This window comes from Ramlibacter lithotrophicus, assembly GCF_012184415.1.
GTDB classification, from domain to species: Bacteria; Pseudomonadota; Gammaproteobacteria; order Burkholderiales; family Burkholderiaceae_C; genus Ramlibacter; species Ramlibacter lithotrophicus.
Genome location: NZ_VTOX01000013.1, coordinates 55268 through 111221, shown reverse-complemented (window position 1 = coordinate 111221; position 55954 = coordinate 55268). Strand labels below are relative to the sequence as shown.

General features: G+C 66.5%; 50 protein-coding genes, 1 tRNA gene and 8 pseudogenes (2 of these 59 cut by a window edge). 32 read left to right on the top strand and 27 right to left on the bottom strand.

Going from position 1 to position 55954, the window contains the following annotated elements; all coding sequences use genetic code 11:
• Together argH and RAMLITH_RS24455 are read left to right on the top strand one after the other, a co-directional pair.
• A protein-coding gene (gene argH, locus RAMLITH_RS24460; protein WP_168110067.1) for an argininosuccinate lyase crosses the window boundary here: on the top strand, positions 1-716 show its 3' portion. 676 nt of this gene lie to the left of the window's left edge; 716 of the gene's 1392 nt are visible here — the last part of the coding sequence; the start codon falls outside the window, past its left edge; the stop codon is at positions 714-716.
• Positions 717-756: 40 nt separating this feature from the next.
• Positions 757-1905 (top strand): alpha-hydroxy acid oxidase, encoded by a 1149-nt coding sequence (locus RAMLITH_RS24455; RefSeq protein ID WP_168110066.1) that lies wholly within the window; start codon positions 757-759, stop codon positions 1903-1905.
• A gap of 3 nt (positions 1906-1908) precedes the next feature.
• Here the strand turns inward: RAMLITH_RS24455 and RAMLITH_RS24450 are convergent, their stop codons facing one another.
• Positions 1909-2379, bottom strand: a complete 471-nt coding sequence (locus RAMLITH_RS24450) for a YybH family protein (RefSeq protein WP_238344381.1) — start codon at positions 2377-2379, stop codon at positions 1909-1911.
• Positions 2380-2451: 72 nt separating this feature from the next.
• Between RAMLITH_RS24450 and RAMLITH_RS24445 the strand changes: the two genes are divergently transcribed.
• The 3 genes from RAMLITH_RS24445 to RAMLITH_RS24435 all read left to right on the top strand — a co-directional run bounded on the left by RAMLITH_RS24445 (position 2452) and on the right by RAMLITH_RS24435 (position 6015).
• Positions 2452-3639, top strand: a complete 1188-nt coding sequence (locus tag RAMLITH_RS24445; RefSeq protein ID WP_168110117.1) for a Y-family DNA polymerase — start codon at positions 2452-2454, stop codon at positions 3637-3639.
• Between the two features lie 118 nt (positions 3640-3757).
• Complete coding sequence (locus RAMLITH_RS24440) at positions 3758-5077, top strand: Ig-like domain-containing protein (RefSeq protein ID WP_168110065.1); 1320 nt, start codon at positions 3758-3760, stop codon at positions 5075-5077.
• A 104-nt stretch (positions 5078-5181) separates the two neighbouring features.
• On the top strand, positions 5182-6015 hold the full coding sequence (locus tag RAMLITH_RS24435; RefSeq protein ID WP_168110064.1) for an enoyl-CoA hydratase-related protein: 834 nt from the start codon (positions 5182-5184) through the stop codon (positions 6013-6015).
• 285 nt (positions 6016-6300) lie between these two features.
• Here RAMLITH_RS24435 and queF read toward each other — a convergent pair whose 3' ends face one another.
• Genes queF through RAMLITH_RS24415 form a run of 4 tightly spaced genes read right to left on the bottom strand, consistent with a single transcriptional unit; the run spans position 6301 to position 9157 of the window.
• The gene (gene queF, locus RAMLITH_RS24430; protein WP_168110063.1) at positions 6301-7149 is read right to left on the bottom strand and encodes an NADPH-dependent 7-cyano-7-deazaguanine reductase QueF; all 849 of its coding nucleotides are present in this window, start codon (positions 7147-7149) and stop codon (positions 6301-6303) included.
• A gap of 40 nt (positions 7150-7189) precedes the next feature.
• A complete protein-coding gene (locus tag RAMLITH_RS24425; RefSeq protein WP_168110062.1) occupies positions 7190-8047 on the bottom strand; it encodes a 2OG-Fe(II) oxygenase in 858 nt (285 codons plus the stop codon).
• A gap of 39 nt (positions 8048-8086) precedes the next feature.
• The gene (gene yaaA / locus RAMLITH_RS24420; protein ID WP_168110061.1) at positions 8087-8866 is read right to left on the bottom strand and encodes a peroxide stress protein YaaA; all 780 of its coding nucleotides are present in this window, start codon (positions 8864-8866) and stop codon (positions 8087-8089) included.
• A 12-nt stretch (positions 8867-8878) separates the two neighbouring features.
• Positions 8879-9157 (bottom strand): hypothetical protein, encoded by a 279-nt coding sequence (locus RAMLITH_RS24415; RefSeq protein WP_168110060.1) that lies wholly within the window; start codon positions 9155-9157, stop codon positions 8879-8881.
• 60 nt (positions 9158-9217) lie between these two features.
• Here RAMLITH_RS24415 and hemA point away from each other — a divergent pair, with 60 nt between their 5' ends.
• The 5 genes from hemA to RAMLITH_RS24390 all read left to right on the top strand — a co-directional run bounded on the left by hemA (position 9218) and on the right by RAMLITH_RS24390 (position 14054).
• Positions 9218-10477, top strand: coding sequence for a glutamyl-tRNA reductase (hemA, locus tag RAMLITH_RS24410; protein ID WP_168110059.1), 1260 nt, complete (start codon positions 9218-9220; stop codon positions 10475-10477).
• 154 nt (positions 10478-10631) lie between these two features.
• Positions 10632-11729 (top strand): peptide chain release factor 1, encoded by a 1098-nt coding sequence (prfA, locus tag RAMLITH_RS24405; RefSeq protein WP_168110058.1) that lies wholly within the window; start codon positions 10632-10634, stop codon positions 11727-11729.
• A complete protein-coding gene (gene prmC / locus RAMLITH_RS24400) occupies positions 11726-12553 on the top strand; it encodes a peptide chain release factor N(5)-glutamine methyltransferase (RefSeq protein ID WP_168110057.1) in 828 nt (275 codons plus the stop codon). Before prfA ends, prmC begins: the two co-directional genes overlap by 4 nt.
• A 48-nt stretch (positions 12554-12601) precedes the next feature.
• The gene (grxD, locus tag RAMLITH_RS24395; protein WP_168110056.1) at positions 12602-12934 is read left to right on the top strand and encodes a Grx4 family monothiol glutaredoxin; all 333 of its coding nucleotides are present in this window, start codon (positions 12602-12604) and stop codon (positions 12932-12934) included.
• Between the two features lie 121 nt (positions 12935-13055).
• Positions 13056-14054: an AAA family ATPase gene (locus RAMLITH_RS24390; protein WP_168110055.1), complete on the top strand. Its 999-nt coding sequence runs from the start codon at positions 13056-13058 to the stop codon at positions 14052-14054.
• Here the strand turns inward: RAMLITH_RS24390 and RAMLITH_RS24385 are convergent, their stop codons facing one another.
• The 9 genes from RAMLITH_RS24385 to RAMLITH_RS24345 all read right to left on the bottom strand — a co-directional run bounded on the left by RAMLITH_RS24385 (position 14055) and on the right by RAMLITH_RS24345 (position 24371).
• Positions 14055-15269 carry a M20 aminoacylase family protein gene (locus RAMLITH_RS24385; protein ID WP_168110054.1) on the bottom strand — a complete coding sequence of 405 codons (1215 nt, stop codon included), beginning with the start codon at positions 15267-15269 and terminating at the stop codon, positions 14055-14057.
• 10 nt (positions 15270-15279) lie between these two features.
• Entirely contained in the window at positions 15280-16170 is an 891-nt protein-coding gene (locus RAMLITH_RS24380) for an N-formylglutamate amidohydrolase (RefSeq protein ID WP_168110053.1), read from the bottom strand.
• Entirely contained in the window at positions 16167-17216 is a 1050-nt protein-coding gene (locus tag RAMLITH_RS24375) for an ABC transporter ATP-binding protein (protein ID WP_168110052.1), read from the bottom strand. Before RAMLITH_RS24375 ends, RAMLITH_RS24380 begins: the two co-directional genes overlap by 4 nt.
• Before the next feature lie 12 nt (positions 17217-17228).
• Complete coding sequence (locus tag RAMLITH_RS24370) at positions 17229-18236, bottom strand: ABC transporter ATP-binding protein (RefSeq protein WP_168110051.1); 1008 nt, start codon at positions 18234-18236, stop codon at positions 17229-17231.
• Between the two features lie 3 nt (positions 18237-18239).
• Positions 18240-19160: an ABC transporter permease gene (locus RAMLITH_RS24365; RefSeq protein ID WP_420376938.1), complete on the bottom strand. Its 921-nt coding sequence runs from the start codon at positions 19158-19160 to the stop codon at positions 18240-18242.
• 8 nt (positions 19161-19168) lie between these two features.
• The gene (locus RAMLITH_RS24360; protein WP_168110049.1) at positions 19169-20146 is read right to left on the bottom strand and encodes an ABC transporter permease; all 978 of its coding nucleotides are present in this window, start codon (positions 20144-20146) and stop codon (positions 19169-19171) included.
• A 55-nt stretch (positions 20147-20201) separates the two neighbouring features.
• A complete protein-coding gene (locus RAMLITH_RS24355; protein ID WP_238344380.1) occupies positions 20202-21803 on the bottom strand; it encodes an ABC transporter substrate-binding protein in 1602 nt (533 codons plus the stop codon).
• Between the two features lie 142 nt (positions 21804-21945).
• Positions 21946-22629 carry a lytic transglycosylase domain-containing protein gene (locus RAMLITH_RS24350; protein ID WP_168110048.1) on the bottom strand — a complete coding sequence of 228 codons (684 nt, stop codon included), beginning with the start codon at positions 22627-22629 and terminating at the stop codon, positions 21946-21948.
• On the bottom strand, positions 22626-24371 hold the full coding sequence (locus RAMLITH_RS24345) for a proline--tRNA ligase (protein WP_168110047.1): 1746 nt from the start codon (positions 24369-24371) through the stop codon (positions 22626-22628). The genes RAMLITH_RS24350 and RAMLITH_RS24345 overlap by 4 nt, the downstream gene beginning before the upstream one ends.
• A 90-nt stretch (positions 24372-24461) precedes the next feature.
• Here RAMLITH_RS24345 and RAMLITH_RS24340 point away from each other — a divergent pair, with 90 nt between their 5' ends.
• Both RAMLITH_RS24340 and RAMLITH_RS24335 read left to right on the top strand, forming a co-directional pair.
• Positions 24462-25112 (top strand): RNA pyrophosphohydrolase, encoded by a 651-nt coding sequence (locus RAMLITH_RS24340; RefSeq protein WP_168110115.1) that lies wholly within the window; start codon positions 24462-24464, stop codon positions 25110-25112.
• Complete coding sequence (locus RAMLITH_RS24335) at positions 25102-25593, top strand: CNP1-like family protein (protein WP_168110046.1); 492 nt, start codon at positions 25102-25104, stop codon at positions 25591-25593. The genes RAMLITH_RS24340 and RAMLITH_RS24335 overlap by 11 nt, the downstream gene beginning before the upstream one ends.
• Before the next feature lie 8 nt (positions 25594-25601).
• Here RAMLITH_RS24335 and proB read toward each other — a convergent pair whose 3' ends face one another.
• The 4 genes from proB to rplU form a co-directional block, all read right to left on the bottom strand.
• Positions 25602-26750, bottom strand: a complete 1149-nt coding sequence (gene proB / locus RAMLITH_RS24330; RefSeq protein ID WP_168110114.1) for a glutamate 5-kinase — start codon at positions 26748-26750, stop codon at positions 25602-25604.
• A 29-nt stretch (positions 26751-26779) separates the two neighbouring features.
• Positions 26780-27847 carry an Obg family GTPase CgtA gene (gene cgtA / locus RAMLITH_RS24325; protein WP_168110045.1) on the bottom strand — a complete coding sequence of 356 codons (1068 nt, stop codon included), beginning with the start codon at positions 27845-27847 and terminating at the stop codon, positions 26780-26782.
• A 90-nt stretch (positions 27848-27937) separates the two neighbouring features.
• Positions 27938-28198 carry a 50S ribosomal protein L27 gene (gene rpmA, locus RAMLITH_RS24320; RefSeq protein ID WP_168110044.1) on the bottom strand — a complete coding sequence of 87 codons (261 nt, stop codon included), beginning with the start codon at positions 28196-28198 and terminating at the stop codon, positions 27938-27940.
• Positions 28199-28213: 15 nt separating this feature from the next.
• Entirely contained in the window at positions 28214-28525 is a 312-nt protein-coding gene (gene rplU / locus RAMLITH_RS24315; protein WP_168110043.1) for a 50S ribosomal protein L21, read from the bottom strand.
• A 220-nt stretch (positions 28526-28745) separates the two neighbouring features.
• On the opposite strand from rplU, the gene RAMLITH_RS24310 reads away from it, so the two are divergent.
• Positions 28746-29675 (top strand): polyprenyl synthetase family protein, encoded by a 930-nt coding sequence (locus tag RAMLITH_RS24310; RefSeq protein ID WP_168110113.1) that lies wholly within the window; start codon positions 28746-28748, stop codon positions 29673-29675.
• Positions 29676-29706: 31 nt separating this feature from the next.
• Positions 29707-29783 (top strand) — tRNA-Pro (locus RAMLITH_RS24305).
• Positions 29784-29799: 16 nt separating this feature from the next.
• Here RAMLITH_RS24305 and RAMLITH_RS24300 read toward each other — a convergent pair.
• Both RAMLITH_RS24300 and RAMLITH_RS24295 read right to left on the bottom strand, forming a co-directional pair.
• Entirely contained in the window at positions 29800-30999 is a 1200-nt protein-coding gene (locus RAMLITH_RS24300; RefSeq protein WP_168110042.1) for a site-specific integrase, read from the bottom strand.
• Complete coding sequence (locus RAMLITH_RS24295; RefSeq protein ID WP_238344379.1) at positions 30963-31199, bottom strand: excisionase; 237 nt, start codon at positions 31197-31199, stop codon at positions 30963-30965. The genes RAMLITH_RS24300 and RAMLITH_RS24295 overlap by 37 nt, the downstream gene beginning before the upstream one ends.
• Positions 31200-31263: 64 nt before the next feature.
• Between RAMLITH_RS24295 and RAMLITH_RS24290 the strand changes: the two genes are divergently transcribed.
• On the top strand, positions 31264-32109 hold the full coding sequence (locus RAMLITH_RS24290; protein ID WP_168110041.1) for a hypothetical protein: 846 nt from the start codon (positions 31264-31266) through the stop codon (positions 32107-32109).
• A gap of 239 nt (positions 32110-32348) precedes the next feature.
• Here the strand turns inward: RAMLITH_RS24290 and RAMLITH_RS24285 are convergent.
• Positions 32349-33366 (bottom strand): annotated as a pseudogene (locus RAMLITH_RS24285) (aliphatic amidase); the annotation flags it as partial.
• A gap of 12 nt (positions 33367-33378) precedes the next feature.
• Positions 33379-33618: pseudogene (locus tag RAMLITH_RS25960) on the bottom strand (zinc ribbon domain-containing protein); the annotation flags it as partial.
• Between the two features lie 167 nt (positions 33619-33785).
• On the opposite strand from RAMLITH_RS25960, the pseudogene RAMLITH_RS24275 reads away from it, so the two are divergent.
• Positions 33786-34819 (top strand): annotated as a pseudogene (locus RAMLITH_RS24275) (IS110 family RNA-guided transposase).
• 350 nt (positions 34820-35169) lie between these two features.
• On the opposite strand, the pseudogene RAMLITH_RS24270 reads toward RAMLITH_RS24275, so the two are convergent.
• Positions 35170-36310: pseudogene (locus RAMLITH_RS24270) on the bottom strand (IS3 family transposase).
• 10 nt (positions 36311-36320) lie between these two features.
• On the opposite strand from RAMLITH_RS24270, the gene ureE reads away from it, so the two are divergent.
• From ureE to ureG, 3 genes are read left to right on the top strand one after another with little or no spacing between them, the layout of a single operon-like run.
• A complete protein-coding gene (gene ureE / locus RAMLITH_RS24265; RefSeq protein ID WP_337786206.1) occupies positions 36321-36929 on the top strand; it encodes an urease accessory protein UreE in 609 nt (202 codons plus the stop codon).
• Positions 36889-37587, top strand: a complete 699-nt coding sequence (locus RAMLITH_RS24260) for an urease accessory protein UreF (RefSeq protein ID WP_238344378.1) — start codon at positions 36889-36891, stop codon at positions 37585-37587. Before ureE ends, RAMLITH_RS24260 begins: the two co-directional genes overlap by 41 nt.
• Positions 37584-38225, top strand: coding sequence for an urease accessory protein UreG (gene ureG, locus RAMLITH_RS24255; RefSeq protein ID WP_168110040.1), 642 nt, complete (start codon positions 37584-37586; stop codon positions 38223-38225). Before RAMLITH_RS24260 ends, ureG begins: the two co-directional genes overlap by 4 nt.
• A gap of 60 nt (positions 38226-38285) precedes the next feature.
• Here ureG and RAMLITH_RS24250 read toward each other — a convergent pair whose 3' ends face one another.
• Together RAMLITH_RS24250 and RAMLITH_RS24245 are read right to left on the bottom strand one after the other, a co-directional pair.
• Complete coding sequence (locus tag RAMLITH_RS24250) at positions 38286-39527, bottom strand: AAA family ATPase (RefSeq protein ID WP_168110039.1); 1242 nt, start codon at positions 39525-39527, stop codon at positions 38286-38288.
• 12 nt (positions 39528-39539) lie between these two features.
• Positions 39540-40313, bottom strand: a complete 774-nt coding sequence (locus RAMLITH_RS24245) for an HD domain-containing protein (RefSeq protein WP_168110038.1) — start codon at positions 40311-40313, stop codon at positions 39540-39542.
• A 114-nt stretch (positions 40314-40427) separates the two neighbouring features.
• Between RAMLITH_RS24245 and RAMLITH_RS24240 the strand changes: the two genes are divergently transcribed.
• The 5 genes and pseudogenes from RAMLITH_RS24240 to istB all read left to right on the top strand — a co-directional run bounded on the left by RAMLITH_RS24240 (position 40428) and on the right by istB (position 44638).
• Entirely contained in the window at positions 40428-40646 is a 219-nt protein-coding gene (locus RAMLITH_RS24240) for a helix-turn-helix domain-containing protein (protein WP_168110037.1), read from the top strand.
• A 416-nt stretch (positions 40647-41062) separates the two neighbouring features.
• A pseudogene (locus tag RAMLITH_RS24235) lies at positions 41063-41689 on the top strand (Mu transposase domain-containing protein); the annotation flags it as partial.
• Positions 41689-42120: an ATP-binding protein gene (locus RAMLITH_RS24230; RefSeq protein WP_272954220.1), complete on the top strand. Its 432-nt coding sequence runs from the start codon at positions 41689-41691 to the stop codon at positions 42118-42120. The pseudogene RAMLITH_RS24235 and the gene RAMLITH_RS24230, both read left to right, overlap by 1 nt.
• Positions 42121-42299: 179 nt before the next feature.
• Positions 42300-43825 (top strand): annotated as a pseudogene (gene istA, locus RAMLITH_RS24225) (IS21 family transposase).
• 19 nt (positions 43826-43844) lie between these two features.
• Positions 43845-44638 (top strand): annotated as a pseudogene (gene istB, locus RAMLITH_RS24220) (IS21-like element helper ATPase IstB).
• Positions 44639-45196: 558 nt separating this feature from the next.
• Here the strand turns inward: istB and RAMLITH_RS25950 are convergent.
• Positions 45197-45487: pseudogene (locus RAMLITH_RS25950) on the bottom strand (IS66 family transposase zinc-finger binding domain-containing protein); the annotation flags it as partial.
• Between the two features lie 181 nt (positions 45488-45668).
• Between RAMLITH_RS25950 and RAMLITH_RS24210 the strand changes: the two are divergent.
• From RAMLITH_RS24210 to RAMLITH_RS24185, 6 genes are all read left to right on the top strand, one after another.
• Positions 45669-46499, top strand: a complete 831-nt coding sequence (locus RAMLITH_RS24210) for an enoyl-CoA hydratase family protein (protein ID WP_168110035.1) — start codon at positions 45669-45671, stop codon at positions 46497-46499.
• Entirely contained in the window at positions 46499-47671 is a 1173-nt protein-coding gene (locus RAMLITH_RS24205; RefSeq protein ID WP_168110034.1) for an acyl-CoA dehydrogenase family protein, read from the top strand. Before RAMLITH_RS24210 ends, RAMLITH_RS24205 begins: the two co-directional genes overlap by 1 nt.
• Positions 47672-47687: 16 nt before the next feature.
• Positions 47688-48836: an acyl-CoA dehydrogenase family protein gene (locus tag RAMLITH_RS24200; protein WP_181956494.1), complete on the top strand. Its 1149-nt coding sequence runs from the start codon at positions 47688-47690 to the stop codon at positions 48834-48836.
• A gap of 23 nt (positions 48837-48859) precedes the next feature.
• Positions 48860-50065, top strand: coding sequence for a CaiB/BaiF CoA transferase family protein (locus RAMLITH_RS24195; protein WP_168110033.1), 1206 nt, complete (start codon positions 48860-48862; stop codon positions 50063-50065).
• Positions 50066-51694 (top strand): AMP-binding protein, encoded by a 1629-nt coding sequence (locus RAMLITH_RS24190; protein WP_337786204.1) that lies wholly within the window; start codon positions 50066-50068, stop codon positions 51692-51694.
• Positions 51695-51797: 103 nt separating this feature from the next.
• Positions 51798-52763 (top strand): Bug family tripartite tricarboxylate transporter substrate binding protein, encoded by a 966-nt coding sequence (locus RAMLITH_RS24185; protein ID WP_168110032.1) that lies wholly within the window; start codon positions 51798-51800, stop codon positions 52761-52763.
• A gap of 32 nt (positions 52764-52795) precedes the next feature.
• On the opposite strand, the gene RAMLITH_RS24180 is transcribed toward RAMLITH_RS24185, so the two are convergent.
• Complete coding sequence (locus RAMLITH_RS24180) at positions 52796-53566, bottom strand: enoyl-CoA hydratase/isomerase family protein (protein WP_168110031.1); 771 nt, start codon at positions 53564-53566, stop codon at positions 52796-52798.
• Between the two features lie 809 nt (positions 53567-54375).
• On the opposite strand from RAMLITH_RS24180, the gene RAMLITH_RS24170 reads away from it, so the two are divergent.
• Positions 54376-55110 carry an SDR family NAD(P)-dependent oxidoreductase gene (locus tag RAMLITH_RS24170; RefSeq protein ID WP_168110029.1) on the top strand — a complete coding sequence of 245 codons (735 nt, stop codon included), beginning with the start codon at positions 54376-54378 and terminating at the stop codon, positions 55108-55110.
• A gap of 16 nt (positions 55111-55126) precedes the next feature.
• Positions 55127-55954 carry the 5' portion of an acyl-CoA dehydrogenase family protein gene (locus RAMLITH_RS24165; RefSeq protein WP_238344376.1) on the top strand. Its footprint extends 318 nt past the window's final position, so 828 of the gene's 1146 nt are visible here — the first part of the coding sequence; the start codon lies at positions 55127-55129; the stop codon falls past the right edge of the window.

Genomic DNA, 55954 nt, shown 5'->3' with positions numbered 1-55954 from the left:
GCGTGTGCCAGAACTCGATCGACGCCGTGAGCGACCGTGACTTCGCGATCGAGTTCACGGCGGCGGCCTCCCTGGCCATGGTCCACATCAGCCGCTTCTCCGAGGAACTGGTGCTCTGGATGAGCCAGAACTTCGGCTTCATCCGGATCCCGGACGGCTTCACGACCGGCTCGTCGATCATGCCGCAGAAGAAGAACCCTGACGTGCCGGAACTGGCGCGCGGCAAGACCGGGCGCGTGGTGGGACACCTGATGGGCCTGATCACGCTCATGAAGGGCCAGCCGCTCGCCTACAACAAGGACAACCAGGAAGACAAGGAGCCACTGTTCGACACGGTGGACACGCTGAAGGACACGCTGCGGATCTTCGCCGACATGGTGGCCGGCATCAGCACGGTGCCCGAGGCCATGGAGCGCGCGGCGCTGCGCGGCTACGCCACCGCGACCGACCTGGCCGACTACCTGGTCAAGAAGGGCGTGCCGTTCCGCGACGCGCACGAGACGGTGGCCCATGCGGTCAAGACCGCGATGGCGCAGCAGGTGGACCTGTCGCAGCTGCAGCTGGCCGACCTGCAGCGGTTCAATCCCGCCATCGGCCAGGACGTGTACGAGGTGCTGTCGCTGCGCGGCTCGCTGAACGCCCGCGACATCCTGGGCGGCACGGCGCCGGCGCAGGTGCGGGCGCAGGTCGCGCGGCACCGGGCGCGGCTCGCCTGATGGCATCCCGCAGAACGAGAACAACGAGGAGAGACCGGCCTTGACAGTGATCACCAGCATCGAGGACCTGCGCGTCCTGGCGCAGCGGCGCGTGCCGCGCATGTTCTACGACTACGCCGACACCGGTTCCTGGACCGAGAGCACCTATCGCGCGAACGAAGCCGATTTCGACAAGATCCTGCTGCGCCAGCGGGTCGCCGTGAACCTGGAGAACCGCACCACGCGCACGACGATGGTCGGCCAGCCGGTGGCGATGCCGGTCGCGATCGCGCCGGTGGGCCTCACCGGCATGCAGCACGCGGACGGCGAGATCCTGGTCGCCCGCGCGGCGAAGAAGTTCGGCATTCCGTTCACGCTGTCCACCATGAGCATCTGCTCGATCGAGGACGTCGCGCAGGCCACCGGCAACCATCCCTTCTGGTTCCAGCTGTACGTGATGCGCGACCGCGATTTCATCGAGCGCCTGATCGACCGCGCCAAGGCGGCCAACTGCTCGGCGCTGGTCGTGACGCTGGACCTGCAGATCATCGGCCAGCGCCACAAGGACCTGAAGAACGGCCTGTCCGCGCCGCCCAAACTGACGCTGCCCAACATCCTGAACATGATGACCAAGCCGCGCTGGTGCATGGGCATGCTGGGCACGCCGCGCCGCGAGTTCCGCAACATCGTCGGCCACGTGAAGGGCGTGGAGAACATGGGATCGCTGTCGGAGTGGACGGCCAGGCAGTTCGACCCGGCGCTGTCGTGGGCGGACGTCGAATGGATCAAGAAGCGCTGGGGCGGCACGCTGATCCTCAAGGGCATCCAGGACGTGGAGGATGCGCGGCTGGCCGTCGACAGCGGCGCCGACGCGCTGATCGTTTCGAACCACGGCGGCCGCCAGCTCGATGGCGCGCCTTCGTCCATTTCCGCACTGCCGGAGATCGTCGAGGCAGTCGGCCACAGGATCGAGGTCCACATGGACGGCGGGATCCGGTCCGGCCAGCACGTGCTCAAGGCGGTGGCCCTGGGCGCCAAGGGCACTTACATCGGCCGGGCGATGGTGTACGGCCTGGGGGCGATGGGCGAAGCCGGCGTCGAGGCCGCGCTGAAGATCATCCACAAGGAGCTGGACCTGACGATGGCCTTCTGCGGCCGCACCGACATCAACACGGTCGATCGCAGCATCCTGATGCCCGGCAGGTACTGAACGTCACCGGCTGGCGGCCTCCGCGGCCGGGCTGCCCTTGTCGAAGACCACGCGCCACTGTCCCGGCGCCTCGAGGCGCCACACCGAGGTGAAGCGGGCCACCAGCTTGCCGGCCGGATCGCGCACCGGCCCGGAACTGAGCGCCAGGTCGCCGGACGCGAGGACCTCGACCTCGGCCGGCTCCCAGGAAAACGGCGCCTGCGCGCCCTCGTAGAAGCGCGCCCACCACGCGACCACCTGCTCCTTGCCCCGCAGCGGCGTCGGACCTGAGAAAAAGACCGCTTCGTCCGAGACGAACCCGGCGAACGCGCGCAGGTCGCGGTCGGCCATGGTCTTCGCGAAGGCGCGCTCGACCTCCATGACCTGCCGCCGCAGTTCGTCGTTGCCGAGGGCGCCGCCCCCACCCTGCGCCATGGCCAGGGTGCATGCCGAGAGCGCGGCGCCGCCCGCCGCCCACCAGATCGATCGTGCCATGCCTGTCTCCGTTCGTCCGTTCTTGCGAAAATCCAGATTGTGACCAAGCTCCGCCGCATCGCCCACCTCGACATGGACGCCTTCTTCGCGTCGGTGGAGTTGCTGCGGTATCCGCAGTTGCGCGGGCTGCCGGTGGTGATCGGCGGCGGCCGGCGCTCCGTCGACGACGCGGTGCTGCAGGCCCACGCCGATCTTCCCCTGAGCGAGATCCCGGCGGCGGCATTCCCGCTGCTGCGCGATTACGTGGGCCGCGGGGTGATCACCACGGCCACCTATCCCGCCCGCCAGTTCGGCGTCGGCTCGGCGATGGGCATGATGAAGGCGGCGAAACTGTGCCCGCAGGCGATCGTGCTGCCGGTCGACTTCGACGAGGTGCGCCGCTTCTCGCGCCTGTTCAAGAGCACCATCGCCGAGATCGCCCCGGTCGTCGAGGACCGCGGGATCGACGAGGTCTACATCGATTTCACGGACGTGCCCGGCGGCCAGCGCGAAGGGGGCCGGGTCCTGGCGCGCCTGATCCAGCGCGCCATCTTCGAGCGCACCGGCCTCACCTGCTCGCTGGGCGTGGCGCCGAACAAGCTCGTGGCGAAGATGGCCAGCGAGTTCAACAAGCCCAACGGCATCTCCATCGTGTACGAGGCCGACATCGCGTCGAAGATCTGGCCGCTGCCGGCGCGCAAGATCAACGGCATCGGACCGAAGACCGACGCCCGGCTGGCCGGACTGCACCTGCACACCATCGGCGACATCGCCGCGCAGCCCCTGGACTGGCTGATCGACAATTTCGGGTCGGGGACCGGTCAGTGGCTGCATGACGCGGCGTGGGGCCGCGACGACCGGCCGGTGGTCACCGAGAGCGAGCCGGTCTCGATGAGCCGCGAGACGACGTTCGAGCGCGACCTGCATGCCGTGCGCGACCGCGCCGAGCTCGGCGAGGTGTTCACGCAGCTGTGCCTGCAGGTCGCGGCCGACCTGCAGCGCAAGGGGTACGCCGGCAAGACCATCGGCATCAAGTTGCGCTACGACGATTTCCGCACCGCCACGCGCGACTCCACCATCGAATACGCGACCGCGGACGCGGCCACCATCCGACGGGTCGCGGGGCAGTGCCTCAAGCGGGTCGATCTCGGGCGCCGCCTGCGGCTGCTGGGCGTGCGCGTCGGCAAGCTGGTGAAGGCCGGCGCCGCGGACGCAACGGCGACGGCCGTGCGCGTGCAGGAACCGCAGCCGGCCTGGACCCCGGACCTCTTCGGCCAATGAAGGCGGGCGCGCCGCTGTTCACTTGACGGCGTCCTACCGGCGCGACCGCTTTCGCCTTACACCAGCGCGGCCGTAGCCGGCTTACCTTCGGTCTCAATACCACTTTCAGGGGTTCGAGATGAAACGACAGCTGCGAAACCACGTGGCGGCGCTGTGCCTGCTGGCGCCGGCCGCCTTCACCTTCACCGCACTCCCAGGCACCGCGGTCGCCAAGCCAGCGGCGCCTGAAGTGCACTCGCTCGAGGTCACGAGCGACAACGGCGTCAATCCCGGATCGCACCTGCGCTTCACGGTGGAAGGCACGCCGCGCGCCCGCGCCAGCATCCGCATCCGCGGCGTGCGCGAGCCGATCGCGCTGCGCGAGACCGCCCGCGGCGTCTACACCGGCGAGTACACGGTGCGCCGCAGCGACGACATCGACACCGGCGACAAGATCCGCGCCATCCTGCGCCACGGCAACCGCACGGTGACGGCCAGCTACGACGTGCCACCGGGGCTGCGGACCGCCGCGGTCGCCCCGCCGCCGCTGCGGATCGAGCGTTTCCAGGTGTCCACGCTCGAACGCGTCCAGCCGGGGGCCGAGATCAACTTCACCATCGAAGGCGCGCCCGGCGCCACGGCGCTCGTCAGCCTGCCTGGCGTGCCCAACCCCGTCCAGCTGCGCGAGGTCCGGCCCGGGCAATATGAAGGCAGTTACACCATCCGGCGCGCCGACCGGCTCGATCCCAATGGCCGCGTGGTCGCCACGCTGCGCGCCGGCAACCGTGCCGTCACGGCCAACCTGAACCACCCGCTGGTGGTGGCCGACAACCGCGCCGAGCCGGACAACCGCGCGCCGGTGGTGCGTGACCTGTCGCCGCGAGAAGGCGAAGTCGTCGCCGGCGCGCCCACGGTGGTGTCGGGGCGCTTCGGCGACCGCGGCGGCAGCGGCGTCGACCCGGAAAGCGTGCGCATCATGCTGTCGGGCCGCAACGTGACCGGCGACGCGGACATCAATCCGCGCTCCTTTACCTACCGGGCGCCCCTGCCTGCGGGCCGCCACACCGTGGACGTGACGGCGCGTGACCGTGCGGGCAATACGATCCGGCGCAGCTGGAGCTTCGAAGTCGCAAGCGCGCCCAGCAACGTGCCGATCCGCATCCTCAGCCACACCGACAAGGCGCAGGTGGACGGCAACGTCACGCACGTCCGTGGCCGTGCGGCGCCCCACGCCTCGGTCAATGTGCGGGTCGACGCGGTCCCGCCGGTCGTCGGTCAGTTCGGCGTGGCGCAGCAGGTGTTCTCGCGCACGCTGCAGGCCGATCGCGACGGCGAGTTCGAATTCAGCTTCACGTCCCCGTTCCCGGTTCCGGGCACGCGCTACGACATCCAGATGACCGCCACCAAGGCGGACGTCACGAACGAGGCGCGGCTGACGCTGTTCCAGCGCCAGGGCTGAACCGGCACGCCTGTCGCCCGCTTGGCAGGCGCGGCAGCAGGCGGGCGCTACATTTGCGAAAGCCGTCCGGCACCCGCCGGGCGGCTTTTCCTCATGAGGCCGCCATGCACTGCTTCACCCTGACCGAGCAGGACCACATCGCCCACCTGGTCCTGAACCGCCCCGAAGCCCTGAACACCATGAATCCGGCGTTCTGGCGCGAACTCGACGCGGTGCTCACGCGCCTGCACGAGGAGGGCACGGCGCGGGCACTGGTGATCTCCTCAACCGGCAAGCACTTCAGCGCCGGGATGGCGCTGGAGACCTTCGGCGGCGACATCGCCATGGACGACGCGTCCCCCGAGGGGCGCAGCGCCGTGTTCGACCTGCTCACCGACATGCAGGCGACGTTCACGAAGCTCGAGACGCTGCGCATCCCGGTGGTCGCCGCGATCCACGGCGGCTGCATCGGCGGCGCGGTGGACATGGTAACGGCCTGCTGCATCCGCTACGCCGCGGCGGACGCTTTCTTCTGCATCCAGGAGATCAACATCGGCATGGTGGCCGACGTCGGCACGCTGCAGCGCCTGCCCAAGCTGGTGCCGCTGGGCATCGTCAAGGAGCTCGCGTACACGGGCCGGCGCCTGCCCGCCGCGCGGGCGCTCGCCTGCGGCCTGGTCAACGAAGTGTTCGACTCGCAGCAGGCGGCACTCGCAGCGGCGCTGCAGTGCGCCCGCGAAATCGCCGCCAAGCCGCCGGTGGCCGTGTGGGGCACCAAGCAGGCGATCCACTATGCGCGCGACCACTCCGTCGACGACTCGCTGCGCCAGATGGGCTGGATCCAGGGCGCGATCTGGAGCAACCGGCACGTGCGCGAGGCCGTGCAGGCGGGCAAGGAAAAGCGCCCCGCGGCCTTCCCCGCCCTCGCTCCGCTGCGCTCGTTCCGCGACGCCGGTTAGGGAAGCTCTGAACAAATCCCGCCGTGCGCGACGGTGCTTTTCCGGGATGAGATGGTAGGCGCGAGACCCAAGGCAAGCCTGGACGGCTTGCCTGGTCTCGTAACACCCCAGGTCGCCCGGAAAAGCGCCGTCCCGGAGGGCTCGGACGAAAACCGGCCCTTTGCCCACCAAATTCCCGGCCGGTGCGTCCAGCACCGGCCAGGAATTTGGCGGACAAATCATCCACTTTTCGTCTCGAGCGCGCGCGACGCGATTTGTTCAGAGCTTCCCTGAGCCGCCGCGCGGTCACTGCCGCGCGGTGCGGACGTTCGGCGGAATGGCCCCCGGGTGGCTGGTGCGGAAGGGATTGATGTCCAGGCCGCCGCGCCGCGTGTAGCGCGCGTACACCGACAGCTTGACCGGCCGGCAGCGCTGGCGGATGTCCATGAAGATGCGCTCCACGCACTGCTCGTGGAACTCGTTGTGGTTCCGGTAGCTCACCAGGTAGCGCAAGAGGCCGCCCTGGTCGATCTGGGGCCCGCTGTAGCGGATCTGCACGCTGCCCCAGTCCGGCTGGCCGGTCACCAGGCAATTGCTCTTCAGGAGGTTGCTGACCAGCACTTCCTGCACCGGCTGCTCGTCGAACGCGGCGGTGAGCAGCTCCGGCGCGGGCGTGTACTGCGTGCACTCGATGTCCAGCCGGTCGAGGCCGAGGCCGTCCAGCTCGTGCACCTGCTCCTGGTCGAACTGCTCGGGCAACAGCAGGCGCACGCCGACCGAGGACTGACGCCCGGCGCCGCGCCACGCCGCTTCGCTCACGTCGGCACGAATGCGATCGCGCACCTCGTCGGCCGAGCCGAAGGGCGTGTTGCTGAAGCTGTTGAGGTACAGCTTGAACGACTTGCTCTCGACGATGTTGGGCGTCTCGCAAGGCACGGTGACATGGGCGATCGCCACCTGCGGCTTGCCGCGCGGCGTGAGCCAGCTCAGCTCGTAGGCGGTCCACAGATCGGCGCCGAAGAACGGCGGCTCGCCCGCGATGCCCAGCTCCGCGCGCTTGGGCGCGCGCGAAATCGGGAAGAGCAGCGCGGGGTCGTAGCGGTCGACGCATGGCGCCGGCTTGCCCAGCTGCGATTGTTCCGGCGTGTTGGTCATGGCAGCAAGGCTTTCTTCAGGTGCGGCAGCAACGCCACCTTCAGACGAAGGGCCGCTCGCGCAGCCACTTGGTCGCGATCCACTTCTCGCCGGCGCCTACCGGCGTGCCGCCGTGCAAGGTCTTCGTGGAGGGATGCGGGCGCTCGTAACTGAAGAAGACGGCATTGCCGCGCTTGGGCGCCACTTCGAGGTGGACGTCCGGGAACACGGTGCCGCCGCCCTTCTCCGGCTCGCCCAGGTACATGACCAGCGTGCCGACGCGCTGGCCCCCGCGCTTGAGGATGGTGGGGGTGCCCGGCTGGTCCGGGTCGAAATAGTCGTAGTGCGGCTTGTACTCGGCGCCAGGACCGTACTGCAGGATCTGCAGGCCCTCGCCGTGATCCACCGGCCAGTTCACCAGGCGCGCGATCCGCGCCTCGATGCGCCGCACCAGCTCGTTCTCGCCGCGCTGGAAGAACATGCCGTTGCTCGTGCGGTCCTGGTTGACCTCCTCGCCGCCGGTCTGCGTCTGCACGGTCAGCGAGCGCGCCAGCCGGGGCCTGGCCAGCGCGATCAGTTCCTCGCATTCCACGTCCGAGAGCAGGCTGCCGAAGACGACGATGCGCGGCATCGCCATCGCCTGCAGCACGTGCACGCGCCGGTCGCCGGCATCGATGTAGAGCGGCGACTCGTCGAGGTCCGGATCGGGCACGTCCAGCGCCGGCGGCAGCCCCTGCCGCACCGCCTGCTGGTCCAGGTGGCCGCGCAAGGTGGCCTCCATGGCCTCCACGGCCACGTCCTCCTGCCAGCCGGCCGCCAGCATGGCCTTGAGGACGGCGTCGGCGCCGTGGCCGGCCTGCGCCTGCTCCACGATCCATTGCCGCAGCTGCGGCGTCACTTTCTGTGTTGTCGTACTCATTGTTCTCCCTGGGGCAGGCCTGCGACGAGCCGGTGGCGTTCAGGCGGGGCTTGCCCTGCGCCTGAAGACCAGCCGGTCGACGGCAGAAACGCCGGCGTCGAACGAATAACCATCGAGATCGAAATCGCGCAGCGCCGCCGGCGTGTCCAGCCGGTTGGCCACGGCATACCGGGCCATCAGCCCGCGGGCGCGCTTGGCCGAAAAGCTCACGATCTTCCAGCCGCTCCCCCGCCATTCCTCGAAGACGCAGTCGACCATCCGTGCCTTGAGCGCGCCGCGATCCACCGCTTTCGAGTATTCCTGCGACGCGAGGTTCACCACGACGGGCGTCTTCTGCGCCGCCACGTCCCGGTTCAGGGCTTCGGCAATTTGCGTGCCCCAGAACTGGTACAGGTTGCGGGCAGCGCCCACCTGCAGGGACGTCCCCATCTCCAGCCGGTACGGCTGGATCCGGTCCAGTGGCCGCAACAGCCCGTACAGGCCGCTCAGGATCCGCAGGTGGTCCTGCGCCCAGGCGAGGTCGTCGGGCGACAGGGAGCGGGCGGCCAGGCCCTCGTAGACGTCGCCGTTGAAGGCGAGGATGGCCTGGCGGGAGTTCCCGGCGGTGAAGCGGGGCGACCACGCCTGGTAGCGCGCCACGTTCAGGCCGGCCAGGCTGTCCGACAGCGACATCAGGCCCGCCACCCGGGCCGGCGTGAATTCGCGCAGGACGGCGATCAGCTCCTGCGACCGGCCGACGAAGGCCGGGCGGGTATGGGGGAGCGGGGGCAGCGGAGATTCGTAATCCAGCGTCTTCGCCGGCGACAGCAGGAACAACATGGCGACGGGCCCTCAGGTGCGCCAGCCGCCGCTGCCCGCCCACTGGGTGGCCGCCGCGGCGCACACCAGCGCGGCATAGGTGGCCATCTTTCCGTCGACCCCGAAATACCACAGGCCGAGGGCCAGCACGGCGACGCCGACCGCGGCATTGAGGGCCAGCTGGACCCACCACGCCAGCGGCCGCCGTGGCCGCCGCAGCAGGAAGGGGCCGGCCAGCACCAGGAGCGCGGCCAGGGCGAAAGCCGGCGCGGCGAAGCTCAGCAGGTGGAGAAGGGCGTCGATCGGACCCATGTCGGGGGAATTGAGAAAACGCAAGTGCTTGAAATTCCGCGGAATTTTATAATCCGCGCCATGGCTGTCTGGGCGCTCGGCATCAACCACACCACGGCTCCGCTGGATTTGCGGGGCCGCTTCGCCTATGCCATCGACCAGGTGGAGCCCACGCTCAAGGCCTTGCGCGACGCGCTCGCGCGCAAGCCCGAGGCCGCGATCCTCTCCACCTGCAACCGCACCGAGATCTATTGCGCCGGCGAGCACGGCGACATCGACCATACCCTGGACTGGCTGGCGCATTCCGGCGGCGTCTCGCCGGCGCTGCTGCGTTCCCATTCCTACGCGCTGCGCGACGGCCAGGCCGCCCGGCACGCGTTCCGGGTGGCCAGCGGGCTCGACTCCATGGTGCTGGGCGAGCCCCAGATCCTGGGCCAGATGAAGGACGCCGTGCGCGCCGCCGAACAGGCGGGGGCGCTCGGCACCACCCTGAACCAGCTGTTCCAGCGCTCCTTCGCGGTCGCGAAGGAAGTGCGCACTTCCACCGAAATCGGTGCCCATTCCATCAGCATGGCGGCCGCCGCCGTGCGCCTGGCCGGCCAGCTGTTCGAGGACCTCGGCCAGATCAAGGTGCTGTTCGTCGGCGCCGGCGAGATGGTCGAACTGGCGGCCACCCATTTCGCGGCCCGCAATCCCAAGGGCATCGCCATCGCCAACCGGACGCTGGAGCGCGGGGAGAAGCTGGCGACGCGCTTCGGCGGCGAGGTGATGCGGCTGGCCGACCTGCCGTCGCGCCTGCACGAATTCGACGCCGTGATCAGCTGCACGGCCAGCACCTTGCCGATCATCGGCCTGGGCGCCGTGGAGCGCGCCCTCAAGTCGCGCAAGCACCGGCCGATGTTCATGGTCGACCTGGCGGTGCCACGCGACATCGAGCCCGAGGTCAGGGAGCTCGAGGACGTCTACCTGTACACCGTCGACGACCTCGCCGGCGTGGTGCAGACCGGCCAGGCCAACCGCCAGGCGGCGGTGGCGCAGGCCGAAGCCATCATCGACGCCGGCGTCCAGAGCTTCCTGCACTGGATGGACAAGCGCGGCACCGTGCCGCTGATCCAGCAGCTCAATGCCCAGGCCGACGAATGGCGCGCGCTCGAACTGGCGCGGGCCCGCAAGGCGATCGCCAAGGGCGAGGACGTCGAAGCCGTGCTCGAGGCCATGTCCAGGGGTCTCACCCAGAAGATGCTGCACGGCGCACTGGCCGAGCTGCACGCCGGCGACGCCGCCGCGCGCGAACGCGCCACCGCGGCGATCCAGCACTTCTTCCTGCGCAAAGAGCGTTAGCGACGCGGACCTCGGCGCTCCTCTGCCTGCTTTCAACGCAGAGGACGCAAAGGACGCATGGGGCGCAGAGAATTCGATTCAAGGATTCTTGCTCCGCGCCCTCCGCGTTGAAGAAGACGGCCCGCTTTCTCCCTCCCCGCCAGACAGGCACCCTGTGAAGCAATTCCTCCGCCAGCAACTCGAACGCTATCCGGTCCGGCTCAACGAGCTGGACTTCTTCCTGCAGCAGCCGGAGGTGGTGCAGGACATGGAGCGCTTTCGCGCCCTCACGCGCGAACACGCCGAGGTGAGCGAGGTCGCGAACCTGTACCTTCGCTACCGGCAGCGCGAAGGCGACCTGGCGCAGGCCCGCGAGATGCAGGACGACCCCGAGATGGCCGGCATGGCGGCCGAGGAGATCGCCGCGCTGGAATCCGAATTGCCGCAACTGGAGGAACAGTTGCAGCGGCTGCTGCTGCCCAAGGACCCGGACGACGTGCGCAACACCTTCCTGGAAATCCGCGCCGGCACCGGCGGCGACGAATCGGCGCTGTTCGCCGGCGACCTGCTGCGCATGTACACCCGCTACGCCGAGCGCCAGGGCTGGCGCTGCGAGCTGGTGAGCGAAAGCGCGGGCGAGGTCGGCGGCTACAAGGAGGTGGTGGTTCGCGTCGTCGGCGAAGGCAGCTACGGCAAGCTCAAGTTCGAGTCGGGCGGCCATCGCGTGCAGCGGGTACCGGCGACCGAGACGCAAGGCCGCATCCACACCAGCGCCTGCACCGTCGCGGCGCTGGCGGAGCCCGACGAAGCGCAGGCGGTGCAGATCAATCCCGCCGACCTGCGCATCGACACCTACCGCGCCAGCGGCGCCGGCGGCCAGCACGTCAACAAGACCGATTCGGCGGTGCGGATCACGCACATCCCCACCGGCATCGTCGCCGAGTGCCAGGACGACCGGTCGCAGCACCGCAACAAGGCCAAGGCGATGCAGGTGCTCGCGGCTCGCATCAAGGAAAAGGAACGCTCGGAGCGTGCCGCCAGGGAAGCCGCCACCCGCAAGGGCCTCATCGGCAGCGGCGACCGGAGCGACCGCATCCGCACCTACAACTTCCCGCAGGGCCGCGTGACGGACCACCGGATCAACCTGACGCTGTACAAGCTGCAGTTCGTGATGGAAGGCGAGCTCGACGAGATGGTCGAGGGCCTGCTGCTGGCGCGCAAGGCCGAACAGCTGCAGGAACTGGAGAACAGCCTGCCGGGGGGCGGCGCGTGACGCTGGCGCAGGCGCTGGCGGCCGCCGCGCACCTGGGCCTGGAGCGCCTCGATGCGCAGCTGCTGCTGTTGCAGGCGCTGGGCCGCCCGGCCGGCGACCGGGCCTGGCTGCTCGCGCACGACGGCGACGCGCTGGACGACGCGCAGCAGCGGCAGTTCACGCTGCTGTGCGCGCGCCGCGCGGCGGGCGAGCCGCTCGCCTACCTCGCCGGTCGCAAGGAATTCTTCGGGCTGGACCTCATGGTGGATGCACGCGTGCTGGTGCCGCGGCCCGACACGGAGACGCTGGTCGAATGGGCCCTCGAGGTGCTGGCGACCAGGCCTTCGCCGCGGGTGATCGATCTCGGCACCGGCAGCGGGGCGATCGCGCTGGCCATCAAGAGCCGGCGGCCGGATGCCAGGATGCTGGCGACGGACCGCAGTCACGATGCGCTGAAGGTGGCGACCGCCAATGCGCAGGCCCTGGGGCTGGCGGTGGAGTTCCGGCCCGCCGCCTGGCTGGAGGGCATAGCCGAGCGCTTCGACCTGATCGTCAGCAACCCGCCGTATGTCGCCACGGACGATCCGCACCTGGGGGCGCTGTCGCACGAGCCGCCGAACGCGCTGGTCGCCGGCCCCGACGGGCTCGACGACCTGCGAACCATCATCGGACAAGCCCCTGCCCGGCTGCGGCCTTCCGGCTGGCTGCTCGTCGAGCACGGCTACGATCAGGCAGCCGCCGTCCGCGAGCTCATGGCGAGTGCGGGTTTTTCCCAGGTTGCGAGCCGCCGCGATCTCGGCGGCATCGAGCGCTGCTCGGGCGGGTGCCGCCTTGAACTGGGATAATCGCTACATGTTTCCCCCGCCCTGCGGGCTTCAAGAGGAGTTTCTGATATGAGTGATGCTCAGCAACGGATCGAAGAACTGGTCAAGGGCAACGACGTCCTGCTGTTCATGAAGGGCGACGCGAATTTCCCGATGTGCGGGTTCTCCGGCCGCGCCGTGCAGATCCTGAAGGCGTGCGGGGTGGACCCGAAGAACGTGAAGACGGTGAACGTGCTGGACGACGACGAGATCCGCCAGGGCATCAAGGACTACAGCAACTGGCCCACCATTCCGCAGCTGTACGTCAAGGGCGAGTTCATCGGCGGCTCGGACATCATGATGGAGATGTACCAGAGCGGCGAGTTGCAGCAGGTGCTCGGCACCGGCAGCCAGGCCTCCTGAGCCGTCCCTGCCGCTGGTGTCGGCAATTGCTGACATCACCTCGCGACTGCGGCTGCACTCGATTGCACTCTGGCACGGCTTATGCTGGAATCAAAACCAGGCCAGCCGGAAGGAGTGATCGATGGAAACACGCAGTCTCGTTCCCCATCAGTCCGCAGCGTTCACGCTGCCCGTCGCCAGCGTGCGCAGCGTCTTCCGTCCGCACGACGTCGAGCGCAAACTGGCGAAGCTCCCCAACCGCGATCACGAGAACCTGCGCACCACCTACGAGCGCATGCTGGAGCGCGGGCCGGAGCGCTTCCAGGTCAAGCCGAGCGGACTGCCCGACATGGCGTCGCTTTACGAGCAGTTGCCCAACTTCGCCGACGCGCTCAACGACGTGAAGCGGCACGTGGCGCTGTCCCAGGACAGCCGCGACGGCCTGGAGGTGACGCCGATGCTGCTGCTCGGGCCGCCGGGGATCGGCAAGACCCACTTCGCCCGCAAGCTGGCCGAGCTGCTCGGCACCGGCATGAACCTCGTTCCGATGAGCTCCATGACGGCGGGCTGGCTGCTGTCGGGCGCCTCGTCGCAATGGAAAGGCGCCAAGCCGGGCAAGGTGTTCGAGGCGCTGGTCGAAGGCCAGTACGCCAACCCGGTGATCGTCGTCGACGAGATCGACAAGGCCGCGGCCGACGCGCAATACGATCCGCTGGGAGCGCTCTACGGGCTGCTGGAACACGACACGGCAGGCTGCTTCATGGACGAGTTCGCCGAGGTGGCGATCGACGCCAGCCAGGTGATCTGGATCATGACGGCCAACGACGAGCGCTGCATCCCGGAACCGATCCTCAACCGCATGAACGTGTTCGAGATCGAGCCGCCCTCGTTCGAAGCCGCGCGCCAGATCGCGCGCAACCTGTACCTGGCGATCCGCGCCGAGCATGGCTGGGGCGAGCGCTTCGTGCCCGAGCCGGCCGGCGACCTGCTGGACCAGCTCGCCGAGCTGGCGCCGCGCGACATGCGCCGCGCGCTGATGACCGGCTTCGGCAACGCCCGCCTGGAAAGCCGCGACCACATCGCAATCGACGACCTGCCCAAGGCGGCGACGTCGAAGACGAAACTGGGCTTCCTGCAGTGATCAGGCGCGGGCGAAGAAGGCCTGCGTGAGCCGCACCCAATAGGTCGAGCCCACCGGCAGCAGCGCGTCGTTGAAGTCGTAGTTCGGGTTGTGCAGCTCGCACGGCCCCATGCCGACGTAGCGACCCTCCCGGTGCTCGCCGTCCCCGTTGCCGAGGAACAGGTAGGTGCCCGGGACCTTCTCCAGGTAGAACGAGAAGTCCTCCGCGCCGCCGTGCTGCGGCGTGTCGCGGTCCACCTTGTCGGCGCCGAACACCTCCTCCGCCACCCTGGCAGCAAAATCCGTCGGCTCGTCCCAGTTCACCAGCGGCGGATAGGCGCGGTAGAACTGCAGCTCGCCGCTGCCGCCGTGCACCCGCGGCAGCGTCTCGGCCACGCGCCGCATGTTGTTCTCGATCTCGTCGAGCACCTCCGTGCTGAAGGTTCGCACCGTGCCGCGGATGACGGCCTCGCCGGGCAGCACGTTGTAGGCGTCGCCGGCATGGATCTGCGTGACGCTGAGCACGGCGACATCGATCGGGTTGCGATGGCGCGAGATCAGGGTCTGCAGCACGCCGATCATCTCGGCCGCGATGACGATGGTGTCCACCGCCTTGTGCGGCTGCGCCGCGTGGCCGCCGGTGCCGCGCACGATGATGTCGAAGCGGTTGCTCGAGGCCATGGTCGGCCCCTTGCGGAAGGCGAACTGGGCGGCCGGAAAGCCGGGCATGTTGTGCATGCCGTAGATCTCGTCGCAGGGAAATTTCTCGAACAGCCCGTCCTCGATCATCGCCCGCGCGCCGGCGTTGCCGCCCTCTTCCGCCGGCTGGAAGATGAAGTTCACGACGCCGTCGAATTCGCGGTGCGAGGACAGGTACTTTGCCGCGCCCAGCAGCATCGCCGTGTGCCCGTCGTGGCCGCAGCCGTGCATGCGGCCCTCGTGCTTCGAGGCGTGCGCGAAGCGGTTGTGCTCCGGCATCGGCAGCGCGTCCATGTCGGCGCGCAGGCCGATGGCGCGCGGCTTGCCGGTCCTGGCGGTGCGAGTGCCGCGCAGCACGCCTACCACGCCCGTCTTGCCCAGCCCGCGATGCACCTCGATGCCCCAGGAGGCAAGCCGCTCGGCCACGATTTCCGACGTGCGGTTCTCCTTGAAAGCGAGTTCCGGGTGCGCATGGATGTCGCGCCGCAGCGCGGTGAATTCTTCGTGGGTTCTTTCGATTTCGGCAATCAGGCTCATTCGGGGTCCTTCAAAGCTGGCTCTTCACGTAGCCGGCGATCTCGCCGGCTACCTCGGTCAGCGCGGCCTGCAGCACGCCGAAACCGGGGCTGCGCTCGCGGGTGTGTTCGTCCATGTACAGACCGCGGTGCAGTTCGATCTGCAGGCTGTGGCGGCGCTCGGCGGGGCGGCCGAGCCGGGCGATCAGCGCGACGCCCTTGAACGGGTCGTTGATGGCCACGGTGAAGCCGCGCGACCGCAGGGCGTCGGCGACCATCGCCGTGAACTCGGGCGCCGCGGTGGTGCCGTCACGGTCGCCCAGCACGAAGTCCGCCAGCGGATGATCGCTCTCGATCTGCAGGCCGGCATAGGAGTCGGCCGGCATCGAATGCAGATTCAGGTGCCACACGGCGCCGAAGCGCTCATACGCCGCCTCGATCTGCTCGCGCATGGCGGCGTGATACGGCGCGTGATAGCGGGCGATCCGCTGCTGCACCTCCTGCACGCCGAGCAGCCGGTCGTAGATCGGCTTGCGGCCGTCGGGCCCCGCTTCGCGCCAGATGAGACCGATGCCCAGCCTGGTCTTCTCGCTCGGACTCAGCGGCGTCGGCCACGCGTTGTCGAGCATCTGCGGATCGATGTCCTCGACGTCGCGGTTCGGGTCGACGTAGGCGCGGGGAAACTCGGCGGCCAGCAGGGTGGCGCCGACCGAAGGCAGCGCTTCCCACAGCACGTGGACGTCGGTGTCCTCGCCGGCGCGCAGTTGCTCGAACGGCAGGGCGTAGCCGAAATCCTCGGGGTACATCGTGCCGCTGTGGGGCGAGTCGCAGACGAGCGGGATCGCGTCGCCCTCGGGCAGGCGCAGCGTGTACGGCGGGAACGTGCCGGGCACGCTGGGGAGGACTCTGGCGGGACGGGTCATGCGGGCGTGGCGGGCTGCAGGTCGTTCAGGTGGCAGGCACTGGCGTGGCCGTCCGCCAGCGTCCTGAGCGCGGGCAGTTCGGCCGCGCAGCGTGGCATGGCGTGGGGACAGCGCGGATGGAAACTGCACCCGGTCGGCGGTCGCAGCGGAGAAGGCAACTCGCCCTTGATCGGCTGGTATGCGCGGCGCGTGGTCTCCAGCGTCGGCAGCTCCGCCAGCAGCGCCTGGGTGTAGGGATGATTGGGGCGGTTGAAGACGACGTCCGTGGGCGCGACCTCCACCACCCGCCCGAGGTACATGATGACCACGCGGTCGGAGACATGGCCGACCACGCCGAGGTTGTGGCTGATGAACAGATAGGTGAGGTCGAACTCGCGCCGCAATTCGAGGAACAGGTTGAGCACCTGCGCCTGGATCGAAACGTCGAGCGCCGCCACCGCTTCGTCGCAGACGATCAGCCGGGGCTTGAGGGCCAGGGCGCGGGCGATGCCGATGCGCTGGCGCTGTCCGCCCGAGAACTGGTGCGGATAGCGCTGGGCGTACTCGGGATCGAGCCCGACCTGGCGCATGAGGCCGGCCACGTACTCGGTCTTCTTCGCGGCGGGAACGATGCCGTGCACGACGGGCGCCTCGCCGATGATGTCCAGCACCCGCATGCGCGGATTGAGCGACGCCATCGGGTTCTGGAAGATCATCTGCACGCCCAGCGCGTACGCCCGGCGCTCGGGCGCCGTCATGTCCTGCAGGCGCTTGCCCTGGTAACTGACCTCGCCCTCGGTGGCCGGGCTGATGTCGGCGATGACCCGGCCGAGGGTGGACTTGCCGCAGCCGGATTCCCCGACGACGCCGATCACCTCGCCGGCGCGCACGTCCAGGTCGACGCCGGCCACGGCGTGGACGACCGCGGCGCGGTTGTTGGCGCCCAGCAGGTTGGCGATGCGCCCGGCGACGTCGACCGGTTGCACGAAGCGTTTCTCGATGCCGCGCAGCTGCAGCAGCGGCGTGGGCGTTGCAATCGTCACCGGGATCTCGGCCAGCTGTTGCATGCGGACGTTCCTTCAGGCCAGCGCGTGCCAGCAGCGCACGCTGCGCTCGTGCGGCAGCGCGGTCGGCTGCGGCACGACGAGGCAGGCGTCGGAGGCACGCGGGCAGCGGGGGCGGAACGCGCAACCCTGCGGCAGGTGCAACAGCGACGGCGTCATGCCGGGAATCTGCCGCAGCAGCGACCCGTGGGTGGCGCGCGTCGGAATGGAATCGATCAGTCCCTGGGTGTAGGGATGCGTCGGGCGCCGGATCACGTCGACCGTCGCGCCGCTCTCGACGATGCGCCCGGCATACATCACTGCGATCCGGTCGGCCAGGCCGGAGACCACGGCCAGGTCGTGCGTGATCCAGATGAGCGCGGTGCCGGTCTCGCGGCACAGTTTCTGCACTTCGAACAGGATCTGGGCCTGGATCGTCACGTCCAGCGCCGTCGTCGGCTCGTCGGCGACGATCAGGCGCGGCCGGTTCAGCAAGGCGATCGCGATCGCCACGCGCTGGCGCATGCCGCCGGACAGCTGGTGCGGATAGGCCAGTAGCCGCTCTTCGGGTGACGGGATGCCGACCATCGCGAGCGCCTCGCGCGAGCGCGCCAGCGCGGCGGCGGCGCCCACCTTCTCGTGCGCGAGGATCGCCTCCACCATCTGCGTGTCGACACGCAGCACCGGGTTGAGCGTCATCATCGGGTCCTGGAAGATCATCGAGATCTCCTTGCCCCGCAACTGCTGCAGCCGCTGCTCGCTCGCCCCGGCGAGTTCCTCGCCCAGATAGCGGATGGACCCGCCGACGATGCGCCCGGGTGGGTCGATCAGGCCGATCACGGAAAAGCCGGTGATGGTCTTGCCGGACCCTGATTCGCCGACCAGCCCGACGATCTCGCCGGAACGCACCTGCAGGTCGACGCCGTCCACGGCCTTGACGACGCCGCCATGGGTGAAGAAATGCGTCTGCAGGCCCTGCACGTCGAGCACCGTGGCATCCGGTTTCCCGGCCCGCGCGCCGGCGGAGAAATCGTGTCCGTCCATCGGCTAGCGCACGTTGTGCGGGTTGAGGACGTCGCGCAGATGGTCGCCCACCAGGTTGATGCCGACGATGGCCAGCGCCAGCGCGATGCCGGGAAAGAACGAGATCCAGTAATGGCCCGACAACATGAACTCGAAGCCGTTCGCGATCAGCATGCCCAGCGACGGCTCGGTCACCGGCACGCCGACACCCAGGAAGGACAAGGTGGACTCCAGCGCGATGGCGTGGGCCAGGTCGATGGTCGCGATCACGATCAGCGGCGGCAGGCAGTTGGGCAGCATGTGGCGCAGCAGCACCCGCGGCCAGCCCAGCGCCATGCATTGCGCCGCCTCCACGTATTCCTTCGCGCGCTCCACCAGCGCGGCGCCGCGCGCGGCGCGGGCGAAGTAGGCCCACTGCACGATGATGAGCGCGATGATCACCTTGTCGACGCCCTTGCCGAGGATCGCCAGCAGGATCAGGGCCACCAGGATCGCCGGGAAGGACAGCTGGATGTCGACGATGCGCATCAGCACCGAGTCGACCCAGCCGCTGAAATAGGCGGCCGCCAGGCCGACGATGCTGCCGATGGCCAGCGCCGCGGCCACCGAGATGCCACCGACCATCAGGCTGGTGCGCAATCCGTAGAAGATCGCCGAGAGCAGGTCGCGCGCCTGGCCGTCGGTGCCCAGCCAGTAGGTGATGCTGCCGTCGGCGCTCTTGCTGCCGGGCGGCAGCTTGGCGTCGAAGATATCCAGCGTCCCGATGTCGTACGGGTTCTGCGGCGCGAGCCACGGCGCGAATACCGCGGCCCCGGCCGCCAGCAGCAGCAGCGCCAGGCCCATCATCGCGAGCTTGCTGGCGAAAAATTCGCGCCGCAGCCGCTGCCACGGCGTTTCGGGCGGCGGCAGCGCCGTCGCGGCGGCGAGTTCCGCGGGTGGAACCAGGACTTCGCTCATGCCTTGGCCGCCTGCAGCCGCACCCGCGGATCGAGCACCGAATAGAGGATGTCGACGGCGAGGTTGAGCATCACGAGGAAGAACACGATGAGGATCAGGTAGGCGACCACCACCGGCCGGTCCAGCGTGATGATCGAGTCGAGCAGCAATTTGCCCATGCCGGGCCAGGCGAAGATGGTCTCCGTCACCACCGCGAAGGCCACCACCTGGCCGTACTCGAGCCCGCAGACGGTGACGATCGGGATCAGGATGTTCTTGAGCAGGTGCACGCGGAGGATGCGGCTCCAGGCCAGCCCCTTGGCGCGCGCGAACTTGATGTAGTCCATCGGCAGCGCCTCGCGGGTGGCGGCGCGCGTGACCCGGATGATCAGCGCCGCCTTGGCCAGCGCGATGGTCGTCGCCGGCAGCAGCAGCCGCGACCATCCGTCCAGCGTGAGCACGCTCAACGCCACGGGGCCAACCTGCACCGTGGCGCCGCGCCCGCTCGCCGGAAGCCAGCCCAGGTAGACGGCGAAGATCATGATCAGCATCAGGCCGACCCAGAAATTAGGCAGCGAGAAACCGAGCACCGAGCCGGTCATGATGCCGCGCGTGGAGATTGCCTGGGGCTTCAGGCCGGCCCAGATCCCCAGCGGCACGCCGATGAGGATCGACATCAGGATGGCGACCGTCGCCAGTTCCAGCGTGGCCGGCATGCGCTCCAGGATCAGGCCCATGGCCGGCTGGCCGGTCAGGAAGCTCTTGCCGAAATCGAACTGCAGCGCGTGGCCCATGAAGATGGCGTACTGGTGCAGCAAGGGCTTGTCCAGCCCGAAGTTGGCCCGGATCGCGTCGCGGTCCAGTTCGGTCGCCTCCGGGCTGGCCATCATCGAGACCGGATCGCCGATGACGTACAGGCCGACGAAGACCAGGCCGGACATGACGCCCATGACCAGCAGGGCCTGCAGCAGGCGGCGGATGATGTAGGTGGACATCAGGCTGGCGCAACGGCCGGCCCGGCGCCGCAGCGCCAGGCCGCCTTGGCGTCACTCACTTCGACGGCGTGGCGTATTGCACCATCGTCTGCTGGTCCGCGCGGCCCTGGAAATTGATGCCCTTCTTCATGGCCCAGACCGAATGCTCGAAGTGGATCGGCAGCATCGCGAAGTCCGCCATCGCCAGTTCGCTGGCCTTGGCCAGCGCCGCCGCGCGCTGCGCGTCGTCCATGATCCCGCCGGAATCGACCACCAGCTTGTCCATCTCGGGGTTGGAATAGCGGCTGCGGTTGGTGGTGCCCAGGCCCTTCTCCTTGTTGGGCGTGACCAGCAGCGACAGCAAGGTGTTGGACATCTCGCCGGTCGACGTGCCCCAGCCGGCCAGGTAGGCGCTGTAGGCGTAGCTATCGCGGTTCTTGAAGAACACCGCCGGCGCGTTGGCGTCGATCGTCGTCTTCACGCCGATGCGCGTCCACATGGCGGCAATGGTCTGCGCGACCTTGCTGTCGTTGATGTAGCGGCCGTTGGGCGTGCCCAGCACCAGCGTGAAGCCGTTGGGATAACCGGCTTCCTTCAGCAGCGCCTTGGCGCGCTCGGGATCGGCCTTGACGGCGGTGACCAGGTTCTTGCTGGCGCCGAACATCGGGTACGGCAGCAATTGCGCGGCCGGCGTTCCGATGCCGCTCATCGTGCGCGAGACCAGGGCGGCGCGGTCGATGGCCAGCGACAACGCCTCGCGCACCCGCTTGTCCAGCAGCGGGTTCTTGCCGTTGGTGCCCTGGATGCCGGGCGTCTGCTCGCCGTTCTGGTCGAGCGCGACATAGATGATGCGGTTGGAGGCCTTGGTCACCACGGTGAGCTTCGGATCCTTCTGCAGGCGCTCGAGGTCGTCCGTCGGCGGGTCTTCGACCATGTCGACGTCGCCCGCCAGCAGCGCGGCGACGCGCGCGGCGGGATTGCTGATCGGGCGGTAGATCACGCGGTCCCAGGCCGGCGCCGGGCCCCAGTAATGCGGATTGCGCTCGAAGATGATCTCGGAGCCGCGCTTCCAGGACACGAACTTGTACGGACCCGCGCCGACCAGCCCGTTGCCGGCGTTGAGTTCGGTGGTGGTCTTGCCTTCCGGGGCCGGGCCCGAGGCGGCCTTGGCCGACAGGATCGGCAGGCTGGCCATGTTGGTCGGCAGCAAGGGATACGGCACCGAGGTCGTGATCCGCACCGTGAGCGGATCGACCGCCTCCACCTTCTCGACCTTCTGCAGGTACACCTTGTACGAGGACGGGCTGTTGGGCACCTTGCCCACCCGGTCCAGCGTGAACACGACGTCGGCCGAGGTGAAGGGCGAGCCGTCGGAGAACTTGACGCCGGGGCGCAGCTTGAAGGTCCAGGTGTTGCCGCTGGCCGTCCACGATTGCGCCAGGCAGGGTTTCGGGACCAGGTCCGGATCGGCGCAGACCATCGCGTCGAACAGCGTCTGCGACAGCTGGATGTTGGGCGTCAGCGCGTGGTACTGCGGATCCATCGAGGTGGGCTCGGTCTTGAGCGCCACCACCAGGTCACGTGCCTGCACGGCGAAGGTGGCGCCGCCCAGGGCGGCGGCGGCGGCGGCCGCGAGAAGCGACTGGTGCCAACGGATGCTCGACAGGATTCCCCGCATATCGCTTTTCTCCAGAACGTTGAGACGGTGGCGGCTTGGCGAGTGCCATGGCCCCGCCATGAGAGTTGTGGAGCGTAGCGAACTGCGGCGTGGCTGCCACCGGGATAACCCGTTACGGCAGCGCTGCGCTCGAGGGCAGCCGTCAGTTCGGGCCGCCGGGGACCTCGCCCGGCTTCCTGCCCGGCGCCGGGGAAACCTCGGGCCGCGGCAGGTCGTGGAAATCCCAGGCCTTCGCGGCGGCGAACACGGCGTTCGGATACTGCGGCTTGCCGCGGCTGCCGTTGTAGCGACCGAGCGCCATGAACAGGTCGCCGCGCTCGCGGTCGATGTAGTGACGCAGGATCACGCAGCCGAAGCGCAGGTTGGTCTGCATGTGGAACAGCGTCGCCGGGTCGCCGTCGCCGATCACGCGGGTCCAGAACGGCATCACCTGCATGTAGCCGCGGGCGCCGGCGCGGCTCACCGCGTACTTGCGGAAGTTGCTTTCGACCTGCACCAGTCCAAGGACCAGCCCGGTGTCGAGTCCGGCGCGCCGGCTCTCGTACCAGATGGTCTGCAGGAATTCCTTGCGCTCGAGCCACTCGGTCTTGCGGCGCTTCAGCCGCGAGCTCATCGCGCCGAGCCAGCGCAGGTACTTCAGGCGCGCCTCGGTGTCGGCGAACAGCGGCTCGGGCGGCGCCGCGTCGCGCACCGCCGAGCTCAGCGCCGTGCGCACCGAATCGGCCAGCGGCTCCTCGACCTGCGCGCCGGCGCGGACGAGCGGCGGCAGCGCGGCAAGGCCCAGCCCGGCCGGCAGCGCCTGGAGGCACGCCCGCCGGCTGATCACGCCCCGAGCCTGCCCTTGACGAACGCCAGCATCTCGCCGGCCGGCACCTTGGTGGCCGCGGCATCACGTCGGTGCTGATACTCCAGCTGGCCTTCCTTGAGGCCGCGGTCGGAGATCACGACCCGGTGCGGCACGCCGATCAGTTCCCAGTCGGCGAACATCGCGCCCGGACGCTCGCCGCGGTCGTCCAGCATCACGTCGACACCGGCCTCCAGCAGTTCGTCGTGCAGCCGCTCGGCCGCCGCGCGCACCTCGGCGCTGCGGTCCATCCCGATCGGGCAGACCACGACCGTGAACGGTGCGATGGCATCGGGCCAGATGATGCCGCGCTCGTCGTGGTTCTGCTCGATGGCGGCGGCCGGGAGGCGCGTGATGCCGATGCCGTAGCAGCCCATCTCCATCGGCTGCGGCTTGCCGCTCTCGTCGAGGTACACCGCGTTCATCGGCTGGCTGTACTTGGTGCCGAGGTAGAACACGTGCCCGACCTCGATGCCGCGCTCGATGGCAAGGACGCCCTTGCCGTCGGGGGAGAGATCGCCCTCGACGATGTTGCGCAGGTCGGCGACGGCTTCGGGCTCCGGCAGGTCGCGGCCCCAGTTGACGCCGGTGAAGTGGAAGTCCTCCTCGTTGGCGCCGCAGATCCAGTCGGACATCACCGCCACCTCGCGGTCGGCGACGACGCGCACCGGCTTCTTCAGGTCGATCGGCCCGAGGTAGCCCGGCTTCGTCCCGAAGTGCTCGACGATCTCGGCGTTGGTCGCGAAGCGGAAGCCGTTGTCCAGGCCCGGCACCTTGCCGACCTTGATCTCGTTCATGTCGTGGTCGCCGCGCACCAGCAGCAGCCAGACCTGCGTGCCGACCACCTCGCCCTTGGCGCTGAGTTCATCGGTCGCCAGCACGAGCGACTTCACGGTGGTGTCCAGCGGCACTTTCAGCAGCTCGGCCACTTCGCGGCAGGTGCTCTTGCCCGGGGTCGGCGTCTTGGTGAGCGCGGCCGTGGCGCTGCCACGCGGCTTGCGCGGCGCCAGCGCCTCCGCCTTTTCCATGTTGGCCGCGTAATCGCTCTCGGGGCAGTAGACGATGGCGTCCTCACCGGTGGCGGCGATCACCTGGAACTCCTCGCTCAGGTCGCCGCCGATCGCGCCGCTGTCCGCCGCCACTGCCCGGTAGGTCAGGCCGAAGCGGTCGAAGATGCGCCGGTACGCCTGCGCCATCACCTGGTAGCTGGCCTTGGCCGACGCGGCGTCGCGGTCGAAGCTGTACGCGTCCTTCATGATGAACTCGCGGCTGCGCATGACGCCGAAACGCGGCCGCCGCTCGTCGCGGAACTTGGTCTGGACGTGATAGAAGTTGCGCGGCAGCTGCTTGTAGCTGCGCAGCTCCTGGCGGGCGACGTCGGTCACCACCTCCTCGCTGGTCGGCTGGATGATGTAGTCGCGCTCGTGGCGGTCCTTCACCCGCATCAGCTCCGGGCCCATCTTCTCCCAGCGGCCGGTCTCCTGCCAGTACTCGGCGGGCTGCACCACCGGCATCAGCAGTTCCACGGCGCCGGCCCGGTTCATCTCCTCGCGCACGATCGCCTCGACCTTGCGGATCACGCGCAGCCCCATCGGCATATAGGTGTAAATACCGGCGCCGAGCTTCTTGATCATGCCGGCGCGCGTCATCAGCCGGTGGCTGACGACCTCGGCGTCCGCGGGCGCTTCCTTGAGCGTGGAAATGAGGAACTGGGAGGCTTTCATCGGGGTCGGTGCGGCGAGTGCCAACTGAGCCTTTGCGAGCGCGCGCGGCGCCGTGCATAATGAACTCAGTTAAAGAATTGGGGTTTGATTATGCTTGACCGGGACGGCTTTCGGCCCAACGTCGGCATCATCCTGCTCAATCAGAAGAACCAGGTGTTCTGGGGCAAGCGCATACGCACCCACAGCTGGCAGTTTCCGCAGGGAGGCATCGACCGGGGGGAGACTCCCGAGCAGGCCATGTTCCGGGAACTGCACGAGGAAGTGGGCCTCATGCCGGAGCATGTGCGCATCATTGCCCGCACCCGGGACTGGTTGCGCTACGAGGTGCCCGACCGGTACATCCGCCGCGATGCGCGCGGCCACTACAAGGGACAGAAGCAGATCTGGTACCTGCTCCAGCTCATGGGGCAGGACTGGAACCTGAACCTGCGCGCCACCAGCCATCCCGAGTTCGATGCCTGGCGCTGGAACGACTACTGGGTGCCGCTGGACGTGGTGGTGGAGTTCAAGCGCGGCGTCTACGAGATGGCGCTCACGGAACTCGCGCGCTTCGTGCCGCGGCACGACCACCGCAACCGCTACCTGCGCAGCGGCATGCGCGGGCGCGACCACGACCACGCCGACGGGCACCAGGAGCCGGCGCCTGGCCCGCATTTCGAGCTGCCCCCGGGCGCGACCTTCGAACCCGATCCGCAGCAGGCCGTTTCGGCGCTGCCGCCACAGACCAAATATGCGCCTTGAACGACTGGCGTTCGCGCTGCTGCTCGCGGCAGGCGCGGCGCAGGCCCAGCTCGCCGACACGAACCCCGACTGGAAGGAAAGCGAAGCGCCCGCCCCGCCGGCGCTTCGCACCACCGGGCTGATCCCGCTGGACATTCCCGGATCGCAATTGCGCTTCGGTGTCGACCCCGCGTCCGTCTCCCTCGGCAGCGACGGCATCGTCCGCTACGTGGTGGTCGCCGCCGGCGCCGGCGCCGTCAACGGCATCTACGAAGGCATCCGCTGCAGCACGGGCGAGTACAAGGTGTATGCCCGCAACGCCGGCAAGGGCTGGTCAATTTCGGGCACCGACTGGCGCCAGCTGCACGACCAGCCGCGGTCGCGCCACAGCCTGCTCGTGGCCCGCACCGGCGCGTGCGTCGGGCGCGGACCCAACGGTACCGCGGCGCAGATCGTGCGCGACCTAGCCTCGTCCGTCGACCACCGCTTCGAGAAGTACTGAAAGAGCCCCTACCTGGTCACGACCAGGTTGTCGCGGTGGATCATCTCGTGCTCGGCGACGTAGCCGAGCAGGTGCTCGATCTGGCTGGACGGCTTGCGGCACAGGAGCCGCGCCTCGGCGCTCGCGTAGTTGGCCAGGCCGCGCGCGATCTCGCGGCCCGCGCCGTCGCGCACCGCGATCACGTCCCCGCGCGAGAACTCGCCGTCCACCGTCGTCACGCCGATCGGCAACAGGCTCTTGCCTTCCGCCCGCACCTTGGCCACGGCGCCGTCGTCCACCGTCACCGACCCGCGCAGCTGCAGGTGGTCCGCGATCCAGCGCTTGCGCGCCTGGGCCTTGTGCGTCGGCGCCACGAGCAGCGTGCCGATCGCCTCGCCCCGGGCCAGGCGCAGCAGGCAGTCGCGCTCGCGGCCCCACGCGATCACCGTGGACGCACCCGAACCGGCCGCCCGCCGGGCCGCCAGGATCTTGGTGATCATGCCGCCCTTGCCCAGGCTGGATCCGGTGCCGCCGGCCATCGCTTCCAGGGCCGGATCACCGGCGCGCGCTTCGTGCACGAACTTCGCATCGGGGTTCTTGCGCGGATCGGCCTCGTACAGGCCCGGCTGGTCGGTCAGGATCACCAGCGCGTCGGCCTCCACCAGGTTCGCCACCAGCGCGCCCAGGGTGTCGTTGTCGCCGAACTTGATCTCGTCGTTGACCACGGTGTCGTTCTCGTTGATGACGGGAACGACGTGCAGCTGCAGCAGCGTGAGCAGCGTGGAACGCGCGTTCAGGTAACGCTCGCGGTCCGCGAGGTCCGCGTGCGTGAGCAGCACCTGCGCCGAGCCCATCCCGTTCTCGCGCAGCTTGGTCTCGTACATCTGGGCCAGGCCCATCTGCCCCACGGCCGCCGCGGCCTGCAGTTCGTTGATCTCGTGCGGGCGCGCCGTCCAACCCAGGCGCTTCATGCCTTCGGCCACGGCGCCGCTGGACACCATGATGACCTCGCGGCCCTCGCGCGCGAGCGCCGCGAGCTGGCGGCACCACTCGCCGATGGCGGCTTCGTCCAGGCCGCGGCCTTCGTTGGTCACGAGCGTGGAGCCCACCTTGACGACGATGCGCCGCGCATCGCGCAGCAAGGTGGATGCGTGGGAGGCAGCGAGGTCGTCGGTCATGTCGTCGGTGATGGCGGCGGCACTCAGGCTCATTGCGGCGCTTCGCCGGCGAAGCGCGGATCGACGTAGACCGGCGGCTGCTCGGCCACCTGCTGCGACTTGATGTGCTGGTAGGCGGACTGGATCAGCGGCTGCACGCCTTCGCGGGTGAGCGCAGAGATCTCGAACACCGGGCCCTTGTACCTGAAGCGCTTGACGAAGTCCTTCACCCGCGCCGCGCGCTCCTCGACCGGGATCATGTCGATCTTGTTCAGCACCAGCCAGCGCGGCTTGTCGTACAGCGCCTGGTCGTACTTCTTCAGCTCGGCGACGATCGCCTTCGCCTGTGCCACCGGATCGCTGTCGTCGAACGGCGCGAGGTCGACCACGTGCCACAGCAGCCGGGTGCGCTGCAGGTGGCGCAGGAACTGGTGGCCGAGGCCGGCGCCCTCGGACGCGCCTTCGATCAGTCCCGGCAGGTCGGCGACGACGAAACTCTGCTCCGGCCCGACGCGCACCACGCCCAGGTTCGGATGCAGCGTCGTGAACGGATAGTCGGCGATCCGCGGCCGCGCGTTCGACACCGCCGTGATCAGCGTCGACTTGCCGGCGTTCGGCAGCCCGAGCAGGCCGACGTCGGCCAGCACCTTCAGTTCCAGCTTGAGGCTCTTGCGTTCGCCGGCCCAGCCCGGCGTCTTTTGGCGCGGCGCGCGGTTGATCGCGCTCTTGAAGCGCAGGTTGCCGAAGCCGCCGTCGCCGCCCTTGGCGATCGTGATCATCTCGCCGGGCTGGAGCAGTTCATACAGCACCTCCCCGGTCTCGGCGTCGCTGATGATCGTCCCCACCGGCATCTTCAGCACGATGTCGTCGCCGGCCGCCCCGAACATGTCCGAGCCCATGCCGTGCTGGCCCCGCTTGGCGTCGTGGCGTCGCGAGAAGCGGTAGTCCACCAGCGTGTTGAGATTGGGGTCGGCCAGCGCGAAGACATGGCCGCCGCGGCCGCCGTCGCCGCCGTCCGGGCCGCCGAATTCCTTGTACTTCTCGTGGCGGAACGAGACACAGCCGTTCCCGCCGTCGCCGGCGGCGACGTCGATGAAGGCTTCGTCGACGAATTTCATGGGGTCCTCAGTATAGGAACTCGGCGCGGCGGCGGTCCCGAAACGGCGAAGCCCCGACAAGCGGGGCTTCGCGGCGAGCGGCGGCGAAGGTCAGGCCGCCGGCGTGACGCTCACGGTCTGCCTGTTGAGCGCACCCTTGATCGCGAACGACACGTGGCCGTCCACCAGGGCGAACAGCGTGTGGTCCTTGCCCACGCCGACGTTGGTGCCGGGATGGAACTTGGTGCCGCGCTGGCGCACGATGATCGAGCCCGCGCTGATGAGTTCACCGCCGAACGCCTTCACGCCCAGCATCTTGGGCTGGGAATCCCGCCCGTTTCGCGTCGAGCCGCCGCCTTTTTTCTGTGCCATTTCAACTGCTCCTGATCAAACGGCGATCGCGCCGATTTCCAGCTCGGTGAACTGCTGGCGATGACCCTGGCGCTTCTGGTAGTGCTTGCGCCGGCGCATCTTGAAGATGCGCACCTTGTCGTGCTTGCCGTGAGCCACGACGGTGGCCTTGACAGTCGCGCCGGACACCAGGGGCGTGCCGATCTTCAGGTCGCCGCCGTTGCCGACAGCCAGGACCTGGTCGATCACGATTTCCTGGCCAACGTCCGCAGCAATCTGTTCTACTTTGATTTTTTCGCCGGAAGCAACGCGATACTGCTTGCCACCGGTTTTTATGACCGCGTACATGTGAACCTCGTGTGAGTAGATGCAGCGCCTCGCGGCGCGGCGTCAATCCCCGGACGGATTTCCGAAGAGCCCAGGATTATCGCATGGTTTGTGATTGCTCACAAGCCGCCCCCGGGCCGGTGGCCGGGCGCCCGAGGGGGCTTTCTATAATCGCGGGACCACTTCCCGCGCCATCTTGACCTCCAGCACCGCCTCCGTCCTCTCCCTCATCACCGACGACATGCGCGAGGTCGATGCGGTCATCGCACGCCGGCTGGAGTCTGGCGTGCCCCTGGTGGCGCAGGTCTCGCAGTACATCATCTCGGCCGGCGGCAAGCGGCTGCGGCCGGCCCTGCTGCTGCTGGTGTGCGGCGCCCTGGGCTTTCGCGGCGCGCAGCGTTTCAACCTCGCGGCCGTCGTGGAATTCATCCACACCGCGACCCTGCTGCACGACGACGTCGTCGACGAGTCCACGCTGCGGCGGGGCCGCGCCACGGCCAACGAGAGCTTCGGCAATCCGGCCAGCGTGCTGGTGGGCGACTTCCTCTATTCGCGGGCCTTCCAGATGATGCTGGACGCCCACGACATGCGGGTGATGGAGATCCTCGCCGACGCCACCAACGTCATCGCCGAAGGCGAGGTGCTCCAGCTGATGAACATGCACGACGCCTCGCTCGACGAGGCGGCCTACCTGCGCGTGATCCGCTCCAAGACCGCCAAGCTGTTCGAAGCCAGCGCGCGGCTGGGCGCCGTGCTCGCCGGCGCCGGCGCGCAGGTCGAGGAGGCTTGCGCGCAGTACGGCCAGGCGCTGGGCACCGCGTTCCAGGTGATCGACGACGTGCTCGACTACGACGGCGAAACGGGCGAGCTGGGCAAGAACATCGGCGACGACCTGCGCGAAGGCAAGGCCACGCTGCCGCTGATCGCCGCGATGCAGCGCGGCACGCCGGCACAGCGCGAGCTGGTCAGGCATGCCATCGAGACCGGCGCCGCGTCGGAACTCGGACACATCGTCGCCATCGTGAGGGAAACGGGCTCCCTGGACGTCACCCGGCACGCCGCCGCCGCCGAGGCGCAGCGGGCGATCGATGCCGCGCGTCAGCTGCCGGAAAATGAGTACAGCCAGGGTTTGCTACAATTGGCGGCTCAATTGCTGCAGCGGCGAAACTGAGCGATCAGTGACCGCCGCCAGCCGGCGAAATCGGGGTGTAGCTTAGCCTGGTAGAGCGCTACGTTCGGGACGTAGAGGCCGGAGGTTCGAATCCTCTCACCCCGACCAGGATTCTTCAATGGAATCATGGTCTTTGTTCATGGGTGCCCCTTGGCGGGGACACGCCGGGGACATTTTCCGACCTGAACATCGTCTCGATTTTGAACGGCTCGGTGGCCCTGCCGGGCACGTCGATCCACTTGGCGTACACCTCGAACAGCATCTTGGTCGAGCTGTGACCCATCTGCTTGGCCAGCCACAACGGGTTGGCGCCCGCCATGAGCGATACGGAGGCAAACGTGTGCCTGGTCTGGTATGCGAACCGCAGCCTGATCTTGCACGCCGCGAGGGCTGGCTTCCAGTACTCCTCGCGTTGCGACTTTTCGCTGTTCCACGGCTTTCCGGTCACTGGGTTGAAGAATACAAAGACCGTGTCTCTCGACAGTTCGAGTTGTCGAAGGAGAGCACCTCGGAAACGTCCATTCAAATCGAGAGTACGAGCTCGGTTTGTCTTGGTGGACTTCATGGCACCCGCAGACCGGGACCGAACCACGGAAACAGTGCCGAGATCAAAGTCGACGTCCCGCCATTGCAGCGCAATCAATTCCTCGGGTCGCATGCCCGAGAAGAATGCCGTCTCGAAATAGTTCGTTGCCGCAGGATGAACGTTGGCCCGCATCCAAGCCAGCACGGATTCAACTTCCGCCGGCGTAAGCGGGTCTGGTTGCGGCCGCTGAAGCCTTGAATTCTTGATGGCTGCCGCAGGGTTTTCTGCCAGGAACCTCGGCACGGCGAGTTCGAGCACGCCGCGCAGAACAATGAGGAGGTTGTTGCGCGCCTTGGGGCCCGACCATGGATGCGCGCCCGCCACCTTCCGCAGGTACGGGAAATTCAGTTCTGTCACCTGCACGTGGCCGATGAGCCCCGTCCAGAATTTCACGCCTTGCTTGTATTTCTTGAGTGTTCCCGGCGCGAGGTGGCCGGAGCCCTCAAGCCACTCGGCCGCGAGTTGTTCGAATCGAACCTCGTCCGGTTGAGGGGGGCCCGGAAGCGGGCGCTCTGCCCCGGCCCTGACCGACTCTGGAAAGGTCAATGAATAGTCAAACGTCCCGGCCCTGATCTCTTCGATGACTCTTTTGCGCAACCGGGCCGCATGCTTCACGTTCGCCGGCTTGAGCGGATCGAGGAGAAGCGTTTCTCGACAGCGCCGGTTCCCATAGGTGAAGGAAATGCGGATGCTGGAGCGTCTCAGTTCGACGCCGCGCGGTGCAAGCCGGTTATCCATCTCTGCACGCCCTCATAGTCGATCAGTATCCGCCCGTCGGGCGCCTTGCGATACTCGCGCCCCTGCACCCAGTCACCCCGTTCAATTTTTCGGTACACGGCCTTCGGCGAGTAGCCGCTCGCGAGGCAGAAAGTTCGAACCAGCGCGAAACGAAATCGCGGCGGGCCGACGAACTCGCTGTTAGAGGGTTGACTGTTCATTTCACTTCACAGGTTTTACTTCAACAAATATCAACTATAATACAGCAACAAACGAGGTTTGCAAATGCTGCTCCTGATGCTTCTGTTGGCCGCGGAGGACGAGCACCGCGTGCTCATCGATGCGCTGTTGCACGTCACTCCCCACAGCCGAGCCGCTGTTTGCCGTGCGGCCGGGGTCCAGCCGGCTGCGCTCTCGCGCTTCCTACAGCCCACGTCGAGGGGGCAGATCGCCGAGGCGGGGCAGCTTTCCCTGCTTGACGTCCTGGGATGGCCCAACGGCGGCCTTGCTCCCCAGCGCGCGCACGTGTGGCGTGTGCGGTCCCTGGACGCCGCCGAGTGGCTTCTGAAGGTCAAACTGAAAGCCAAAGCGCAGCTTGCTGCAGTAGCCGGAGCTGATGGAAGTGGAGCGTCGTTGCTGATCGGGACCCACGGTGAAGACAGCCCATTGATCCTGCAGGCCTGGGCTTCAGTCCGGGACCTGAGCCCCCTCCTCTCGGATTCGGTGTCAAAGAAGTGGGGACGTTCGAGGATTCGAGAGATTCCTGACTGGGCCGCCAAGGCTCTGCGCGCGCCAACTGTGACTCCCGAGGAATTCAGAGCAGCCGTCGCTGGTGATAAACAGGCTCCCAGCGGGTGGCAGCAAATCCAGGACCTGGCGAACCAACTGGGCCCAATCGGGCTCAGTGGGAATGTCCACGTGAATCTGCTGCTCGACTGGCTGACGGTGCAGTGCAACAAGCGCCCCAATGAGGTGGTCACCGTGCTGGACCGACTCGACCAACTGGCACTTCCGGAGGGAAGGATCGCGCTCAGCTCCCTCACCAGGGCTCAAAAGCTGCGGTTAGTGGAGCGGCTGGCCCGGCGGCCGCTTGCCGTCCTCACCCTTCGCGACCTGGGAACAGGTGGTTGATGATCCCTGAAGGCACATCGGTCTTTGAGGCGGGGTGATCGGCCAGGCCTCACTCACGCGTACGCGCCAATCTGCCCGGCAAGTGGCCGGGGTAGGAGGCTGCGCCGTGGCGGCCGGCGCTTAAGCTTCGACCCGATCAGAAGTGCGGCGCAGTGTCTCCCGCTCCACTCGCACTGTCTGCTGATTCCGCCCCTTGCCCGTGGTGGCGGCAAAAGGACCGTCAGCGCCGCGTCGGCGCCGTTCGGTATGCCCTCGATAGCGCAATCCTCTGTACCGACCGTGCAGCGGGTGATCGCTTCCACCTGCTGGCGCGCGCCCTCCGGATCGTTGACCCACTTCGCGTAGAACTCGTACGGACAGGCGGCGACGCCCTTGTCGCCGTCGCCCGAATTGATCACCCCCGTGTAGCCGCGGTGCAGCAGCTTGAACAGGTGGTTCTCCGACTGACCGTTCTTGCGGAAGTCGCGGATCAGGCTGGTGGACAGGGCCGCGTACTGCACGCCGTACTCTTCCTCGCCGCACTCGCCGAGCGTGCGGCCGTCGAACCCGATGATCGCGGAATGGCCGAAGTAGCTGTAGACACCGTCGAAACCGGCGGCGTTGGCCACCGCCACGTACGTGTTGTTCGCGAAGGCCATGGCCTTGCTGATCAGGATCTGCTGCTCTTTGGACGGGTACATGTAGCCCTGGCAGCGGACGATGAGTTCAGCGCCCTTCATCGCGCAGTCGCGCCAGATCTCCGGGTAGTTGCCGTCGTCGCAGATGATCAGGCTGATCTTCAGGCCCTTGGGACCTTTCCGTGACGTAGGTGCGGTCGCCGGGATACCAGCCTTCCACCGGCACCCAGGGCATGATCTTGCGGTACTTCTGGACCACCTCGCCCTTGTCATTCATCAGGATGAGCGTGTTGTACGGCGCCTTGTTCGCGTGCTGCTCGTGCCGTTCGCCGGTGAGCGAGAACACGCCCCACACCTTGGCCTTGCGGCACGCCATGGAAAAGATTTCCGTTTCCGCGCCAGGCACCGTGGCCGCGTTGTCGTACATCTCCTTCGCGTCGTACATGATGCCGTGGGTGCTGTACTCGGGAAAGATCACCAGGTCCATGCCCGGCAGGCCGGTCTTCATGCCGACCAGCATGTCGGCAATCTTGCGCGCGTTCTCCAGCACTTGCGCCTTGGTGTGCAGGCGCGGCATCTTGTAATTGACCACCGCCACGCCGACGGTGTCCTTGCTGCTCGAGATATCTCCGTGAACCATGTCGTCGTCCTTTCAGTGACTGATCATCCAGGGGCGTTTCGTTGGGAAGGCCTTGCTGCCGTCGCGCGCCTGGACGGTGCCCGTGCGCTTCGCGCCGCTGCAGCAGCCGCAGCCGCTGGGGTGGCGCAGTCGGCCGTACCCTTCCCGGGTGGAACGCGGGGCGTGCTGCGCCCGCTCGTTGGCGTCATGTGCGGCGCGAGCGTCACCGGCGAGGCAGGCGAGTTGCGGCGCCGCCACCAGCACGCGCGGAGAGAAGTGGCTCCGCTTGTCTGAACAGCTTTCCCCGACTTTTAAGTGGACTGCGGGCGGGTTGCCAAAGGTGCAGAGTTAATGGAATGGACGCCCCCTTTCACGGCCGTCCGCCTGCTGCCAAAGTCTGAGCGGGCGCTCTTTGCCCGCTCATGCCAATGGAGGCAGCTATGAAGATCACGACTCTCGGTTTGGACCTCGCCAAGAATGTTTTTCAGATTCATGGTGTTGATGAGCGCGGTGCCGTGGTCCTTCGCAAGCAACTCAAGCGTGACCAGGTGGCACCATTCTTCGCGCGCCTGGAGCCCTGCCTGATCGGAATCAAAGCTTGTGGAGGCGCGCACTATTGGGCCATAAAGCTCAGCACACTCGGTCACTGCGTGAAGATGATGGCGCCGCAGTTCGTCAAGCCGTATGTGAAGACCAACAAGAACGATTTGCTCGACGCCGAGGCAATCTGTGAGGCCGTCGCGCGTCCGAACATGCGATTCGTTCCGACCAAATCGCCCGAACAGCAGGCCGTGCTGTCGCTGCACACGGCACGTGAGAGCTTCGTCAGGGCGCGCACCGCGCAGGCCAACCAGATCCGCGGGCTGTTGATCGAGTTCGGGCTGATCATTCCCCAAGGCATTCGCCATATTTACCAGCGCGTTCCCGAGCTGATCGAAGACGCCAGCAACGAGCTGCCTGGACGCTTCAGGATGCTGATCGATCGGCTGCTGCAGCACCTCAAAGAGCTCGACCGGCAGGTGCGCGAACTCGAGCGGGAGATTGAGCAGTGGCATCGCAGTAGCGAAGTCAGCCGCCGGCTGCAGACCATTCCCGGCATCGGCCCCATGACCGCCAGCGCGCTTGTGGCCAGCGTCGGCGACCCGAGCAACTTCAAGAACGCGCGGCAGTTCGCCGCCTGGATCGGGTTGTGCCGCATCAGAACTCCAGTGGCGGCAAGACGCAGTTGCTGGGCATCAGCAAGCGCGGCAATGTCTATCTTCGAACACTGCTGATCCATGGTGGCAGGACCATGGTCGAGCTTGCTCGAAGGAAGGCCGACCAAGCCGACGGTTGGCTCGCGAAGTTGGTCGGCCGTCGACATCACAACATTGCGGCCGTCGCAATGGCCAACAAGAACGCACGAACGGCGTGGGCCTTGTTGTCGTCGGGCAAGGCCTACGACGCGATGCACGTGCCGGACCACGCACTGTAGTCCGCGCAGTCGGCGCAGGCCGCCATAACAAGACAGATTCCCTCCTCAGGTTGCTTTGGTAATCGATCGTTGATGGCAAGACAGGTAGGACCGGGGCTGGCCAAACCTGACGTGGATAACGAGCCTTGAGCTCGCAGAGTTGTAGAGGAACCAGCCAGCGAATTCCATCAGGGCCGAAGCGCTTCATGCGTCTGAAGGCCGGATGTATGTCTGCATCCTTCTCGTGCTCGCCAGAAACGTGAGAGAGCCTTGCAAACCGGGGGCGTCCATGTATGTCCACGGTGGCGGGCGTCGCTTGCGACGAACGCGCGCCGCGGTGGGCAACTCGGGGCGCACCAGCGATCTTCATCTTACGCGGCCAGCTTCAATGCGGGCAGGCCGGCGAAGTACGCCTCGTCCGGCGTGAGCCGCTCGAGGCTGGAGTGAGCGCGCTGCCCGTTGTACCAAGCCAGGTAATCGGTGATGTCGGCCCGCGCGGCGCTGACGCAGTCGTAAGCCTTCAGGTACACCCGCTCGTACTTCACGCTGCGCCACAGGCGTTCGACGAACACGTTGTCGGGCCAGGCGCCGCGGCCGTCCATCGAGAGCTTGGCCCCCGTGCCCAGAACGACGCTGGTGAACTCCTCGGCGGTGAACTGGCTGCCCTGGTCGGTGTTGACGATCTCGGGCGTGCCGTACTTGGCCAGCGCCTGTTCGATCACCTCCTTGGCGTGGATCGCCTCCAGCGTGATCGTCACCCGGTGCGCCAGCACGCGGCGGCTGGCCACGTCCACCACGGCGGTGAGGTAGACGAAGCCGCGCGCCATCGGGATGTAGGTCGTGTCCAGCGCCCAAACCTGATTGGACTTCGTGACAGCCACCTTGCGCAGCAGGTAGGGGAAGATCTTGTGGCCCGGCGCCCGTTTGCTGGTGCCAGGCTGCGGGGCCAGGGCCGTGACGCCCATGCGCTGCATCAGCGTGGAGATGTGTCGCCGGCCGACATGTATCTCCTCGCGCTGCAGTTGGTTGCGCAGCATGCGAGCGCCCATGAACGGATGCTCCAGGTGCAACTCGTCGATCCTGCGCATCAGCGCCAGGTCGGCAGCGCTCACCGGCCTGGGCAAGTAGTACACCGAGCCACGGCTGATGCCCACCAACTCGGCTTGCCGCGTGACGTCAGATCATGATCACGGTCGATCATCGCTTTGCGCTCAGCAATCCCGCCTTGGTAAGCGCGCGTTCTAAAAAATCATTCTCCAGCGTCAGCTGCCCGATCTTGGCGTGCAGCGGGTCCAGGTCGACCGGTTCGGCCGCCGTTGCGCCGCCGCCGAAGGCTTCGGCAGCGTGCTCCAGAAGCTGTCGCTTCCACTCGGTGATCTGGTTGGGGTGCACCTCGAACTGCTTTGCCAACTCGGCCAGCGTCCTGTCCTCGCGCAAGGCGGCAACCGCCACCTGCGCCCTGAATGCAGGCGTGTGCGTGCGGCGGGTGCGCCGCGCTGATTTCTTGACCATCGAAACTCCTATGGCCAGACCGTTCTCGGCCCAGCATCTTGCCCGGAGTTTCCACCTAAAGCGCTGTTCAGATTTGCGGGGCCACTTCTCTCTTCTGACCATGATGCATGGTGCCAGGCTCCTGCGCGCCGGCCAAGGCCTGGCGCAGCCGCTCGTGCATCGGGCGGCGACCGTGACGCTGGAGTGGGATGTGCGGCAGAAGAGCCGCTTCGATTGCACCGACTCGCAGGGCCGGCGCGTGGGCGTGTTCCTGTCGCGCGGCACCGTCTTGCGCGGCGGCGACGTGCTGGTGGCCGAGGACGGTTCCCTCGTGCGGGTGATCGCCGCGCCGCAGGCGGTGCTGGTGATCACGCCGGAGCCCCGGACCGGAACACCCTTTGACCTGACGCGCGCCGCCTACCATCTGGGCAATCGCCATGTGCCGATCGAACTCGCACCCGGGCACCTGAAGATCGAACCAGACCACGTCCTGGCCGAGATGGTGCGGGCGATGGGCCTGGACGTGAGCCGGTGCACCGTCCCCTTCGAGCCGGAGAGCGGCGCCTACGGCGGTCACAACCACGCAGGCGGTCACCATCATGGCGCGCATCACGGGCACCCCGATCATGCCGGCGGCTGAGCCGGCCCTGCTGGCACTCTTCTGGATCGCCTCGCCAGCGCTCCCGATCGGCAGTTTCTCCTATTCGGAGGGTCTGGAAGCCGCGGTGCACGCGGGTCTGGTGCACACCGAGGCACACGCCGCCGACTGGCTGGCGGCGCAATTGCATCTGAGCCTCGCCCGCTTCGAGCTGCCGGTGATTGCGGCGGCGCTGGCGGCGTGGCGAGCGAACGACCTAGAACGGATCGACGAGCTGGACGCCTGGGTGCGGCGAACGCGCGAGACGAGCGAGACGCGCCAGCAATCCGAGCAGATGGGCCGCTCGCTGGTGGAATGGCTCAAGACGGTACAACCCGAGGCCGCCGCGCGAGTGCGCCAGCCAGTGACGTACCCGGTGGCCTGGGCGCTGGCTGTCGTCGGGTCGGGCGCCACCGCTCGCGACGCGCTGCTCGCCTGCGCGTTCGGCTGGGCCGAAAACATGATGCAGGCGGCCGTCAAGGCCGTGCCGCTCGGCCAGAGCGCCGGCCAGCGCATCCTCGCCCGCCTGGCGGGGGAGATTCCGGCCGTGGTCGATCACGCGCTGGGCGTCGACGACGACGGCCGGCAGGCCTTCGCGCCCATGCTGGCCATCCTCTCCGCCCGCCACGAAACCCAGTATTCACGATTGTTCCGCTCATGAAGCTGCGCCAGATTTCCCGCCGCACCAAGCCCCTGCCGCCGCTGCGCGTCGGCATCGGCGGGCCGGTCGGCTCCGGCAAGACCACCCTCCTCGAGATGCTCTGCAAGGCCATGCGCGATCGCTCCGACCTGGTGGCGATCACCAATGACATCTACACCAAGGAGGACCAGCGCCTGCTCACCGCCAGCGGTGCGCTGCCGGCCGAGCGCATCATGGGCGTGGAGACGGGCGGTTGTCCGCACACGGCCATCCGGGAGGATGCGTCGATCAACCTCGAGGCGATCGACCGCATGCTCGACGAGTTCCCCGACGCCGACATCGTGTTCGTGGAAAGCGGCGGCGACAACCTGGCCGCCACCTTCAGCCCCGAGCTGAGCGGCCTGACGATCTACGTGATCGACGTCGCGGCCGGCGAGAAGATTCCCCGCAAGGGCGGGCCGGGCATCACCAAGAGCGACCTGGGGCCGCATGTCGGCGCCGACCTCGCGGTAATGGCTGCGGACACGCGGCGCATGCGCGGCGAGCAGCCGTTCGTGATGAGCAATCTGAAGACATCGAACGGGCTTGCGGACGTGGTTCGTTTCATCGAAGTGAAGGGATTGCTGGATTCAACCCGCGCGGCAGCTTCACCGATGTGACCGTCGACGACCCAGCAATCCCAGGCGGCAGCCAAGTCGGAGCGCCGAACACCGTCCAGGTCAGTGCAGCCAACCCGACGCACCTTCGTCCTCATACCTAACGTCCGCCGGAAAGTCAGTGCGCTCCAAGCGCAGACGTCCGGCTGCCACCGCTCGCGCGACCGCGTCAGCCGTTGCGTGGTAGGCCTCACGGGCAGTGAGATGGCCGAGCACGACGCCGATGTCGTCTGCTGGCTCCTCGAACTCGGGGGGAGCAATCTCAGTGACCGCTTTCCGGGCGACCTCACGCGCAATCCGGATTGACTGGTCCGCGGAGGGAAAGTGAATGGTGAACTCCTTCATCCTCGTGCGGAGCGGCTGGGGGATCAACATAGGATCGTTCGCCGTACAGATCCAGATGACGTGAGACGCGTCGAACTGGAAGTCCAGGGAAATGTCGCGCGTCCGGCAGGAGGTAACCCGCTCGAGCAGCGAGTGCAGCGGTGCCAGCGCATCGTTGCGGTTGTCTCGCAGCGCTTTGTCGAGCTCATCGAGCACGATCACCGGGTTTGCGTGCTCACCGAGCACGACTTCTTCGAACAATGCGCCGTAGGCTGTGTTCGCCCACCGCTTTTCGCTGCCGATGAGGGCGGCATCGGTGACCGCGGTGTCGAGCTGCAGTTGTCGGTGGGAAGTCCCCACGGCTGCGGCGAGTGCCTGCGCGTAGTGCGTCTTTCCGACGCCGGCCATCCCCAGAAGAAGCAGCGGCGGGATCTGCACGGGCTTTCCGCTTTGGCGAGCCAGCGTCAGCCGCTCCCTCACAACCTGTGTGACTGCCGCGAAGTGCGGATGCGTCTGGTCCAGCCTGCTCAGAGTCGAGCTCCAGTCACCATTTAATGCCAGCGTCCGGTAGGGGCCACGCTCCTTGAGCTTCAGATAGAGCGCCTCGAGTTGAGAGATTCGGTCGCGGTCCGGGGTGGCCTGCTTGGCGCGCCGGAGCATCTTCAGCGGCTCATCTCGTGAGTGAACTGCGCATTCGTGGCTCGCTGGACCTTCCTGCGGCGTCAGAGCAAGCTCCTCTTCCTCCTCCTCGGCGTCGATCCCACCGATCCCGGACTTCTTGCGGGCCTTCGCCGGAGGTCCAGCCCAGATACTTCCGCTTCGGTCTTCTGCTTCGGTCAGTGCGCGCTCCTCGAGAGCTTCCCGGGCTGCACTGATCTCGTCGTGCAGCCTAGCAGGCAGCAGAATGTGCTGGCGTCCAAGACTCACGCCCTCGAGGCGATGCAGCACGTACCCGCCTGGGATTTCGTCGTTCCTGGTCATCGTTGCGCTCGCTTAGTTGCCGTACCGTTGCGCCCGCGCCGACACCCAGGGTACAGCCTCAGCCGCGCGGACGACTGTCGCCAGCGCATAGGGATGACGCGGCCGCTCGGGCAGGTGTTGATGCTTCACGCCGACGAAGCTGTATCCGGACGCGCGCATTGATTCCCTGTACAAATCGGCCGCAGCAGATAACTGGTCCGCCCTGCTCACGATCGTTGCTTCCAACGTGGCAGGTCCGCGCAGGTCGTACGATCGATTCAAGGTCGACGCGACGGCATTCATCACCGCGAGCGCTCGTTCGGTGTTCGTCGTCCGCAGCGGCTCGAGGGCAGCCCATACCATCGCACACCCGATGACCTTGTGGCCCACCATTTCGCCGGCATCGGACATCGTCGTTTCTCCCGAACTGTCTTGATATTCTTCGCACTTGCCAAGGTCATGCAGCAGCGCTGCGGCGAGAACGACCTGCTTGTCGACGAGCTCTTCATAGTGGCGCGCGAGCAGAAGCGCGCACTCCGCGACATCGATCGTGTGCAGGAGATTTCCGGACCTGCCACTGTGGTGTCCGCGAGTGCTCGCGGGCGCCGACGCGAACTTCTGGAACCGATCCCGATCCTCGAACAGCGCGCGGCGCACAACCTCTCGGAGCGTCGGATCGAGTTGGTTCATCAGTTCCAGGAAGCGCACCTCGGGCAGTGGTAAACGCCGGACATCCGCCCCGCTGCCGGTCTTCAGCGTCTTTGAACCGTTCCACCTCCGATCCCGACTGCCGTACTTGATACCCATGCTCCGTCCTTTCGAAGTGACTTAAACTCAGTGCGACCTTCGTCCCACAACAGGATTTTAAGTCCTATTATATGCCATTATGTACTACTGTAGGACAAACTGCAAGCGGCCATCATGATTCGCTGCCATCTGGGGCGGCTCCTGGGCGAACGAAAGCTCAAGATCAGCGACGTCGCCACAAGCACCGGCATCCACCGACACACGCTGACCCGCCTTTACTCAGAGACAGCCGAGCGCGTGGATCTGGAGGTTATGGACAAGCTCTGTGCTTACTTCGGCGTTGCCGTCGGAGAGCTTTTTGAGCACGTGCCGGCGTCGCCGATACACAAGTAGCTCCGTCGGCAATGCCGTTCGTGTGCGCTCGAGGGCCCTTCTGAGCCGCAAGCTCCCATGTCACAGGTGATGAGTCGCCCATTTCACAGTTCACGTTGAAAACGCTGTGGACAACCGCTGGATTGCCGCGCGCAGGACCAGAAACTGGTGCGGGTAGCAGCTCTTTGCCTGTCCGGTAAGCAGCAGCTCTCGCCGCGCCGGTGGTCACGGCGCCACGGCAGTGCCGGCGCTGGCCCTGCTGTCGGCGCCTCCGGCGCGCGGACGGTGATTGGTTTTTCGTCGGAGACCGGGGCATGCCGGGCGCCACATTCGCCTCTTTATCGAAGTCTTGGGGAATCGAGTCGCTCGGAAGTCCCCGAGACTGGATTTCCGTAGCTGCGATGGCACGCTCGCCTCCCCGCGTCGTCCCTTCACTTGCGTTCTGCCGCTACTGGGGTATCACGCCCCGGGCCTGCGCACCGTACCGTGCCCGCACCAAAGGCAAGGACGAGCGCGGGGTCGGCTATGTCAAGGGCAATGCGATCGCCGGCCACCGGTTCGCCTCCCTGGATGAACTCCAGGCGCACCTGGCGTGCTGGATGCGGGAGGTGGCCGACGTGCGCGTGCACGGCACCACCGGCGAGGCGCCGATCGCGCGCTTCGAACGCGATGAGCGCTCTGCCCTGCGGCCGCTGCCTGGCAAGGCGCCGTTCCTGCAGGTTCGCGAGCTCACACGACGCGTGCACAGCGACGCCTGCGTCGAGCTGGACACCAACCGCTACAGCGTGCCCTGGCGACTCATTGGCGAGAGCGTTACGGCCGTTGTGGCCGAGCGTCAGGTCCGGATCTTCTACGCCGGCCAGGAGGTGGCTTGCCATGCCCAGAGCCTGCTGCGGCGCAAGACCATCATCGACCGTTCCCACCTGGCAGGCATCGTTGGAGCGCACTTGCTCGGCGTGAGCTGGCTGCCGCGGCCGGAGCCTTCGTCGGCCCCGGTGCCCGCAAACCCTGAACTGCTGCGGCCGTTGCAGGAATACGAGCAGGTCCTCGGGGGAGGTTGGTGATGGTCGCGGCCAAGAAGCTCAAGCCGGTCGAGATGATCGGCGACCTGGAGCCGATGCTCACCCGTCTGAAGCTCACCGCCATCCGTGATCAGCTCGAGACGCTGCTGGACCAGGCCGCCCGCGCCGAGATGAACCTGCGCGAGGCGCTGACGATGCTGTGCACTGCCGAGGTTGCCCGCAAGGACGAACGGCGCATCCAGATGGGCCTGTCGATCGCCAAGTTCCCCTTCGTGCGCACGCTCGAGGCGTTCGAATACGACGCCCAGCCGTCGGTCGACCCCAAGCAGATCCGGGATCTGGCTACCTCGCGGTGGGTGGCCAACGGCGACAGCGTCCTGCTGCTCGGGCCACCGGGCGTCGGCAAGACCCACCGCGCTGTCGCCCTCGGTCGGGAGGCGATCGTGCGCGGGTACTGTCACTTTCCGCCGTAATCAGGCCACTTCGTTTTCGGCGTAATCAGGCCAGCGCGCCGGGCCGATGGCAGGTGGCGTTTTCGGCATAATCAGGCCAGCTCGGCCGTTCAAACGGGCATCTCGGGCGCTTTCGGGCTTCCTGCACCCTCGGGGGTTTTCCACTCGAGGAGAGCGCAGTGGCCCGCAGGAGAATCGAGATGTTTCAGTATCGACAGGCCTTGGTTCGGCTGCGCGCCGGCGACTCCGAACGCGACATCGCGCGCTCGGGCCTCATGGGCCGGCAGAAGCTGGCCGCGGTGCGTGAGCTGGCGCAAGCGCGAGGCTGGCTGGATCCCTCGCACGAGATGCCGGACGAGGCGCTCATCTGCGCGGCGCTGGGCGAGCGCCGGCGCGCTGCGTCCACCATCTCCAGCGTCCAGCCCTGGCGCGAGTTGGTCGCCCAGTGGCGCGCTGCCGGGGTGCAGGGCAAGGCCATTCACGCCGCGCTGGTGCGCCGCATGGCTACAGCGGCAGCTACTCCTCGGTGGCGCGGCTGCGGGTGGACCTGCGCGGGCAGCAGCGGTCGGACGTGACCGTGCGGCTGGACTTCGAACCAGGCGAGGCTGCACAGGTTGACTTCGGCGCTGGCCCGCTGCTGACGCACCCCGATGGTCGACTGCGGCGGACCTGGGCCTTCGTGATGACGCTGGCGCACAGCCGCCATCAATACGTCGAGTTCGTCTGGGACCAGACCGTGGCGACCTGGCTGGGGTGCCACCGCAGGGCCTTCGAGTGGTTCGGCGGCGTGCCGCGGCGCCTGATCATCGACAACCCCAAGTGCGCCATCACCCGGGCCTGCGTGCATGATCCCGAGGTGCAACGCTCCTACGGCCAGTGCGCCGAAGGGTACGGCTTCCGCATCGATGCCTGTCCTCCACGCGATCCGCAGAAGAAGGGCATCGTCGAAGCCGGCGTCAAGTACGTCAAGAACAACTTCCTGCCAACGCGCAGCTTCTGCGACTTGGCGGACCTGAACGCCCAGGCCCGAGCGTGGGTCCTGCAGGAAGCGGGCTGCCGCATCCATGGCACTACTCACGCCAAGCCGCTGGCGCTGTACGAGCTGGAGCAGGCGCATCTGGCGGCGCTGCCGGCAATCGCGCCGGACCTGGGCGAGTGGCACCGGGTCAGCGTGCACCGCGACTGCCACGTGCAGTTCGATCGCGCCCTGTACTCGGCGCCATTCCGGCTGGTGGGCAAGACGCTGTGGCTGCGGGCCACCGACGCGGCGGTGGCCTTGTACGAAGACTGGACGCACGTGGCCACGCACGCGCTGCGCCCGGGCGAGCGCCGAACGCTGCGCGAGCACCTGCCGCCGGCCGCGCAGGCCTTCTTCGCCCACGACCGCCGCTGGTGCGTCCAGCAGGCACGCGAGGTCGGTCCCGCCTGCGAGAGCCTGATCGAGCGCCTGCTCGCCGATCGCATGATGGAGCGCCTGCGCGCTGCACAGGGCGTGCTGCACCTGGTCGAGCAGTTCGGGCGCGAGCGAGTGGAGACGGCCTGCCAACGCGCGCTGGTGCACGACTCGCCGCATTACCGCACCGTCAAGACCATCCTGCACACCGGCGCTGATCTGCGCGCCGAGTTCGCCGAGGTGGCCACCGTGAGCTACGGCGCCTTGCGCTTCGCGCGGGACGCCGCCAGCTTGTTCGGCCCTGACCCGCAGCAGCCGGATCTGCTGCATTGACACCTGAAAGGAGATCGCCATGAACCCGGTTCCCGAACTCGCTCCGCAACTCAAACAGTTGCGGCTCTCAGGCATCCTGGATTCGCTGGAGGCTCGCAACCGCCAAGCCATCGACGGCAAGCTCGCGTACACCGAGTTCCTGGCCATGCTGGTCAGCGACGAAGTTGCCCGGCGCGAGCAGAAGAAGTTCAGCCTGCGGCTGCGACGCGCGCAGTTCCGCACCAACAAGACCCTGGAGCAGTTCGACTTCGAACGGCTGCCCAAGCTCAACCGCGCCTTGGTCAACGACCTGGCCACGGGCCGCTACCTGCAAGAGAAGGCGCGGTGCTCATCGTGGGCCCGTGCGGAACGGGCAAGAGCCACTTGGCCCAGGCCCTGGGTCACTGCGCCGTGCGCCAGGGCGTGGACGTCGTGTTCACGACCAGCGCCGCGCTGACGCAGGGCCTCAATGCCGCCCGCGCCACTGGCACCTACGAGCGGCGGCTGGCGAGCCTGGCGCGCGTGCCGCTGCTGATCATCGATGACTTCGGGCTCAAGCCGCTTCGACCGCCGGCCGACGAAGACCTGCACGACCTGGTCGCCGAGCGCTACGAGCAGGCAGCCACGATCGTGACGAGCAACCTGGACTTCACCGAATGGGACCAGGCGTTCCCCGCCAATCGGCTGCTGGCATCAGCAACCCTGGACCGCTTGCGGCACAACGCCTACTGCATGGTGCTGGACGGCCAGTCCTACCGCGCGCCCAAGCTCTCGCCGGTGGCGGTCAAGCCACGCCAGGCGGTTGCCACCGCCGTGAAAAACGGCCATGCTTAACCCTCGCTCGGGATACCCGTTTGTGGCCACCACTGGCTTGAATATGCCGGAAACAGATTGGCTCGAAAACGGTGAGAAGTGACAGGTGATCACGTGCGCGAGCAGGCGCTCGGCGCCGCAGCGCATGTCCACCGGCGCGACGCACAGCCACAGCGCGTCGATGCGGATCACAGCGACAGCACTCCGGCCAGCTCGCCAGGCCAACTCGCGCATGCCGATGCCTGGGCGACCGGCCACCGCACGGTCAACTTCGCGCCAGAGCGCGTGAGCTCAATGTGGATGGATTCGTCGGGCTCGCCAGCGTTCTCACGCGGCGTCGTAGCCGCCACTGGTGCAGGTGGCTGCACGGGTACGAACGGCATTGCTCGGGACGCTTCGGTCATTGGCGCTGCGTCCGCCGCGATCGGCACGCTGGCGGCGCGCTGTTCAACCCCGCTGCAGCGCTTCACACCGCGGCCGACGAGCCACTGGCGCACGAGGTTCGCGTTCAAGCGGTGGGCCTGCGCCACGCCCGCCACCGACGCGCCGGACACCCGGCACGCAGCAATGACGACATGTAAGCGGCATGTGATCCAGGAACTTGGCCGCCAGCACCTGGGCCAGCAGACCCGTGGTTGGGATGCCCTTGTCGATCACGTGCGCCGGCACTGCGGCCTGTACGAGCGTCTGACAGTGCCGGCACGCCCATTTGCCACGCACGTGGCGCTCCACCGGGAACACGCCGCGCTGGTAGTCCGGCTTCTCGGCCACGACCTGGCCGATGCGCTACATCTGGCAGCCGCGGATGCACACGGTGCTCGCCGGCTCATGGTGCACGTCGCGCCGCGGCAGCTGCGGCGGCACCGCTTTGCATTTCGGGGTCTTCATGTCGGTCTTGCTGTCGGCGACATCGGTGTCGACGCCCGGGCGCTTGATCTCTTGACTGAGTTCGGCCAGATCAGCATCCAGGGATGCCTGTGTTGACACGCACCGGTGCCATCAGTATTCTTGTTATGATTGAACGATCAGTCAATAAAACGGAGAAAATGGTATGAAAAAGTTCGTCGCCACAGACTACGTCCCCCGTCACTTTCAATGGGAAGTTGTTGGGAAAGTGGCTACCCTTACCTTGAACCGCCCCGAACGTAAGAATCCGCTCACATTTGACTCCTATGGCGAGCTTCGCGACCTCTTCCGCGAACTGAGGTATGCAACCGACGTGAAGGTGGTGGTGGTAACCGGCGCGGGCGGCAACTTTTGCTCGGGCGGGGATGTCCACGAGATCATTGGGCCTCTGGTCGGTATGCAGGAGGCTGGTGACATGCCGGGCCTCCTTGAGTTCACCAGGATGACCGGTGACGCCGTGGTCGAGATGCGCCAGTGCCCGCAGCCGATCATCGCAGCGGTCGATGGAATATGCGCAGGCGCCGGGGCGATCCTCGCGATGGCGTCCGATATGCGGATCGGAACTCCGCGCACGAAGACGGCTTTCCTGTTCACACGAGTCGGGCTCGCGGGCGCTGATATGGGCGCCTGCAATATCCTTCCGCGGATCATCGGAGCCGGCCGCGCGTCCGAGCTGCTCTATACGGGCAGGTCCATGACTGGAGAGGAGGGCGAACGCTGGGGTTTTTACAATCGTCTAGTATCGCCAGAGGATCTGCTTGCCAATGCACAAGCGCTCGCGCGGGAACTTGCCGACGGCCCAACGTTCGCGCACGGCATGACTAAGAAATGCCTCCAACAGGAGTGGAGCATGGGAATTGCAGAAGCCATCGAGGCGGAAGCGCAAGCTCAGGCAATCTGTATGCAGACGCGAGATTATGCTCGGGCCTACCGAGCGTTCGTTGGGAAGGTGAAGCCAGTGTTCGAGGGCAACTGATGGGGGCTCCGGCATTCTTGGCGTGGCCGTTCTTGGATGCGGTCCATCGAGAACTGCACGACCGGCTGGCGCCAATCGCTGGCCAGGTCTCAATGTTGCTTAGCGACGTGCACGACGAGAGGCCAGAGACCGTCGACTGCTCGGTGCGTCGGATCGTGGGTATCCTTGGCGAAAGGGGGATATTGAGCTTCGCCATGTCGCCAGCCCCCGGTGTCGCGCCTGATGTCCGTTCGCTATGCGTAGTGCGGGAGGTTTTAGCGGCGCAGCATGGTTTGGCGGACTTTGCCTTTGCGATGCAGGGGCTCGGCAGCGCTCCGATTGGCCTGTTTGGAAATGCCGTCCAGCGTGAACGCTACTTGCCACGCGTCGCGAGCGGGCAATTGATTGCCGCATTCGCACTTTCCGAAGCGGAGGCTGGATCCGACGTGGCCGCGATGGCAACGGAGGCGCACTGGCACGACGGAGCTTGGTATCTGGAAGGGAGCAAGTCCTGGATCTCTAATGCCGGTATAGCGGATTTCTATGTCGTCTTCGCACGAACGAGCGCCGAGGGTGGCCCCAAGGGCATCACAGCGTTCGTCGTTGATTCGAATACCCCCGGACTGGAGATCCGCGAACGGCCAGAGATCGTGGCGCCGCACCCCATCGGAACCCTGGTGCTTTCCAACTGCCGTATTGGACCTGACCAGGTCATCGGCGAGCCGGGGCAGGGTTTTGCGATCGCAATGGCGACGCTAGACGTATTTCGAACAACAGTGGGCGCCGCCGCTCTCGGTTTTGCACGCTGCGCGTTCGATGCCGCCCTGCAACGCGCACGCACGCGCCGCATCTTTGGCGGAACGCTAGGTGATTTGCAGATGACGAAGGCTGCACTTGCTGATATGTCGCTGGACGTGGATGCGTCGGCGCTACTGGTGTACCGCGCCGCCTGGCTCAAGGATACGATGAAAGGCCGTGTCAGCCGCGAGGCGAGCATGGCAAAACTTCATGCGACGGAAGCGGCGCAACGCGTCATCGACGCCTGCGTGCAGATTCACGGGGGGGCGGGCGTCGTACGAGGATCTCTGCCGGAGCGCCTATACCGCGAGATTCGTGCCCTGCGAATTTACGAAGGCGCGAGTGAGGTCCAGAAGATGATCATTGCGGGGCAACTGCTCAAGCTGCCTGCTTGATGGCAAGGAAATACATATGATCCTGAATGAACAGCAGGAGATGATCCGGCTCGCTGCGCGCGACTTCGCGCAACGCGAACTGACTCCCAACGCGGCGCGCTGGGACGAGCAAGCCTGTTTCCCCGCAGAGGCCATTCGCGGGCTGGGGCGGTTGGGTCTGATGGGCATCAACGTCCCGGAGGAGTGGGGTGGCGCTGGGGCCGACTACGTGTCTATGGCGCTTGCCCTCGAGGAGATCGCCCGAGGCGATGCCAGCACCTCGACGATCGTGAGCGGTCACAACTCGGTGGGGTGCATGCCAATCTACAGGTTCGGCAGCGATGCGCAGCGGGATCGCTTTCTCCGTCCGATGGCGCGTGGCGACATGCTGGGCGCCTTCCTACTGACGGAGGCGCACGGCGGGTCCGACGCAGGTGCGCCAAAGACTACGGCCGTGCGGCGAGGCGATCACTACGTGCTCAACGGCGCCAAGCACTTCATCACATCAGGCAAGACTGCTCACGTGGCGCTTGTGTTCGCGGCTACCGGCCCGCGCCCAGGCAAGGACATCACAGCCTTCATCGTTCCCACCAACGTGCCAGGCTACCTGGTAACCCGAGTTGAGCGCAAACTGGGACAGCATGCGTCAGACACGGCACAGATCACATTCGAGGACATGCAGGTGCCGGTGGAACTGCGCTTGGGCGAGGAGGGTGAAGGCTACCGAATTGCCCTTTCGAATCTGGAGGGCGGCCGTATCGGAATTGCGGCCCAAGCGGTAGGCATCGCTCAAGCCGCACTTGACGCTGCCCTCCCATATGCGAGAGAGAGAATCGTCTATGGAAAGCCAATCGTGGAGCATCAGGCCGTGGGATTTCGGCTTGCTGCGATGGCCACGCGAGTAGAAACGGCACGGCAAATGGTGCTGCACGCGGCAGCGCTAAAGGACGCTGGCCGGCCATGCCTCCAGGAGGCGTGCATGGCCAAGCTAGTCGCTTCCGAAGCAGCTGAGTGGGTGTGCTCCGAGGCTATACAGGTGTTGGGTGGCTACGGCTACCTACAGGATTTCCCTGTCGAGCGGCTCTACCGTGATGCCCGGGTTTGCCGCATCTACGAAGGCACCAATGACATACAGCATATCGTGATCCTGCGGGAACTGCTGCGTAGGTATGACGCGGCGATCTGATGACCTGAGCAAGGGGCTAGACAATGATTGAGAGGAACATCGACGACCGCCCCTTCGCAGGGATACGGGTCTTCGACGCGACCCAAGGGGTGGCGGGTCCCCATGCAACGATGCTGCTCGCGCTAAACGGCGCAGACGTCATCAAGGTTGAGCCGGTAGAAGGCGACTGGTGCCGTGTGCTTGGCAAGACGATTGCTCAGGAATCAGTCAATTTCTATTCCGTTAACCGAGGGAAGCGTTCTGTTGCCTATGACGCGAAATCAGACGCGGGTCGGCAGATCGCTGAGCGGCTGGGCCGCAGCTGCGATATCTTTGTCGAGAGCTTCCGGCCGGGAGTCGCGGCGAAGATGGGCCTAGGCTATGAAGCGATGGCAGAGCACAATCCGGCTCTCATCTACGCGTCCGTGTCCGGGTTCGGCCAACGTGGTCCTTACTCGCGTCGTCCCACGGTGGACGGGCTCATCCAGGCCTATTCCGGCCTGATGGTCATGAACAAGACTGAGGACGGCAAGCCCTATCGCATTGCGATGATCGTCGTGGACGTCCTGACTGGCCTCTACGCCTATCAAGCGATTGCTTCCACGTTCGTGCGGCGCCTGAGATTCGGTCGCGGTGCATTTCTCGACATCAACATGCTCCAGGCCGCGGCGGCGTTCCAGGCGGCAAAGATCATGGAATTCGTCGAGTCGGATGGAAAGCCGGCTCCACTGTATGTGCCCGCAGGCATGTTCGGCACGGCGGATGGCTACATCGTCGTGAGCGGAATGCGTGATCAGCATTTCGCCGCTCTGTGCGGGGTGATCGGGCGTTCCGAGCTTTCGCGCGACCCGCGGTGGCCCACGCAACAAGCGCGCGTTGACCATGGCGACGAGATCAACCGCGAACTGCGCAAGGAATTCGCCAAAGAGCCGACTGACTATTGGCTGAAGGCGCTGCACGATGCGGGCGTGTTCGCCGAGAAGGTGCGCTCGTACGGCGATTGGCTGCAGGAAGAGCAGGTCCGGGCCATGGGCGCGTACAGTTGGGTGGACCATGACGCTTTCGGACGACTGCCGGTGGCGCACGTGCCTGGCATTCTGCCCGGCGGAGATCGGCCAAGCGCTGATGCTGCGCCATTGCTGGGCGAGCATTCCCGTTCCATCCTTCGCGACTTGGGGTTTAGCGAGGAATGGATAGCGCAGCAGGTCGCCAGCGGCGCGGTGCGCGAAACGGAACGGAAGGAGGGGTGAGTGGTTGATCCAATCCTGCCTCCCGCCCGAGTGGAAGCCATGAAGCGGCTGGGCCTCTGGCCCGGCATCACCCTGCTTGAAGGCTTGGACGAAGCGGTGCGGCTGCGGCGCGATAACGTCGCGATCGTGGACGGCAACAGCGCCACAGGCCGTAGCACTTGCGTAACATACGGAGAACTGGACGAACACAGTCGGCACGTTGCAGCCGGGCTGTCGCGACTCGGGGTGCGACGTGGCGACGTGGTCGCCGTGCAGTTGCCCAACTGGTGGCAATTCGCGGTCCTGCACCTGGCATGCTTGCGAATCGGGGCCGTGATCAACCCCCTGATGCCGATCTTCCGGGAACGCGAACTCACGTTCATGCTTGAATTGGCCGAGACCAAGGTGCTGGTAATCCCGGAGGAATTTCGCAAATTCGACCATGCTGATCTCGGCCGCCGCCTTCAGGAAAAACTGCCGACCTTGAAGCATCTCGTGGTTGTTGGCACGTCCGGGCCCCGCAGTTTTGAACGCGAGCTGCTGGCGGCGGTTGCCGACGACGCGACATCCTCAACGTGGCAGCCCGTCGGCCCTGACGATGTGGTGCAGGTGCTCTACACGTCCGGTACGACGGGCGAGCCCAAAGGCGTGATGCACACTTCGAACACGCTTTTCAGCAACCTGCTGCCGTACGTGAACCGGATGCAGCTGGGACGCGACGATGTCATTCTCATGTCCTCGCCGCTGGCGCACCAGACCGGCTTCATGTATGGGCTCATGATGCCGATTTACCTGGGTGGCCGAGTCGTCCTTCAGGACGTTTGGGAACCCACCTTGGCGGCCGACCTGATTGAGCGCGAGAAAGTTACGTACACGATGGCGTCCACGCCGTTCCTCGCGGATTTGACTGAGGTCGGTGCGACCCGGCCCGAGGCGTTTGCCTCGCTGCGGCTGTTCCACTCCGCGGGCGCGACCATCCCACGGGCCCTCGTGCGCGACGCGACCCAGCGCTTGGGAGCCACCATCATTTCGGGCTGGGGCATGACGGAGAACGGTGCCGCCGCGACTACGCGCCCGAACGACAGGGCGGAGAAGATCTTTGAAACGGACGGCTGCGCGATGGATGGCATGGAGCTACGCATTGTCGACGAACGCGGCCGCCCGTTGCCCTCGGGGGAAAGCGGCCATCTGCAGGTGCGAGGCTGCAGCAATTTTGTCGGATACCTTCATCGCCCTCAGCTCTACGGCACCGACGAGAGCGGATGGTTCACGACGGGTGACATCGCGCGGATCGATGAAGACGGCTATTTGCGGATCACCGGACGCAGCAAGGACGTGGTGATTCGAGGAGGCGAGAACATCCCGGTGGTCGAGATCGAGGGCCTGCTGTATCGCCACCCCGGGGTGCGTGAAGTCGCCATCGTTGGGCGCGTCGACCCCCGGCTGGGGGAGCGCTGCGCGGCGTACGTCGTACCGCGGGGCGCGACTCCACCAACGCTGCAAGAGCTGACGGCCTGGCTGGCCGACGCGGGCGTTTCCAAGACGTACCTCCCCGAGTTCTTGCGCATCGTGTCGGAACTGCCGAAGACGCCTACCGGGAAGATCCAGAAGTTCCAGCTGCGCGCCATGGAGGCGCAGCTGGACTCCTAGCTAGGGAATCTCCGGACGTGGGTGCTCCCAGTGACGGACCGGCATACGCTAAGATCATCTTACCTAACGAACGTTCAGTTTTTACCCCCAACCTGGAGCCATCATGAGGATCTTCAAGAAACTGGTCGGTGTCCTGCTGGCCTTGTTCGCGAGCGCTTCCTTCGCGCAGGCGTATCCCAGCAAGCCCATCAAGCTCGTCATCGGCCTGAGCGCTGGCGGCCCGTCCGATGTGATGGCCCGCACGGTGGCGCTGGCGTTGGGTGAGCGACTCGGTCAGCAAGTGGTGGTCGAGAACAGGACAGGCGTCGGTGGGAATATCGCTGCTGAAGGCGTGGCGAAGTCGCCGGCGGACGGATATACGCTGCTATTCGGCTCCAGTGGCCCTCTCGCCGTTTCGCCTACACTTTTTCAGAAGCTCGCCTACGATCCGCTCAAGGACTTCGCCCCGGTTGGCCTGGTCGCGAATCTCCCCCTGGTGCTAGCCGTTCCCACGTCACTGCCAGTGCATAACGTGCAGGAGCTGATCGCGCTCGCAAAAGCGCGCCCGGGTGCGCTCAACTACGCGAGTGCCGGCAACGGTGGCATCACTCACCTCGCTATGGAACTGCTCAAATCCGAGGCCAATGTCGACATCCGGCATGTCCCTTACAAGGGTACCGCGGCGGCGATGCCTGACGTCGTCAGTGGCAACGTGCAGATGGTCATGGACGGCTGGAGTGGCGTGCAGCCGCTCGTAAAGGCGGGCAAATTGCGCCAAATCGCGGTCGCCGTGGACAAACGTCTCGCGGTCGCCCCGGACGTGCCGACCATTGCCGAACACGGTTTCCCCGGCTTTAATGCATCGCCGTGGTACGGCATCCTGGCGCCCGCCGGCACCCCGCAGCCGATCGTGAGCAAGCTTAGCAGCGAGCTGGCGGCTGTGATGTCGTCGGCCGCTTTGAAAGAGAAATTCCAGTCCTTGGGCATGGAGCCGCTCACCAGCACTCCCGCGGAGTTCGCCGCGTTCCTTCGGACCGAGAATGAAAAGTGGGCCAAGGTCGTAAAGCGATCTGGCGCCAAGGCCGAATAAACCTTGCGGCGCAATCCGCGCGGGCGGGCTCCTCAGCTCCCCGTGAACACCGGCCTGCGTTTATCGAGGAAGGCGGTTACCGCTTCCTTTTGATCCTGGCTGGTGAGAAGCCCGGGTTGAAAGTGTTTCTCGGCCTCGAGCGCCTGACCCAAGCTCGCACTGTGGTCTGCGAACGCAGCCTTGAACGCTGAGAATGCGAGCGGAGGCAGTGCGGCCATCTGCTCCGCGATGGCGACGGTGGTATCGAGAACATCCGGCGGTTCCACGACTTGGTCCACCAGCCCAGCCGCGAAGGCATCGCTGGCGGAGAGTGTCGTTCCCAAACAGAAGAACTGCCGGGCGCGCGCCATCCCCATCCTGCGGCTGACAGTCGCCAGTGCGCCCATGTCGGGTATTAGGCCCGCCCGCAAGAATGAACCAGAAAAACGGGCCGTGCGCGCCGCCACGGCGTAATCACTGCCCGCGACGAGCGACACGCCACCACCCGCCGCGATACCCTGCACGGCGGTAAGCACGGGCTTGGCACTAGATGCTACCTGCCGGATGATCCGGTGCACGAGCTCCAGCCGGCTAAGTGCTTCCTGGCGAGTCTTCACATCCATCTGGCGCAGGTCCCCGCCGAAGCAGAAATTCTCTGCGCCGGTCAGTACGATCGCTGAGCACACTTTGTCTCCAAGCAGGTGTTGCAGTTGCTCGTCTAGTTCGCTCCTCATTTGTAACGACAGCGCATTACGACCGGTACCGTCGTCCAGAGTCAGAAGCGCGATCGAGTCACGCCAGGCAAGTTTGGTCAGGAAATGCATGAGACCTCCTTGTTCAATCGACTTTGATGCCAGCTTTGCGAACGGCCTTCGCACATCGGATGGCGGCTGTTTGTCCCTTGTACGCTACATCCGAGAATGTCGACCCCGCGGCCATCGTCAGGATCTCCTTGCGCGCATGGCTCGTGAATCCCATCCCCGCGTGGGCGTAGCTCAGCGAGCCGAGCCGCGACTTGGCCTAGGTCAGCAACTGCGTCAGTTTCCTGGCAGGGGGGGCGGCCGGTACGACGAGATCCCGCGGCAGGTTCCCAGGTGCGCCCACAGGAGCGAAGTTGTGGAATCGAACGAAGGGCAGGCGCGTGCCCAGCGTCCGAGAGATCACCATTGGCACCGAACGCCAATAAGCAGGGTTTAGCCGTCAGCGGGCGACTTCGCAACCGCATTGGTGGCGATGATGCGGCCGGCGCCGGCACGGTTATAGACCGGCCGAGCCCGTGGCCGAGATGTTCCGCGACAATGTGCGTCATGACGTCGGAGGAGCCGGCAGCGGCGAAGTCCACGAGCATGCATAGAGGCGGTGCGGGCCAAGGCTGGCTCGCGCTCCATTCGATAGGCGCCGCCGACCCCGCGGCAGTTACGGTGAGATGCCGTCGTGCAAGTGTCATGGGAGGTCTTTGGATTGTGTCCACATTTGCTGAGAACCGCCGACTGAATGCCGAAGGGCAGGGATTGACTGGCGGTTCAATCAGTAGTATTGTGCGACCCGTGCTAGGTCTTGGTCAACAAACGCGCATAGCACCCTAACGACTGTTCGATAGGGCGTCGTCGAACCGCGCCAAAAGGAAGAATCGATGCGACTGGATGGAAAACGAACCCTCGTGACAGGCGCCGCCTCTGGGATTGGCCTCGCGACAGCTGAGGTATTCGCGCGGGCTGGATCAGAAGTAATCCTCACAGATATCGCTGGGGATCGGGCGGCTGAGGCCGCAGCGCGCCTTAGTGCACAGGGTCTCACCGTGACCGCGCGGCAACTCGACGTCGCCAGCGACGCATCGGTGGACGCCGTCGCGGCGGATGTCGGCCGCGTCGACGTCCTGGTCAACGTGGCTGGATGGGGAAAGATCCAGCCTTTCGTCGAGAACGACAAAGCGTTCTGGGACAAGGTGATCGCAATCAACTTCTATGGCGTGGTCAAGCTCACTCATGCGCTGCTTCCGCAGATGATCGAGCGGCGGTCTGGACGGATCGTCAACGTCGCGAGCGACGCGGGCCGTGTCGGCAGCTTAGGGGAGACGGTGTACGCGGGCGCGAAGGCAGGCGTGATCGGCTTCACGAAGTCGCTCGCTCGCGAGGGGGCGCGCCATGGCATCAACGTTAATTGCGTTTGCCCGGGACCGACGGACACGCCTTTGCTTGCCGCCGTGTCTGAGAAGCACCGAGAGGCCTTTCAGAAGGCTATCCCGATGCGCCGCTTCGGCAAACCTCACGAAATTGCAGACGCGGCGCTATTCTTCGCCAGCAGCCGCGCCGACTATGTCACCGGCCAGATCCTCAGCGTCAGCGGCGGTCTGACGCTTGCAGGCTGAGCGAAGGAGAGCTGCTTTGACCTACAAGACATACGGCTTCACCGAACAGCAGGTGATGGTGCGCGACAGCGTGTTGAAGCTTCTCGCCGACGTGCTGCCTCCACAGACGATCGAAGAGCTGGAGGCGCAAGACGCATATCCAATGGAGGCCTACCAAGCCTTGGCGAAGGCTGGATGGTTGGCTCTGCCCTTCGAGGAGGCTTTCGGCGGCGCCGACGCGAGTCACAAAGACCTTGCGGCATTCATCGAGGCCACCGCATTCCACCACCCCGGCGTGACTTCCGCGTTCATGACGACCTGCATCTATGCCGCCATGTACATCCAGTACCACGGGGACATGGGCCTCAAGGAGGAATTCCTTCCTCCTATCATCGCGGGCCAGCGCCGCATGGCCGTGGCCTACACGGAGCCGCATTGTGGTTCAGACGCGGCCGGAATCCGCACCCGCGCCGTGCGGGACGGAGGCGACTACCGCATCAGCGGGCAGAAGGTGTACATCACCAATGCGCACCAGGCGGATTACTTGGTCGTCACGGCCAAGACACTGCCTGACGGTGGCCACCGCGGCATCAGCCTGTTCATCGTAGATACCCGCAGTCCAGGCGTCACGATCCGCCCAATGAACGCGATGGGTCGGCGTACCAGCCTGCCCAATGAGGTGTTCTTCGATGACGTACGGGTGCCTGAGCGGTACCTGCTTGGCGGAGAGAACCAGGGGTGGAAGAAATTGATGCGCGGCCTCAACCTAGAGCGTGTTCTGCTCGGGGCCGCCAGTTGCGGCCAGTGTCTGAAGATCATCGACATCGCCAGGGACTGGGCGAAGGAGCGCCAGGCATTCGGTCGA

Coding starts and splice junctions, on each gene's coding strand:
- RAMLITH_RS24450 (WP_238344381.1), bottom strand. CDS start 2,379: ATGGCACGATCGATCTGGTGGGCGGCGGGCGGCGCCGCGCTCTCGGCA.
- RAMLITH_RS24445 (WP_168110117.1), top strand. CDS start 2,452: ATGGACGCCTTCTTCGCGTCGGTGGAGTTGCTGCGGTATCCGCAGTTG.
- RAMLITH_RS24440 (WP_168110065.1), top strand. CDS start 3,758: ATGAAACGACAGCTGCGAAACCACGTGGCGGCGCTGTGCCTGCTGGCG.
- RAMLITH_RS24435 (WP_168110064.1), top strand. CDS start 5,182: ATGCACTGCTTCACCCTGACCGAGCAGGACCACATCGCCCACCTGGTC.
- queF (WP_168110063.1), bottom strand. CDS start 7,149: ATGACCAACACGCCGGAACAATCGCAGCTGGGCAAGCCGGCGCCATGC.
- RAMLITH_RS24425 (WP_168110062.1), bottom strand. CDS start 8,047: ATGAGTACGACAACACAGAAAGTGACGCCGCAGCTGCGGCAATGGATC.
- yaaA (WP_168110061.1), bottom strand. CDS start 8,866: ATGTTGTTCCTGCTGTCGCCGGCGAAGACGCTGGATTACGAATCTCCG.
- RAMLITH_RS24415 (WP_168110060.1), bottom strand. CDS start 9,157: ATGGGTCCGATCGACGCCCTTCTCCACCTGCTGAGCTTCGCCGCGCCG.
- hemA (WP_168110059.1), top strand. CDS start 9,218: ATGGCTGTCTGGGCGCTCGGCATCAACCACACCACGGCTCCGCTGGAT.
- grxD (WP_168110056.1), top strand. CDS start 12,602: ATGAGTGATGCTCAGCAACGGATCGAAGAACTGGTCAAGGGCAACGAC.
- RAMLITH_RS24390 (WP_168110055.1), top strand. CDS start 13,056: ATGGAAACACGCAGTCTCGTTCCCCATCAGTCCGCAGCGTTCACGCTG.
- RAMLITH_RS24385 (WP_168110054.1), bottom strand. CDS start 15,269: ATGAGCCTGATTGCCGAAATCGAAAGAACCCACGAAGAATTCACCGCG.
- RAMLITH_RS24380 (WP_168110053.1), bottom strand. CDS start 16,170: ATGACCCGTCCCGCCAGAGTCCTCCCCAGCGTGCCCGGCACGTTCCCG.
- RAMLITH_RS24375 (WP_168110052.1), bottom strand. CDS start 17,216: ATGCAACAGCTGGCCGAGATCCCGGTGACGATTGCAACGCCCACGCCG.
- RAMLITH_RS24370 (WP_168110051.1), bottom strand. CDS start 18,236: ATGGACGGACACGATTTCTCCGCCGGCGCGCGGGCCGGGAAACCGGAT.
- RAMLITH_RS24360 (WP_168110049.1), bottom strand. CDS start 20,146: ATGTCCACCTACATCATCCGCCGCCTGCTGCAGGCCCTGCTGGTCATG.
- RAMLITH_RS24355 (WP_238344380.1), bottom strand. CDS start 21,803: ATGCGGGGAATCCTGTCGAGCATCCGTTGGCACCAGTCGCTTCTCGCG.
- RAMLITH_RS24345 (WP_168110047.1), bottom strand. CDS start 24,371: ATGAAAGCCTCCCAGTTCCTCATTTCCACGCTCAAGGAAGCGCCCGCG.
- RAMLITH_RS24340 (WP_168110115.1), top strand. CDS start 24,462: ATGCTTGACCGGGACGGCTTTCGGCCCAACGTCGGCATCATCCTGCTC.
- RAMLITH_RS24335 (WP_168110046.1), top strand. CDS start 25,102: ATGCGCCTTGAACGACTGGCGTTCGCGCTGCTGCTCGCGGCAGGCGCG.
- proB (WP_168110114.1), bottom strand. CDS start 26,750: ATGACCGACGACCTCGCTGCCTCCCACGCATCCACCTTGCTGCGCGAT.
- cgtA (WP_168110045.1), bottom strand. CDS start 27,847: ATGAAATTCGTCGACGAAGCCTTCATCGACGTCGCCGCCGGCGACGGC.
- rpmA (WP_168110044.1), bottom strand. CDS start 28,198: ATGGCACAGAAAAAAGGCGGCGGCTCGACGCGAAACGGGCGGGATTCC.
- rplU (WP_168110043.1), bottom strand. CDS start 28,525: ATGTACGCGGTCATAAAAACCGGTGGCAAGCAGTATCGCGTTGCTTCC.
- RAMLITH_RS24310 (WP_168110113.1), top strand. CDS start 28,746: ATGCGCGAGGTCGATGCGGTCATCGCACGCCGGCTGGAGTCTGGCGTG.
- RAMLITH_RS24300 (WP_168110042.1), bottom strand. CDS start 30,999: ATGGATAACCGGCTTGCACCGCGCGGCGTCGAACTGAGACGCTCCAGC.
- RAMLITH_RS24295 (WP_238344379.1), bottom strand. CDS start 31,199: ATGAACAGTCAACCCTCTAACAGCGAGTTCGTCGGCCCGCCGCGATTT.
- RAMLITH_RS24290 (WP_168110041.1), top strand. CDS start 31,264: ATGCTGCTCCTGATGCTTCTGTTGGCCGCGGAGGACGAGCACCGCGTG.
- ureE (WP_337786206.1), top strand. CDS start 36,321: ATGGCCAGACCGTTCTCGGCCCAGCATCTTGCCCGGAGTTTCCACCTA.
- RAMLITH_RS24260 (WP_238344378.1), top strand. CDS start 36,889: ATGGCGCGCATCACGGGCACCCCGATCATGCCGGCGGCTGAGCCGGCC.
- ureG (WP_168110040.1), top strand. CDS start 37,584: ATGAAGCTGCGCCAGATTTCCCGCCGCACCAAGCCCCTGCCGCCGCTG.
- RAMLITH_RS24250 (WP_168110039.1), bottom strand. CDS start 39,527: ATGACCAGGAACGACGAAATCCCAGGCGGGTACGTGCTGCATCGCCTC.
- RAMLITH_RS24245 (WP_168110038.1), bottom strand. CDS start 40,313: ATGGGTATCAAGTACGGCAGTCGGGATCGGAGGTGGAACGGTTCAAAG.
- RAMLITH_RS24240 (WP_168110037.1), top strand. CDS start 40,428: ATGATTCGCTGCCATCTGGGGCGGCTCCTGGGCGAACGAAAGCTCAAG.
- RAMLITH_RS24230 (WP_272954220.1), top strand. CDS start 41,689: ATGGTCGCGGCCAAGAAGCTCAAGCCGGTCGAGATGATCGGCGACCTG.
- RAMLITH_RS24210 (WP_168110035.1), top strand. CDS start 45,669: ATGAAAAAGTTCGTCGCCACAGACTACGTCCCCCGTCACTTTCAATGG.
- RAMLITH_RS24205 (WP_168110034.1), top strand. CDS start 46,499: ATGGGGGCTCCGGCATTCTTGGCGTGGCCGTTCTTGGATGCGGTCCAT.
- RAMLITH_RS24200 (WP_181956494.1), top strand. CDS start 47,688: ATGATCCTGAATGAACAGCAGGAGATGATCCGGCTCGCTGCGCGCGAC.
- RAMLITH_RS24195 (WP_168110033.1), top strand. CDS start 48,860: ATGATTGAGAGGAACATCGACGACCGCCCCTTCGCAGGGATACGGGTC.
- RAMLITH_RS24185 (WP_168110032.1), top strand. CDS start 51,798: ATGAGGATCTTCAAGAAACTGGTCGGTGTCCTGCTGGCCTTGTTCGCG.
- RAMLITH_RS24180 (WP_168110031.1), bottom strand. CDS start 53,566: ATGCATTTCCTGACCAAACTTGCCTGGCGTGACTCGATCGCGCTTCTG.
- RAMLITH_RS24170 (WP_168110029.1), top strand. CDS start 54,376: ATGCGACTGGATGGAAAACGAACCCTCGTGACAGGCGCCGCCTCTGGG.